Origin of the sequence: Xanthomonas hortorum, from assembly GCF_011305375.1 — a bacterium.
Taxonomy (GTDB): domain Bacteria; phylum Pseudomonadota; class Gammaproteobacteria; order Xanthomonadales; family Xanthomonadaceae; genus Xanthomonas; species Xanthomonas hortorum_E.
Genome location: NZ_VCME01000022.1, coordinates 1 through 57,671, shown reverse-complemented (window position 1 = coordinate 57,671; position 57,671 = coordinate 1). Strand labels below are relative to the sequence as shown.

Here is a 57,671-nt window from a genome sequence, read left to right as displayed (position 1 = left end):
ACGTGGATTGAAGCTGCCTTGGTGATGAAGTGTAGGCTGGCAATTGCTCAAGGTCATAACGAAGAATATGACGAGGCATTTCGAGCCGCCGTTGCCGCTCTTAAATCAGGCAGCGAGCTTCAAATGACGGTAAAGGCAAATGTTCACAAACGTTTCATGGATGGGCAGACGCTGGACATGGCGTTTGAAGATGAAGAGAACTTCGTGGATGAGTTCGAAATGCGACTTTCCTATATCACTGCACTTATGAAGATTGAATTTTTTGGGTGCAGCGAAACTTGGACTGGCTCCAGAATAGAAAGTGAGTTGCTGAGCAATATTGCTCGGATGAACGATATCATTGTGGCCAAGGGTATTTATAAGCTTGCACCTTACAAATAATTGGGCCGCTGGAAGTTTTAGCGGCTGAGGGTGCATGTTGATCGTAACGATACAGTCTTCTGGCAGTTGGTCATGCGCCGGTGCGCCGCCTTCGTGACCGGAACTTGCAACGTCAACTTGGCAGTTTACGAACGGAGCGCAGTGGTCCCTGCAGGAGACGAGGTGCATGGCACCAGTTGCGCCTGTTTCACTGTGGCCAGGTTTCTTCTATCGCGGCTAATCTCCAGGTGCTCCGGCGCCGAGAAGCGATAACCGTCCATCAGCGCGGCGTGCATGTTCCTAGAACCTGTGCATGCGCATGATTGGTGCATCGCTCGATGCCTTCTTCGCGGCATCCGTGCCACCCTGTGCCGGCACCAATCGTACAGAGATACGCGCACCATGCAGACCGAGAAACAAAAAATGCTCGCAGGCGAGCTGTACAACGCGGCTGATACCGAATTGCAGGCCGATCAGGCTGCCGCTGCCGAGTGGATGGTGCGGTACAACGCCACCGCCGCGAAGCCGTCTGCACAGCGGCGCGCGCTGCTGGTAGAGCGATTGGCCGACGTGGGCGAAGGCGCGGTGATTCGCCCGCCGTTTCATTGCGACTATGGCTACAACATCCGTCTGGGCGCGGGCGCGTTCCTCAACTTCAACTGCGTGATTCTGGATATCTGCGAGGTCAGCATCGGCGAGGGCACGCAAGTGGGTCCTGCGGTGCAGTTCTATGCTGCCGATCATCCGCGCGATGCGGCAGGACGCGCTAGCGGGCTGGAGTTCGGGCGGCCGATCCGCATCGGCCGCAACGTGTGGATCGGCGGCGGTGCGATCATCTTGCCTGGCGTGAGCATCGGCGACGATGCAGTGATCGGCGCCGGTGCGGTGGTCACCCGCGATGTCCCGGCAGGCGCGACTGCGCTGGGAAATCCTGCGCGCGTACGCGCGAGCCGCAACGATCCCGATGCAGCGCCAACCGATTGAGGTCGTGCAGCAATCCGCGTGTCGGCATTGATCTGTATCAAGGCAGGCGCCGGCGCATGATGTCAGGCTGATTCCGCCGGCAAAGGCTGGTTATTCAAGGAGATATCACCATGTATAAACGTATCCTGATCGCCATCGATGCATCCGAGCTGTCGCATCGTGGTTTGTTCCAGGGCCTTGAACTGGCCAAGGCGACTGGCGGCAAGGTCGATATCGTCACCGTGTCAGAGCCATGGGCGATGGGCATGTACGACGCGATGGGTTGGAGCGTGGGCTACGAGGCAAGCCCGGAATATCGCACCGAGCGCGAGGCCGCTGCCGAGAAGATTCTGCGCCCGGCACTGGAACTGGCGGCTGCGGCCAATATCAAGGCCACCTCGCATCACGTGCTGGATCGGTTCGCCGCCGAAGGCATCGTGCAGACCGCCAAGGACTGCAACAGCGATCTGATCATCATGACCTCGCACGGACGCCGCGGCGTGCGCCGCATGCTGCTCGGCAGCCAGACGGTGGAAGTGCTGACCAACAGTTCGATTCCGGTGTTGGTGATTCGCTGACGGGCGGAAGTTTTGCTGCGCAAGAACACGCTCAGCGCATCGCACATTCCACTGTAGGAGCGCGCCTGAGCGCGAGAGGCATTACCGGTAACGCCCCATCGCGCGCAAGCACGCTCCTACGCGGATTACGGATCAGTTTTCCATTGTTTCAGGCTGACCCGCAAAGCGGCTCGCCGGCTGTGCAAGACGCCGTAGCGCTTCGGTATGGATCAGCGAGGCGGGCTGCACCGGCAGCGTGCCAGGGCGCACCGGCGCGTGATCGCGTTGCGCATCCTGGCTCAGCTCGCGCATGAAGCGCCATAGCGGCATGTAGTGGCCGCGGCGCGGCGAATGCGTTGCCGGCGCAGCCCGACAGTGGCGGCGCCATTGCATCGGCTGCATGCCGAAACGCTGCTGAAAACAGCGTTGAAACTGCCGTTCCGAGGCAAAGCCCATTTCATACAGCAACCAGGTCAGGCTGCACTCCGGGTAGGCCTGCAAATAGCGGTGCGCGGTGCACAGGCGCTGCTCGCGGATGTAGCGGGCCACGCCGCCACGCGACTGGAACAGCCGGTACAACGAGGCGCGCGATAGCGCGAACGTCTGTTGCAAGGACTCGGTACCGAGCTCGGCCTCGCCGATATGCTGCTCGATGTAGGCCAGCAGATCGATCATCAGCGGCGCGTGCGCCACCACCGATGCCGATGCCTGCGGGACGATGGCGCCATAATAGCCGGTGTTGCTCATGCGGGTGCTGCCTGCGGCCCACTCCCCGGGGCCTGTTATCTGATCAACCGAGAAAAGCGGCGCCAACCCATCACGGTCTTTTATGAACTCCGTGCTGGGTCACGCATCGGTGCGATCGACGGCGATCCAGGCCAACCGGCTGGCCCCTTCCTCAATGCACCGCGACGCCGGGAAGCCGCATGGACCCTGCCTGCGCTTTGGGTAGCGGCCAATGCAAGGCCCATAGCAACGGCATCGCATCGAGATCAGGGAACAGTGCTGGCTAGCGCTGCGCTGCATGAAGTCGCGCCGATTCGCTGATTCGAAAAGACTGGGTTCTGCAGTGCGATGCCGGCCACCAAGTGAATACCGAGCTCAGCAAAACCGAAGGCGCGCAGAAAGGCGATGGCAGATCACATGATCAAAGCGGTGAGACGATTCGTCGGGTGATCGACGAAGGTGCTTCTAGGGTGGCGCAACGGAAGACGGAAGCGTCGCCACCACCACTCTCACGCACACGTGGAATCGTCCTGACAGCTGTCGGTATCCCGCGCTAGCGGGACAGTCAGATCGCTTGCTCTTGACGCCTTCGTACACACGTTTCAAGACAGCGTTCGCTCTCCAGGAGACCTCAATGTCGTTCAATATCATCAGCTGCGATGGCGGCGGAATTCGAGGACTGATCACCGCGATCCTCATCCAGGACCTGAATCAGCACAGCAACATCCTCAGCCATGCAAATTGCTTTGCCGGCACTTCCACCGGTGGCCTGCTTGCTCTGGCATTGGTGCAAAACGTCTCGATCAACACGATTATCGAGATGTACATGACCAAAGGCGCAAGCATTTTCGAACCCAACGGGTGGCTTCTCGATCAACAGGCCGAGTCGCAACAGCAAGGGGTGGACGCGACGCTGGGTAGCGGGCCGGGCTTCTTCAGCAGCCAGTACAAGAACGACGGATTGATCCAGATCGCAAGTGGATTGTTGGGTACAACGTCGCTTGCAGATGCGAAGCGGCTCGTCGTCGTCAACGCCGCGCGCCTGTGGGACGCGACCAGTGGGAACTGGATGCCTGCCACGTTCTCCAACGGCGTCAACAATGCGTACAGGCAGATCAGCATGGTCGATGCCGCGTTGGCCACGTCTGCCGCGCCAACCTACTTTCCGCCTTATCAGATTTCCGGAGCATACGGCGACTATGGGTTCTTCGCCGACGGCGGCGTGTTCGCCAACAATCCGGCCATGACCGCCGTGGCCGAGGCCATTGCAAGTGGCCTGGTGAACAGCGTCGGCGATATCCAGCTGCTCTCGCTTGGAACCGGCAGCAGCCCGCAAGGAATTCCATCCACCGCGATCGGCAACCCGCTCGACTGGGGCGCAAAATCCTGGCTGTATCCCTGGGCAAGCGGCTCGGTGCCGGCCATGCCGCTACTGAATCTGACCATGGATGCAACGGCCGAACTTGCAAGCATTCAGGCCGAGCAGGTGCTGGCCGGCAACTTCAAGCGCGCCAATGTCGAACTGAAACGTCCTTACGCACTGGATGACTGGAAGCATGTCGCTGATCTGGCCAGCGAAACCCAGGCTTACCTGCAGACAGATGCGTGGAAACAGACGCGTGACTGGGTCGCCAGCCGCTGGACATAGGGCAAATATCGGATTTTCGCGTAGGTGCAACGTGGAGCTGCCGGAGCGCAGCTGCGTGGACAGCCCGCACGCTAGGTTCCAATCGTTTCGTCCACATCCACCTCGCAGCTCGCTCTGCGTTGTTTGCCAGTCTGGCGTTGACCCGGAATCGGGACACGCCGGCAGCGACATCGTCATCACTTTCAGGTTGTAGCAGTGTTCCAGCCGGAACGCATTGTCTTGGTTTGCCATCAGGAGATAACGAATGAGCAACGCATCGCCACATCCGCATGATGAATCCGGTATCGAATGGACCGACGCCGTCAGCGACAAAGGAATTCCCTACCAAATCGGGTTTCGCGGCAGCAGTCAGGAGACGGAGCAAGCCGATGCTGCAGGCGAAGAAGCGAAGAGAGATTTCGGCATTGCTGTCGCTTGGCCGCTGACCGGAAACAATTGGACCGATACCACCGCAGAGGTCAAATCGATTGCTGCGATTTCTCGCTATAATCTCGGAGCCTACGGCGGGACCTGGGCATATATCCTGTATTTCAGCAACACCGAGCACTACGACTACTATTTTTACGACAAGACAGGCGACAGCTATCAGGTCAACACGTATCGCAATGGCGACCATTACGTGAGGTACAACTCGAGTGATCCGGCGATTGCCTTTATCAAAGGCAGCTGATTGCAGGATGTCAGGCAAAGACCGGCCGCAACGAATCGATTGCGGCCGGTTTTTCAACGCGTCTCGATCCCGACGGGGCCCCAAGACGTTGTGTCGGATAGTGCGTCTATCTAATTCTTGATCATGACTCGAGCTTGGAAGACGTTGGCAAGCGGCATGAGTCCAGACGCCGAATCAATTGGTGTGCATACTCTGGTGACACTCATGACCGAGACTTCCTGCGAATCAGCCAATCTTATTTGCCACTATAGGGAGCATTAAATCGCGACGGCGTGCTCCGGGCATCATGCCCGTGCTCTGTTACCAGCCATCGGCGCCATGGTAGAAATTTTATGCTGCTTTCCAAGCTTGCTTCACTCGGGCGCAAAAACCATCACTCCATCCCCAGCCATCACTCTCAGCGTCACCACACGACGATCGCTGCCTCGATCAAACTGAAACTGCAGTGTCCCTGCAGGAATCGCCGCATCGGCAACAAAGCGATGGCTGTTGAGCGGCTTCAGCGAGCGAGGCCTGCTTTTACCTTCCAGCACCAGTCCCTCGCTGTTTTGCGAAATCACGACCTCCTCGCCGAGAAAGCTCAGATCCAGCACGCCGGTGAGTAGCGGTTCCTGATTGGGCCGCCGCACATAGCGGCCGGTGTAGTCCTTCAGGAGGGCGGTGAGATCGACGGTGCTGACTTGCACCGACCAATCGCCTGGCCAATGCTGCGCATCGGAGACCGCGTTGCGAATCTCGTTATGGAGCAAGTCGCCGTTTTCACCGTTGGTGAGCACGATCAGGCCGTCGCCGCTCTCGAGATTTCCTTCTAGATAGGCCTTGTAGCTGTCGTTGGATCCGGCGTGATGAAAGATGCGCGATTGCCCTTGCCCGGCGAGGCGTGGCCCGAGTCCGTGGATGCCGGGGGCCACCTCGGTCATCATGTCGATAGCCAAAGCTTGCGGCAGAAATCCGCCACTGCTGCGGTAGGAGCTACCCAACGCGATGACCAAGCGGCTCAACTCCTTGGCCGAGGTCCAGAAGCCGGACGCCGCCAGTTCCGGGAAACTTTGCCATCCACGCTGAAGCGCGACAGGAGCGCCCGAGTCGTCGTGTGCGTGCGCCACATCGCGCGTGTCTGCGGCAAGGCCTGCATCGAACCTGCTCCTGCGCATGCCCAATGGGCCAAGAAGATGCTCGGTGGCAATCGCATTCAACGGGTTGCCCACAGCGTCTTCGATCACCGCCTGCGCGATCATGTAACCGCCACCGGAGTAACGCGCGCGGGTGCCGGCAATATCGATCCGCTGCAAAGGCTTGTTGACTGCGGGCGACGTGCCGGTGAGCGTCTGTACCAGCGTGGGCAATGCAGCGCCTGGGTCAAAGTCCTTAAAGCCGTGCACGTTGAAACCTGCGGTATGCGACAGCAACATGCGCAGGGAAATCTTGCTGGTATCGCTGTCCGGTCCCTGCGGTATATGCCAACGGCGTAGCCAGGTGCCGACGTCTTTATCCAGATCCACGATGCCAAGCGCGGCAAGCTTCACGCACAGCGCGGCCGTCACTACCTTGCTGACCGAGCCAACCGAGAACAAGGTGTCTTCGCCGATCGGTGAGCGACCTCCCGCCGTTGTCGATCCGAAGCCTTTGATGCTGTGGATCCGCCCCCCGCGCAGGATCGCAACTGCCACGCCTGGTACTCGGTGATGTTGCATACGCGCTTGCAAGGCCCACTGCTCCTGACCGGTGTGCACGGTTGGGCGCAGCAATGTTTCGAACGATGCAGGCGGGCTTGATGTTTTTGCGTGAGCAGCGATCGGCAGTGACCACAGTGGCAACGTCAGCCCGCCAATCAACAGCTCACGACGATGGATGACAGGCATGACGATCCTTGTACTTTAGGGCGAGGCAGTGGGAGAAGTGAGCCAGCGTTTGCAGGATGCCCAGCTAACGATTTGCTCTTGTGATGATGCAATGCAATTGAAATTTTTTTCTGGGCGATAGCAGTGGGCGAGGTTCGCTTGTTACTTCGCTCACCAAGCTATTCGACATCAGCACGGTAAGCGCAATCGGTGCAAGCCTGATATCAGGTCAAAAGTTTCCATGGATGCGGCCATGCGTGCTTGCTGGCAAGTGATCTAATCATCTCCCAAGACTGCATCGATACGATTTGACTCGCCTGATTCTAACGCTGCTGCGGCTGTGTCAGCGACGCTGCATCAGCGGAAGCACGTTCGCGCGTCAATTGCTCTTATCGAAGCTTGGGGAAATCCAATGAAATGCATCTCTGCAGTATGTTGTGTCGTTTTCGGCCTTGTCGTGCAGAGCACGCCTGCATTCGCCGCCGAACCGATCACCGGAAAATGGTTTACCGATAACCAGCAGGCACTGGTCGACATCCAGCCCTGCGGCACGTCGCTGTGCGGCACCATCGTCAAGGTGCTGCGGGCCAAGCCCGGTAGCCGGAAGACCGATGCGTTCAATCCGGACCCGGCCAAGCGCCACACCCCCATGGAAGGCACGGTGATCCTCAGCGAGCTGGTGGATGCAGGAGATCTGTGGAAAGGCAAGATCTATAACCCCGAATCCGGCAAGACCTACAACGCCAAGATCAAGCGTGGCGTCGATGGCTCCTTGAAGGTGGAGGGCTGCGTGGCCTTCATATGTCAGGGGCCGACCTGGCAGCCCGCACCTTGATGGCTGCCTGACCTGGCCGGCCCGAGGCGCGTTTGCCAGGCCCGGCGCAAGCGAGCTAAACCGTTTGGTTTTGAAATGCCTACCCGGCCGCCAATGCGGGATACTGCGCTCCCACGCAGGCGAGATGGGCCCGATGTCCGAGCTGCCGATCACCGAGTTGTTGCAGGCCTGGCAGCGGGAGGAGCCCGGCGCGGGCGATGCATTGGCGCGGCAGGTGTACATGGTGCTGCGCGAGACGGCGTTGCGGCTACTGCGGCGCAATGCGCGCGGCGGGCTGCAGGCCACCGAGCTGGTGCATGAGGCATGGATGCGGCTGGAGCAGGGGCAGCAGGGATTTCGCTCGCGTGCGCACTTCTATTCGGTTGCCGCACTGCAGATGCGCCATCTGTTGGTGGATCTGGCGCGGCAGCAGGCCAGCGCCAAGCGGGGTGGGCAGGCGGTGACGTTGACCATCAGTCTGTCCGATGGCGCGCCGCGACCGGAGGCCTTGCTGATGGTGGCCGATGCCTTCGACAAGCTGGCGCGCGTTGACGAGCGCAAGGCCAAGGCGTTCGCGCTGACCGAGCTGGTGGGTTTCAGTGTGGCCGAGGCGGCCGAGCAACTGGAGGTGTCGGTGCCCACGCTGGAGCGCGATCTGCGCTTTGCGCGGGTGTGGCTGGCGGCGCAGCTGTGAGTGTCGTGGCCACTTCCTGGCAACGCCTGGAGGCGCTATTTCATCAGTCCTGTCTACTGCCGGTGGAGGCGCGCGAGGCATTCGCGCGTGCGCAGGCCGGTGACGATGTGGTGCTGCGCGATGCGTTGCTGGCGATGCTGGCGGTGGAATCGCAGGCCACGCTGCGCGTGCGTGCGCCGTTGAAACAGGCGGTGGCCGCCTTGCGCGCGCCATTGCCGGAGCTGCCGGCCGGCACGCGCTTTGGTGCATGGGCGATCGACCGCCTGATCGGCGCCGGCGGCATGGGCCAGGTGTATCTGGGCCATCGCGCCGACGGCGCTTACGAGCGCGAGGTGGCGATCAAGCTGATGGCCGCCGATGCGCTGGATGTGCAGGGCCGCGCGTTGTTCGAGTTCGAATGCCGCTTGCTGGCGCAAATGGTGCACCCGGCGATCGCGCAGATTCACGATGTAGGCACCGATGCGCACGGCCGCCCGTATCTGGTGATGGAATACCTGCGCGGCGAGCCGATCACCTGGTGGTGCGATGCGCATCTGCTCTCGCTGCATGCGCGCGTGTTGTTGATGCTGCGGGTGAGCGAGGCGGTGCAGCACGCACACCAGAAAGGCGTGATCCATCGCGACCTCAAACCGAGCAATGTGCTGGTCAGCGACATCGATGGGCGGCCGATGCCGGGCGTGATCGACTTCGGCATCGCCATCGATGCGGCCAACCCCGGCATGACCTCCGCGCATGGCCGCGGCACGCCCGGCTACATGAGCCCGGAACAGGCGCGCGGTGTGCAGGACGTGGATGCGCGCAGCGACATCTATGCATTGGGCGCAATGTTCTATGAGTTGAGCTGCGGGCTGGCACCGGTGGCCGGGCGCGATGGGCTGCCGCAGCCCCCCTCGCAGCGCGTGGCAGCAGTGCCGGCCGATGCGCGTGCGCGGATCTGCGCCGCACGCGCGACCACCCACGCCCGACTGCAGCGGCAATTGCGCGATGGCCTGGATGCGATCGTGTTGCGCGCGTTGGCGCCCGAGCCCGTTGCACGCTATGCGTCGGTATCGGCCTTGCTGGACGAGCTGCATCGTTGGCTCGATGGTTACCCGCCGCGCGCGTTGCAGGCGGGCCGGTGGTTGCGGTTGCGCAAGTTCGCCCAACGCCATCGCAGTGGCGTGCTGGCCGCCGGGCTTGTGTCGATCGCGCTGATGGGTGGTCTGGGCGCCACGCTGTGGTCGCTGCAGCAAGCCGCGCGCGATGCACAACGCGCGCAGGTCACCGGCGATTTCATGAGCTCGGTGTTGTCCAGCGTGGACCCTGGCATCGCGCAGGATCTGGATAAGACGTTGATGCTGCGCGTGTTGCAGCAGGCCTCGCAGCGCGCCGCGCGCGAGCTGGCCGATCAACCGGATGCACGCACCGAGGTGGAACTGACGCTGGGTCGCACGCTGATCGCCTTGTCGGACTATCCGCAGGCGGTTGCGCATCTGCGCACCGCGCAGGCGCTGGCGCAGCAGAGCACGGGTGCCGGTAGTACGCCTGCGCTGGAAGCGGCCTCCATGCTGGGCCAGGCGCTCAGTGGTGCGGGTCAATCGCGCGAGGCCGAGCGCGTGCTGCGCGCCGGCATGGCGCAGGCCGCGCGCGGCAATGCGAAGCAGCAGAGCCTGGGTAACGACATGCGTGCACGGCTGGCATGGGCGCTGCGCGATCAAGGCCGCATGCTGGAGGCGCTGGCGGAAAGCCGGCATGCCTACGTCGCCGCACTGGCCAACGTGGCCACCACCGCAGAACGCCGCATCGATGCCGGCAACAGCTACGCCGGCATGCTGGCCGAGAATGGGCAGCTTGCACCGGCCATTGCCTTGCAGCGCAGCCTGCTGCGCGAGCGCATTGGCGTGCGTGGGCCAGAGCATCCGCTGGTGCTGTCGATGCGCAACAGCCTGGCGGTATTTTTGCTGATGCAGCGCGATTTTGCCGCTGCCGAAGCCGAACTCGTCCCGCTGCTGCGCATTACCCGCAAGCTGTACGGCGACAACGCCGCCGATACCTTGATGGTGGAAGGCAATCTCGCCGACACCTTGCGTCAGCAAGGCAAGCTGGCCGAAGCCGGCCCGCACTACCGCGCTGCGATGGAGCGCGCACGCGCCGCCTTCGGCGACGATGCGCGGGCCACGATCACCTACCGCAGCAACCATGCCTTCTGGTTGCTGGATGCCGGGCAGGTGCAGGCATCATTGGTCGAACAGCGCGCTTGCCTGGCCTCGTCCTTGCGCGTGTTGGGTCGTGCGCATCCACAGACCGCCGAGATCCTGCGCGGCATGTCCGAAGCCGAGCGCAGGCTTGGCCAGACCGCCGCTGCGCGCGACCACGCGCAGCAGGCGCTGCAGATGTTGACCGGCATCTACGGCGATGCCGAAGAACCGCTGCTTGCCGCACGCCAGACCCTGGCGCTGGCCGCAGCGGCCAAGGCAATGCCGGCCATCTCAAGCGCAGAGACCACCACCGCGGTTGCGCAACGCTGATACGAAGTTGGCTTCACCGGCACCAGCGGCCAAAGAGCCGCTGCGCTTACGCTCTACGAATCCCGAATCACCAGCTATACAACTTCCAATACACCTTGTTGACCTTGTCCTTCTCGGCATCGGTATGGCCGTCGTGATCGCGGTCGTACAGGAAGTAGGGCGCACCGCGCGCGGGCGTCACCCGCACCATTTCCAGCTGGCCGTTGACCCGGTACTCGTCGACCTTGTCGCCGTTGCCCATGGTCTTGCTGGTGACATCCGCACCGGCCGGCACGTTGCCGCTGGCGCCGCTGGTGGCACAGCCGCCGAGCAGCAGTAATGGCAGCAGCAAAAGACTTGCTCTCATCATCGTCGTCATCCGTTCTAGGTCGTTGCTCAGTATGCGCTGGGCGGCGTGGGGTGAGCGTGCAGCGGTAGAATTGGCCGATGAGCAAATTAGTCCTGATCGACGGGTCCAGTTACCTGTATCGCGCGTTCCACGCGCTTCCGCCGCTGACCAATGCCCAGGGCGAGCCCACCGGTGCCTTGTTCGGTGTGGTCAACATGCTGCGCGCCACCTTGAAGGAGCGCCCGGCCTATGTCGCGTTCGTGGTGGATGCGCCCGGCAAGACCTTCCGTGATGACTTGTATGCCGACTACAAGGCCAATCGCCCGTCGATGCCCGACGACCTGCGCGCGCAGGTGCAGCCGATGTGCGACATCGTGCATGCGCTGGGCATCGACATCCTGCGCATCGATGGGGTGGAAGCCGACGATGTGATCGGCACGCTGGCCCTGCAGGCCGCCGCCGATGGCTTGAGCGTGACCATCTCCACCGGCGATAAGGACTTCGCGCAGCTGGTGCGCCCGGGCATCGAACTGGTCAACACCATGAGCGGCAGCCGCATGGATTCGGACGAGGCGGTGGTCGCCAAGTTCGGCGTGCGCCCGAATCAGATCGTCGACCTGCTGGCGCTGATGGGCGACACCGTCGACAACGTGCCCGGCGTGGACAAGTGCGGCCCCAAGACCGCCGCCAAATGGCTGGCCGAATACGACTCGCTCGACGGCGTGATCGCCAACGCCGACAAGATCAAAGGCAAGATCGGCGAGAACCTGCGCGCCGCATTGCCGCGGCTGCCGCTCAACCGCGAACTGGTCACCATCAAGACCGACGTGACTCTGGCCAGCGGCCCGCGCGCGCTGGACCTGCGCGAGCCCAACGCCGAAACGCTGGCGGTGCTGTACGCACGTTACGGCTTCACCCAGGCGCTGCGCGAACTCGGCGGCGCCGCTGCCCAGGCCGGCCTGCTGACCGAGCCGATGCCGCTTGGCGCCGCCGCAGCCAGCGCCCGCACCGAACCCGGCCGCGCGCGCGGCACCGGCTTCGTGTCCGGCCCGGTCAGCGCCCCGGTGGAAGTGGACCCGGCGCTGTCGGCACCCGGCCAGTACGACACCATCCTGACCCACGAACAGCTCGACAGCTGGATCACCCGCCTGCGCGCGGCCAGCCAGTTCGCCTTCGATACCGAAACCGACAGCCTGGATCCGCTGCAGGCCGACCTGATCGGCCTAAGCGTGGCCGCCGAGCCCGGCCAGGCGGCGTATCTGCCGTTCGGCCACAACTTCCCCGGCGCCCCGGCCCAGCTCGACCGCAGCCAGGCGCTGGCGCAGCTGGCACCGCTGCTCACCGACCCCGCCGTGCGCAAGCTCGGCCAGCACGGCAAGTACGACCTGCACGTGATGCGCCGCCACGGCATCGCCCTGGCCGGCTACAGCGACGACACCTTGCTGGAGAGCTTCGTGCTCAATTCCGGCAGCGCCCGTCACGACATGGACAGCCTGGCTAAGCGCTACCTGGGCTACGACACGGTCAAGTACGAGGACGTCTGCGGCAAGGGTGCCAAGCAGATCCCATTCGCGCAGATCAGCTTGGACGACGCCACCCGCTACGCCGCCGAAGATGCCGACATCACCCTGCGCCTGCACCACGTGCTTGGCCCCAAGCTGGCCGCCGAGCCGGGCCTGGAGCGCGTCTACCGCGAGATCGAGATGCCGCTGGTGGAAGTGCTCGCCCGCATCGAAGCCAACGGCGTGTGCGTGGACGCGGCCGAACTGCGCCGCCAGAGCGCCGACCTGTCCAAGCGCATGCTCGCCGCCCAGCAAAAAGCCACCGAGCTGGCCGGGCGCACCTTCAACCTGGATTCGCCCAAGCAGCTGCAGGCGCTGCTGTTCGACGAACTCAAGCTGCCCGCGGTAGTCAAGACGCCCAAGGGCCAGCCATCCACCAACGAAGAGGCGCTGGAAGCCATCGCCGACCAGCACGAGCTGCCAAGGGTGATCCTGGAATACCGCGGCCTGACCAAGCTGCGCAGCACCTACACCGACAAACTGCCGGAGATGATCCACCCGCAGTCCGGGCGCGTGCACACCAGCTACCACCAGGCCGGCGCGGCCACCGGGCGGCTGTCTTCGTCCGATCCCAACCTGCAGAACATCCCGATCCGCACCGAAGACGGCCGCCGCATCCGCCGCGCCTTCGTCGCCCCGGCCGGGCGCAAGCTGATCGCCTGCGACTACTCGCAGATCGAGCTGCGCATCATGGCGCACCTGTCCGGCGACCCCGGCCTGGTGGGCGCGTTCGAGTCCGGCGCCGACGTCCACCGCGCCACCGCCGCCGAAGTGTTCGGCCGCACCATCGACACCGTCAGCAATGACGAGCGCCGCGCCGCCAAGGCGATCAACTTCGGCCTGATGTACGGCATGAGCGCGTTCGGCCTGGCCCGCCAGCTCGGCATCGGGCGTGGCGAGGCGCAGGACTACATCGCGCTGTACTTCAGCCGCTACCCGGGCGTGCGCGACTTCATGGAAACCACCCGCCAGCAGGCGCGCGACAAGGGCTACGTGGAAACCGTGTTCGGCCGCCGGCTGTATCTGGACTTCATCAACGCCGGCAGCCAGGGCCAGCGCGCCGGCGCCGAGCGCGCCGCGATCAACGCACCGATGCAGGGCACCGCGGCCGACATCATCAAGCGCGCCATGGTCAGCGTGGACGGCTGGATCGCCGACCACGCCGAGCGTGCGTTGATGATCCTGCAGGTGCACGATGAACTGGTGTTCGAAGCCGATGCCGACTTCGTCGACACGCTGCTGGGCGAGGTCACCGCGCGCATGTCTGCCGCTGCTGAATTGCGCGTGCCGCTCGTGGTCGACTCCGGTGTCGGCGATAATTGGGATGAGGCGCACTGACCCGGCAGATAACGCTGATATGCTGAATGCGCAGACCAGACATTATGCGGATTAGGCCTGCGTCGATGGAATGAATAACCGCTAAATTCTACATATTTTTAACAGTTATCTTCACGATCCATCAATGTAGAAAATGTTGTTATATCCCTCGACGGGCGCAACGCCTGTCGGCAGATCTCTCCCATCCCCTGGAGCAGATCTCGGAGCGGAAACTACTCCCCAAGTTTCCGTTCCCTGGCCCCGCCGACCTCCCCCTGGTCTGCGGGGCTTTTTATTTTCGGGCTTGAATTTTGCTCCGCAACATAACCGGCTCAATGCATGAGGCGAATGATTCGGTTGCGCCAGCAATCACAAATTTAAACAGGCTTAATTAAATCAATCAATCAACACAGCGTTTCATTCAACGCCGTGTTTAATCAGCCCGTTCAGCCTAGCCAATCGCGCGGCACCAGATAGTCCATCAGACGCGCCTCGGCGCTGCCCGGTTCCGGGGTGAATCCGTATTCCCAACGCACCCGCGGCGGCAAGCTCATCAGGATGCTCTCGGCGCGCCCGCCGCTCTGCAGGCCGAACAGGGTGCCGCGGTCGTAGACCAGGTTGAATTCCACATAGCGGCCGCGACGGTAGAGCTGGAACTCGCGCTCACGCTCGCCATACGGCGTGTCCTTGCGGCGCTCGACGATCGGCAGGTAGGCATCCAGAAAGCCGTCGCCAACCGCGCGCTGATAGGCGAAGTCACGTTCGAAGTCCTTGTCCAGGTCGTCGAAGAACAGCCCGCCCACGCCACGCGTCTCGTTGCGGTGGCGCAGGAAGAAGTATTGGTCGCACCAGCGCTTGTGCGCGGCATAGCGTTCTTCGCCAAATGGGGCGCACAGCGTCTGCGCGGTGCGGTGCCAGTGCAACACGTCTTCGTCGACGGGGTAGAACGGGGTGAGATCGAAGCCGCCGCCGAACCAGGCCGCCACCACGTCGCCATCGCGCTCGGCGCGGAAGTAGCGCACGTTGGCGTGGGTGGTGGGAATGTGCGGATTGTGCGGATGGAACACCAGCGAGACGCCGCAGGCGCGCCAGGTCGCCCCGGCCAGCTCGGGCCGATGCGCACTGGCCGAAGGCGGCAGGCGCGAGCCGGACACATCCGAAAAGCCGATGCCGGCCTGCTCGAACACTGCGCCATCGCGCAGGATGCGGGTGCGCCCACCACCGCCTTCTTCACGCTGCCAGAGGTCTTCGGCAAAACGCGCGCTGCCATCGATGGCTTCCACGGCAGCGCAGATACGGTCCTGCAAGCCGGTCAAATAATCGCGTACACGGTCGAATTCGTTCATGCCCCGATTCTAAGCGGTGCATCCTGGTTCGTGCATCGGGGCGAACGCGCCCGTTTGTCGCAGGGCGAGGCAATGCTTCGCTTGGGCAGCTAGCGGACGGGCACGGGTGCCCGACCAACTAGGCTGCTGACCTGTGCTCTTGCACTCCATCTCAACGTCGTTACGACCCGAAATCTCGGTTGTCCTGGAGTGGTTGAGCAGCGCGGATAGATCAGTTGTATAGATCAGTTGTAGAGCGGCTGATCTGCCGATTGCAGCAGGGCCCTTGCCCGCCCACCGTCGCGGGACACGCCGCAAGTACGTCCGTGTAGGCTCTTACGCGGCATCCATGGTCCCGCGACGGTGGGCGGGCAAGGACCAGTGGAGATGGTCGGTGTGCATGGTGCAAGCAGTGCATGACTTGCGTCGTTTGAGTAACGGCGCGCCCGATCAGCTTTGCAACGCAGCGCGATCAGTAGGCAGGCTTTCAACAGAGCAACCTACAAACTTTCTGGTGCGGTGCCCTTACCGCTTGCGGGACCGTGTGGCGGCATGGATGCCGCCACCGAGCCTACATGGACGTACTTGCGGCGTGTCTCGCGAGCGGTGAGGGCACCGCGCCCTCGACGCGACTGGCACGCCCTCGAAGCTGTCCACGCAGATCAAACGCAGCGAACGATCAACCCTCGCGCGACGCAGCAAATTCAGCGCGCACGGCCGGCGTACACAGCCGCCACGCCAGCACTGCGTGGATGCAGCCGAGTGCCAGGACGCCCGCGCCGGTCAGCAGCAAGGCGAGCTGGCGCGTCGCCTGCAGGCGCGCCTGCAACTGCGGCCACTCCGGGCTGTGCAGCACATCGGCGGGCAGCATGGCCTGCACACCCTCGAACAACGGCCCGATCAACGCCAAGCCGCCGAAATTGAGTAGCCCTGTCACCAGCAACACCGCCACAAATCCGACGCGCGCCCATTCGCGTCGCTGCAGCAACGCCCAGCTGAGCCACGCAAACGCGGCCGATAGCACTGCACCTGCAACCGACAACGACAGCGCATGATCGATCAGCCATTGCCACGACGCCGGCAGTGTCATGCCGTCGGGCAATCCCATCGACGTCGCGTCCGGCATGATCGCGATCATCATGATCTGCAGCAGATTGCCCATCGCGCTGACCAGCCCGAGCAGCAACGATACCCATGCCAGCGGCGTGACAAAGCCGCCATGCGACCGCGATGACGGTGGCAGCGGTGCGTTCATTGCAGCGAGGCGATATGTGCGGCCACCGCAGCCTGGCCATCAGGATCCAGCGACGGCTGCAGTTGCGCGTACCAACCCGGCAGCGCATCGGCCGGCAGGCACTCGCGCAACAACGGCGTGCTGCGCTCAAGGAATGCTTCGAAAAACGGTAGCCCGCGCACGTAAAGGAAATGGCTGTCGGTGATCGACATTCCTGCGTATGCCTCGCGCAACCATTCCAGATGCGGCAACGCGTGCGCACCGTGGCCGGCGCGGGTCAGCGCGGTGAGGAAACTGGTGCGTGCGGTGGCCGGCGAGGTGGAGCGCTCCTGCGCATTCAAATCGTCGAAGGTCAGCAGCCACTGCTCGCCACGATCGATCTCGTTGCACATCACCGAGGTGGTCGCCAACTGCAGCGCGTTGTGTGCGGTGGGCTCCAGCTCGTACAGCGCCAGCCAGTGCGGGTACGCCTCGCGGTAGCGGTCCAGCGCGCTCAATGCCAATGCACACAACCGCTGCGCATCGGCGCCCAGGTGCAGCTGTGCCTGCGCGGCGTTGTAGGCGCCCACCTGATCGCCGCGCTGGAACAGGGTCAGCGCTGGCAACAATGCGGGGTCGATCTCGGCTTCGGTTTCCGTGTCGTCGGCTGCGGTGGCCGGCGCCACTGTCGGTTCGGCTCGTGGCGTCTTTGCCGCCGGGGTCTTGCGTCCAAACAATCGGTCCCACAGGCCCATCGCGATTACCTTCTGCGCGCCGGTCGGTGAATGGAAAGCCGCTGCGGTGCCGGCGGCGCTCCGGTCGGGCGGCAGACCGATGCAGAGGGGAGCGCGATGCGCCAGCGATCTGCCGATCCTGCGTCAAGCTTAGAGCCAGTTGCGTACGTGGAGGTGAGTGCCAGGCACGTTGTTGCGGGGCGATGCGTACGCGACACCACGCGTGCAACGCGCGCTACCCGCTGCTTGCCGCAAGATCCGGATGCTGCCGCTGCATGACATGTCATCGGCCGGGCGACGCATCACGCATCGCCCGGCTGCAATCGCATGCCTTACGGCTTCACCTGCTCATTGAACAGTTTGAGGATGCGCTTGTATTCGTCCAGCCACGAATCGGCACGCGTAAAGCCGTGGCGTTCCAGCGGATACGGTGCCACCTGCCAGTTGTCCTTGTGCAGCTCAACCAGTTTCTGGGTCATGTCGACCGAGTCCTTGAAGAACACGTTGTCGTCGATCATGCCGTGGGCGATCAGTAGATGGTCCTGCAGCCCGTCTGCGTAGTTGATCGGCGAGGAGGTCTTGTAGGCCTGCGGATCGAGCTCGGGGGTGTTGAGGATGTTGGAGGTGTAGTCGTGGTTGTACTGCATCCAGTCGCCCACCGGCCGCAGCGCCGCGCCGGCCTTGAAGGTGCCGGGGCTACGGAACAGCGCCATGTAGGTCATGAAGCCGCCGTACGAGCCGCCGTAGATGCCGGCGCGTGCACGGTCGCCCTGTTTGGTGGCGACCAGCCAGTCCAGGCCGTCCAGATAATCCTCCAGCTCCGGATGCCCCATGTTGCGGTAGATCGCGGTGCGCCAGTCGCGGCCGTAGCCTTCCGATGCGCGGTAATCCAGGTCCAGCACGATGTAGCCCTGCTGCACCAGCAGGTTATGGAACATCTGCTCGCGGAAATACGGTGTGTAGCGCTGCGACACGTTTTGCAGATAGCCGGCGCCGTGCACGAACATCACGATCGGATACTGCTTGCCGGGCTCGGGATTTTGCGGGCCGTAGTATTTGCCCCAGACCGTACCGGCGCCGTGTTTGGACGGCACCTGCACATACTGCGGTGCGATCCACGGCTGCGCCTTGAAGGCCGGCGTGCGCGTATCGGTCAGCACCGTGGCCTGGCCACCGGTTGCCGGCACCACCGCCAGTTGCGGCGGCAGATAGGCGCCGGAGTAGCGCACCAGCACCTGCTGCCCATTCGGCGACAGGCTGAAGCCTTCCACACCGTTCAAGGCTGTCACTTCGGTGAGCTGGTCGGTGCGCAGATCCAGCTTGCACACCTCGTAATCGCCCGGCCATTTCTGGTTGCACAGGAAATACATGCCGCTGCCATCGGCGCTGGGCACCGGCATCGACACTTCCCACTTGCCACGGGTGCGCTGACGCGGCTTGCCGTTGCCTTCCACCGTGTACAGCTGCGAATAGCCGGATTCTTCCGAGAGCAGCCAAAGCGTGCGGTTGTCTGGCAGCCAGCCGAAATCGTTGAAGTCCCAGTTGATCCAGGCGCTATCGCTCAGCCGATGACGCGGCTGCAGTTTGGCCGCATCCAGATCCACGCTGGCGATCCAGCGGTCCTTGTTGTCCACCGCGCGGATTTCCACCGCCACGTTGCGGCCATCGTCACTCCAATGCACCGCCGGGCCGTTGCCGTCGCCATCGCTTTCCACGCGCACCGCGCGGTTGCCCTTGAGCGGGTCGCGCTTGGCGGCCTTGCGCAATGCGGCCAGCGGGTCGGTGGCGATGCCGGGCAGCGCGTCGAAAGACAGCTGGCGCGCGCTGCCTGCGATCACGTCGACCAGCCACAGCGTGTGTGCGGCTGGCATGTTGCGGCCGACGCGGGGGCGGGTTTCCTGGAATTCTTCGTAGCCGGATTCGGTCACGTACTTGGGCATCTTGCCGGCCTGGCCTTCGTCGGCATTCTTGGCCTGGGTCATCACCAGCAGGTGGCGGCCGTCCGGCGACAACGCGCTGTCGACGATCTCCACCTCATCGCCCAGATACACCGGTGCAGTGGCACGCGTGGTGTCGGCGCGACGCCAGGTGTCTTCCTGCGTGCGCAGCGCCTCGCGCTGCTCGCGGTCGCGGCGCAGCGTGGCCAGCGTGGCCAGTTGCTGCTCGCGCAACACATCGGCCTTGGGCGCGGCGTCGGGATCGCGTTCGGCCTTGACCACCGCCACCTGCGCGGTGCCGCCATCGGCGCGCCAGTGATACCAGTTGTTGCCCGCACGCCAGATCGCACCGCCATCGCTGGCGAATTGCGGACGCGATTCGACCTCGTTGCTGCGGGTCAGCTGGGTCAGCGCGCCCGAGCGCAGATCACGCAAAAAAATGTCGCCGTTGCGCGCGAACAGCATGCGCTGGCGCGTCGCGTCGTAGCTGGGGTTGGCCGCATCCAGGCCGGCGCGGGCGTTGTCCGCCACGCGTTCTGCCGCCGCGCCATCAATGCCCTGGCGATAGGTATCGCGCACCGGGCTGCCATCGCGCTTGAGCAGGTACTGCACCTGTTTGCCATCCCACTGCCACCAGGCCTGATCCACCGACGGCCCGATCCAGTCCGGATCGGCCATTACCTGTTCGATGGTGAGCGGTGCGGCGGACTGCGCGTGCGCAGTGACAGCCAGCAATAACAAGGACAGCGGCAACAATCTGGGCATCGGAAACGACTGGACGCAACGAAAGAGCGGCCAAGCCTAGCAGCTCGCTTCGACCGGGGGCTTGGGCCACAGGTCATGCGCGGGGTGGGTGGTGGAGTGTGTCGTCGAAGCGGCGGGGTCTGTGCCAGTGGCGAACTCGACCAGATGCGCCCTGACGGTAAATGCGCAGTCCACGCACGGCAGCGCGCGCGACATGGCCGATCTCACCGCATCACTTTCAATATCAGTTTCAATGCATTCCACGTCGCGATGCGCAGCTGCCACAACGCCAAGGATGCTTCACCACGCCAGCGGCGACGTTGCGAACATCCGGCACTGCGACGTAGCCACAAACCCTGCGACTTGCCAGCAGCCCAGGTGGCGGCCAAGCTAGCGCGCTTTTGCGACTGTCGGTTCACATGTCCAGCCTGCCTGCTTTTGTTGTCTCCCATCCGATGGCCGTTGGCGCGCCCGGCCGGCCGTTGGCCTGGCGGGCAGGGCAGTCGGTGGATCTGGCGACCTTCATCGCGCACGTGCACGGCCTGGCGCAGCAGCTGCCGGACGGCCGCCACGCGGTGAATCTGTGCGAAGACCGCTACCGTTTCATGGTCGCCTTCTACGCCTGCGCGCTGCGCGGCCAGGTGTCGCTGCTGCCGTCGTCGCGCGCACCGGCGGTGGTCGGTGAAGTGCAGGCGCGCCACGCCGATGCGTATTGTCTGGGCGATCTTGCCTTGGAGCTGGCACCGCCGCGCTACTGGCAATTGCCGGCCGAGCTGCCGCAGGCCGATGGCCCGATGCCGCAACTGGCAGACGATGCCCTGGTGGCGATTGGTTTTACCTCCGGCAGCACCGGCAGCCCGCAACCGAATCCCAAGACCTGGGGCAGTTTTTTGACCAGCACGCGCCAGGACCTGGTCGCGCTGGAGAGTTTGTGGGCGCACACCGACGCGGTGCCGCACGTGGTGGCCACGGTGCCGCCGCAGCATATGTATGGCATGGAATTGTCGGTGCTGCTGCCGATGGTGACCACGCTGGCCGTGCATGCCGGGCGGCCGTTCTTCCCCGACGACGTGGCGCATGCACTGGCGGAAATCCCGGAGCCGCGCCTGTTGGTGACCACACCGGTGCACCTGCGTGCGCTGGTCGAATCGGGCGTGCAGTTGCCACCGCTGGCCGGCATCGTCTCGGCCACCGCACCGTTGGCGCAGGACATCGCCGCAGCGGCCGAAGCACGCTTTGGCGGCGAAGTGCGCGAGATGTTCGGTTCCACCGAAACCTGCGTCTTCGCCGTGCGGCGCACCGCACTGGAAGCGGCGTGGACACCGCTGCCGGGCGTACGCCTGGAAACACAGGCCGCCGGCACGCTGGTGCACGCACCGCATCTGGCAACGCCGGTGCTGCTGGCCGACATGATGGACGTGGCCGCAGACGGCCGCTTCCAGGTACGCGGCCGTCAGGCCGATCTGCTGGAAATCGCCGGCAAACGCGCCTCCCTGGCCGACCTCACTCGCCGTCTGCTGGCCATTCCCGGCGTGATCGACGGCACCATCGTGCAGCTCACACCGGATCCCGGGCAGGCCGTCGGCCGCATCGCCGCATTGGTGGTCGCCCCAACACTGGACGAAGCGCAGATCCTCGCCGCCCTGCGCATCAGCGTCGACCCGGTGTTCCTCCCACGCCGCCTGCGCAAACTTCCCGCATTGCCACGCAACGAAACCGGCAAGCTGCCGCGCGATGTGGTTTTAGGCTTGCTCAACGGCTGATTGACGGCCGCACGCGCAGCGTTACTGGCGCATCCCTGCATCGGGCATCAGCACCGATGCCCGTAATGACTCACCCATGTACCCCATCGATCTCCACCGCCAGCTCGTCGCGGCAGATCACCGCATGCAGCAGCAGGCGCGGCACGGCGTCGCCGAAGCGGGCGTCAAGTGCCTGCGCAACCTTGGGCAGGTCGTCGTGCTCGCGCACGTAGACCTTCAAACGCGTGCCGGCGCCGAATTGCGCGGGTAGGGCGGGGGCGTGCTGGCGTGCGGCGCCGAGCAGGGCGTCGAAGTTGGCGAAGGTTTCTTCCAGCTGCGCGAGCAACTGGCCGGTGTGCATCGAGGCATGCCCGACCACCGCGGCGGTGCCTGACAGCAGCAGCGGCATGTCGCTGCCGGCCGGCGGCAGCATGGCGCGCGCGAAACTCGGCGGCTGCGGACCGTATTGGCGCGGGTAGTTGTAGGCGCTGACCTGGCGCGGATTTTCCAGCGGTGTGCCGGCATCGGCGGCGGCCAGCCAGTAGATCTGGATGATGCGCTCGGCATCGCAACGGCCCACCGCGGTAGCGGCAGGCAGCTGTGCGGTATCGAAGGCGCCCAGGCCGCGTGCGCGGCCGATGCAGAATTGCCGATAGCGTTCGCGGTCGCCGCTGCCCAGGGTGATCGCATCCAGATAATTCCAGATACGCAGCAGGCGTGGAGTCTGGCTGCCGGTGACGAAGGCGGTGATTTCCGCATACGCCTTGGCGGCGGCTTCTTCGATGTCCACATCCTGCTCGTCGATCTCGATCACGCCGAACTGCAGGCGCCCGTCGCTGGACCAGGCGATGTTGCCGTCGCGCCCACTGCGCACCGGCGAGTCGCTGCGCCACACTTCCAGCACGCTGGCCTGATACGGCTGCAGCGGCACGCGCAGGTAACGCGGGTCGTCCAGACGCGCCGCCGCAGTGCCGAAGCCGAACACGGCCAACACCTGCGGATCGGTGAGCAGGGCAGACGGGTCGGTCTGGTCGATATAGTCGACCTGCAGGCGGGGATGGCGCACGGCGTGCGTGGTCTGGGCCTGGGAAGCGGTCATTGCGTGTCTCGTTGTTGCGTATCGCGTTGCAAGGTGTCGCCGTCGAAGCCGAGCGTGGCCTGACGCCGGCGTTGCCGCCAGGAGTGCCAGGCGCGCGGCATCATCGACAAGGTGGTGATGGCGTAGATGGCGCGGAACGCACGCAGACGCAGGCGGACCTTTGGGCTCTCGAACACGTCGCCGGCCAGCATCGCCACCACGGCTTCTTCGATCTGCCAGGTGTTCTGCGGTTGCGCGAACAGGGTGCGCATGGTCGGCGAGGTGAAGCGGTAGATGAACCACTTGAACTCATCCACGCCGCGCTTGAGCTCGCGCTGCAAGGCCCGCTGCAGTTTCGCCTCGTGCTGCGGCGTGCGCAGGGCCTGGTTCACCATCGCCGCACCGCGCTCGGCGCTGTGCATGGCCAGAAACACGCCCGAGGAAAACATCGGGTCGACGAAGGTGTAGGCATCGCCGAGCATCAGCCAGCGCGGGCCGGCCATGCGCGTGCATTCGTAGGCGTAGTTGCCGGTGGCGTGCACCGGTGCCACGCGCTCGGCGCCGTGCATGCGCGCGGTGACTTCGGCATTGAGCGCCAGTGTGCGCATCAAAAAGCCTTCGCTGTCGCCCTTGCGGGTCTTCATGTATTCCGGGTAGCAGACCGCGCCCACGCTCATGATGTCGTCCGGCAGCGGGATCAGCCACATCCAGCCATGCGCATGCCGGTAGATGCTGATGTTGCCGGCATCCTCGCCCGGCCGGCGCGCCACGCCGCGGAAATGGCTGAACAGCGCGGCCGATTGATGCTTGGCATTGGCGCGTTTGAGCTTGAAGCGGTTGCCCAGAAAGGTGTCGCGGCCGCTGGCGTCGAGCAGATAGCGCGGGCGGAACTGCTGCTCGCCGTCCACGCCACGTGCCTGCAATACCGGCTGTTCGCCATCGAAGCTGACCTGTTCGACCTTGACCTGTTCGCGCGCATCCACGCCAACCGCACGCGCGCGCTCGAACAACACCTGGTCGAACTGCGCACGCGGTACCTGGAAGGCGAAATCGGCCTTGGCATCGAGAGCACGCGAGAAGCGAAAGGTGTTGTAGCCGCCGGCATCGTTGGGAAAGTCAGCGCCGCGCTTGAGCACGCCGATATCGCGGACTTGTTCGAGTACGCCCAGCCGTTCGAGGATCGGTACGTTCATCGGCAGCAGCGATTCGCCGATATGAAAGCGCGGGTGCTGCTCCTTCTCCAGCAGGGTGACCTGCCAGCCCTGCTGCGCGAGCACGATGGCGGCGGCGCAGCCCGCTGGCCCGCCGCCGATGATCAACACATCCGGGCACTCGGGTCCGGGGGCCGGCCCGGCTGCCGGCATGGCGGTCGGGGTGGGGCGAACAGCGGTGGAAGTCATCCTGGAACGAACCTGCAGCGGGCGAGCGTCATGCAGTCATGATAGCCTGACCGGCGGCCCGGACAGGTGCACCCGGATTGCCTCACCGCTCTCACCCGATCACCAGCAGACCGACGGCGCGGCCGCTCAACGGACGTGGCCGGTAGCCGGAAGTGGCAGCGGCGACAACGTACACTGCGGTTCCAAAGCATCGCCCGCCTCGACCTGCCAGTTGTTTGCGACGCGTTGCTGGTTGTTCGAATTGATTGCCTTGAATTGATTGTTCCGAATTTGTTGCCCGACCCTCACCTGTGGAAGCTTCTGGATGTCCCTGCAAACCGCTGCCGAACGTGAACTGGCCGAACTCCTGGTCGAAAGCCTGAACCTGGAAGACGTCCAACCCGCCGACATCGATCCGGAGGCGCCGTTGTTCAATACCGGCCTGGGACTGGACTCGATCGACGCGCTGGAACTGGCGCTGGCGATCAGCAAGCGCTATGGCTTCCAGCTGCGCTCTGACAACGACGAGAACCGTCGCATCTTTGCGTCGCTGCGCGCATTGTCGGCGCATGTCGAAACCAACAAGACCGTCTGATCCGTCCACTGTAGCGTCTGCCGATGCACCCCCTTGGGTGCTGGGGCTGGGCGTGCTGCTGGCGGTGGCGTATTCGCCGTTGGCGCACTGGGCCAACGCCAGTCATCGCCCGGACCTGGCGGTCATCGCCGGGGCCTTGCTGGTGCTGATGGTGTTGATCGAACCGATGGTCGCGCGCCGGGCCTGGGCCTGGGCGCTGGCGTTGCTGACGTTGGCCGGCCTGAGCGCGTTGTGGCACTCGCCGTACGCGATGCTGCTGCTGGCCGCGCCGCCGGTGGTGTTCACCGGCTGGATCGCCTGGTTCTTCGGCCGCAGCCTGCGCCGCGGGCGCACGCCGTTGATCAGCCGCATTGTCGAAGGGCTGTATCGCCAGGCTGGCATGCCGATCACGCCCGAGCAGTACCGCTATACGCGTCGTCTCACGCTTGCCTGGGCGCTGCTGCTGTGCGCGCTGACGCTGGTGAATCTGGTGCTGGGCCTGTGCGCCGAGCCCAGTGGGGTGCTGGCGCAACTGGGCTACGCCTCGCCGCTGCCGATCAGTGATGCGCGTGCCTCGTTGTTTGCCAATCTGCTGGCGTACGGGGTGGTTGGCGGGTTCTTCGTGGGCGAATATCTATTGCGCGGCCGCTGGTTTCCACAGCGTCCCTATCGTAATCTGCCAGACTTCTTGCGCCAGATGGCGCGGCTCGGGCCGGAGTTCTGGCGCGATCTGCTGCGCTGAGTGCGTGGCCAGGGGCAGCGACGTACGTGCACATTTTCAGGGACAAGACAAAAATGCCGTTGGCAAGGATGCCGTCGCGCCTGGCGTGGGCCTTATTCAACCTGTTGCAGCTGGCGTTTACGCTGATCTTCACCGCCGGCGGGATCGTGTATTGCCTGGTGTTGCTGGCGATCACCCGCGACCCCGATCGGTTGCTGCGCATGGGCGGCTGGATGTGGTCGCCGGTGCTGTTTCGCGGCGCCGGTGCCCAGGTGATCGTGGAAGGCCGCGAGCGCGTGGACTGGTCCAAGAATTACCTGTTCGTCAGCAACCACCAGTCGGTCATCGACATCTGCGCGTTGTTCTATGCATTGCCGGTGCCGCTGCGGTTTCTGCTCAAGGACGAAATGCTCAAGGTGCCGTTCGTGAACTGGTTCGCGCGTGGTACCGGCATGCTGTTCCTGGACCGCGACAGCCGGCGTGCCGGGGCGATGGTGCGGCGTCAGGCGGCCGCGCTGCTGCGCGAGGGCAAACAGTTGTGTCTGTTTCCCGAAGGCACCCGCAGCCGTAGCGGCGCACTGCTGCCATTCAAGGCCGGGCTACTGCAGGCCGCTATCGATGCAGGTGTGCCGGTGGTGCCGGTGGCGCTGGATGGCTGCGGCAAGGTGCTGCCGGTGGAGGGTATGTTCAGGGTGCGCCCCGGCATCATCCGCGTGCGTATCGGCGACCCGATCCCGGTGATCGGGCCGGATGCGCCGGACCGCCAACAATTGACCGAGCAGGCACACGCCGCCGTGGCGGCCATGCTTCAACCCAGGATCTGAGTTACCCGCTTATGGATTTCGTCGTGCCACATGATCATCCCTGCCTGCCTGGGCACTTCCCGGGTCGCCCCGTGGTGCCCGGCGTGGTCGTCCTCGATCACGTGCTGCAGGCGGTGGAAGCCGCGCATGGCCCACGCGCCGCAATGCGCTTGCCGCAGGTGAAGTTCGTGCAGCCGTTGCTGCCCGGCCAGACCGCGTCGGTGACACTGGACGGCGCTGGCCCTCGTTGGCGCTTTCGCGTGCAGCGCGCCGACGACTTGCTGGTCAGCGGCGAGCTGGTCGCGGAGGCGGCGCCATGAACAGCCAGTGGAAACAACGCCCGGAAGGCGGCGGACGTTTTGCGTTGTGGCTGATCCGCGGCATCGCCCGGTACGCCGGGCGCTCGGTGGCACGCGCGCTGCTGTACCCGATCACGCTGTACTTCCTGCTGGTGCGTGCGCCCGAGCGCAGTGCCTCGCGTGCCTATCTGACGCGCGTGCTCGATCGCCCGGCCACGCTGCGCGATGTGGCGCGGCATATCCATACCTTCGCCTCGACGATCCTGGACCGCGTGTACATGCTGTGCGGGCAGATGCAGCGCTTCCAGGTGGATATCACCGGGCTGGATCAGCTGCACACGCAGATGGATCGCGGTCGCGGCGTGCTGATCTTCGGCTCGCACCTGGGCAGCTTCGATGCGCTGCGCGTGCTGGCCACCGAACGCCCCGACGTGCAGGTCAAGGTGGTGCTGGACAAGGCGCATAACCGCGCCATGACCGACCTGCTGGGCGCGCTGAATCCGCAGCTGGCCGCCAACATCATCGACGCCGGCATGGATGCGACCTCGATCGTCATGGCGATCAAGGACGCCACCGACGCCGGCGCGCTGGTGGCGTTGCTGATCGATCGCCCGCGCGAGGGCGACCCGGCATTGCCGGCGATGTTCCTCGGCCGCAACGCGATGTTCCCGACCTCGCCGTGGCTGATCGCCGCGGCGCTCAAGGTGCCGGTGGTGCTGGCGTTTGGCCTGTATCGCGGCGGCAATCATTACGAGCTGGCGTTCGAGACCTTCAGCGAAGGCCTGGACGTGCCGCGTCGCCAACGTGCGCCGGTACTGGCGGTACTCATGCGCGATTACGCGGCCAGGCTGGAACATTACACACGCTACGCGCCGTACAACTGGTTCAACTTCTACGATTTCTGGAACACCCACCATGCCGATGTGCCGCACCCTGCCGTGGATGCTGATACTGCTGTTCAGCGCCGCACCGCTATGCGCCGCACCGCCTGAGACGCTGGACGTCGGCCAGGTGCTGCAGCGCCTGGCACGCCCCGCACCGGTCAGTACCGAGTTCGTCGAATTGCGTGGCTCGGCCCTGCTGAAGACACCGTTGCGCGTGCAGGGCCATTACCGTCGCCCGGATGCGCAGACGTTGGTGCGCGAGGTCAGCGCACCGTATCGCGAAACCACTACGCTGAAAGGCGAGGAAGGCGTGCTGGAACGCGAAGGCAAAGCGCCGCGGCGTTTTTCGCTGAGCCGTGTGCCCGAACTGGCCGGTTTGAAGTCCGGCTTCGGCGCGTTGCTGACCGGCGACCGCGCGCTGCTGGAGCAGCAGTACCGCGTCAGCGGGCAGGGCCAGCCGCAGGCCTGGCAACTGACGCTGCAGCCCAAGGATGCGGCCGTGGCCAAGCAGGTGCGCGAGTTGCGTCTGTACGGGCGCAATGATGAGTTGCGCTGCATCGAAAGCTTGCCGGCCAAGGGCGATGTGCAGCGCACGCTGCTGGCCGGTGCGGCGCGTGATGCTGCAAGCGTGACCGATGCGGCGGCGCTGACCACGCTGTGCCATGGGTCGGGCGCGTGATCCATCGCGTGTGGGTGTTGCGTGCGCAGTCGGGACACGCGCTTAGCAAGGAAAAAGCGACAGCCTTCGGCAAATTAGAGGCGCCGGTGCTGCACGCCTTCAACAGAACGAACGCGTCACTGCAGCCCGCCCTCAGCAGAAAGAAAGCGTCACTGAAGCTGGATGCCGCGCGCGCGGCCGGTGGACGTTCCGCTGGCGCAGTGAGGCTTTCGCATGGCGCTTAAATTGAATGCAAACCGCCGCATCGGCCTTGCGCTGCTGTGGCTGGCCTTGCTGGCAGTCGCCGGCTTCTGGTTGAGCGAGACGCTGAAAGTCACCGGTGACTTGCGGAAATTCATGCCCGCCCCGCGCACGCCCGCGCAGAAACTGCTGATCGAAGAACTGGGCGAAGGCCCCGGCTCGCGCCTGTTGCTGATGGCGCTGTCCAACAGCGATACGGCCACGCTGGCCGCGCAGTCGCAGGCACTGCAGCAGGCCTTGGCCGCACAGCCAGAGCTGTTCGAACTGGTCGGCAATGGCGGCAATGCGGGGTTGGATGCGATCCCCGAGCGCTTGCTGCCGTACCGCTATCTGCTCAGCGACAGCTTCGATAAAACCCCGCTGGATGGGCAGACCTTGCAAGCTGCATTGCAGGCGCGCGTGCAGGATCTGGGTTCGCCTGCGGCCGCGATGGTGGAGCCGTTGCTGCCGCGCGATCCCACGCTGGAAATCCTGCATCTTGCAGAAACCCTGCAACCTGCCGCCGCGCCGCAGACGCGTAACGAGGTGTGGTTCGACCGCGCCGGCACCTCGGCCTTGCTGATCGTGCAGACGCGCGCAGCCGGGTTCGATCCCACCGGCCAGCAACTGGCGTACGACGCGGTGCAGGCGGCGTTTGCCAAGGTCAGCAAGGGCACCTCAACAACACTCGTTTTGACCGGCCCCGGCGCGTTTGCGGTGGAAATCACCGCGCGCACGCAGGGCGAGGCGCAATGGATCGGCACGCTGGATACGGTGGGGCTGGTGCTGTTGCTGCTGGTCGCCTATCGCAGCTGGAAGATTCCGGTGCTCGGCGTGCTGCCATTGGCGAGCGCGGGTCTGGCCGGCTTGGGCGCGGTGGCGTTGCTGTTCGACGGTGTGCACGGGATCACCGTGGCGTTCGGGTTCACCCTGATCGGCGTGGTGCAGGACTATCCGATCCACCTGTTCAGTCATCAACGCCCGGGCTTGGATCCACGCGACAACGCGCGCCATCTGTGGCCGACGCTGGCCACCGGCGTGGTCTCCACCTGCATTGCCTACGTGACCTTCCTGTTCTCCGGGGTGGATGGTTTGCGCCAGTTGGCGGTGTTCACCATCGCCGGGCTGGCCACCGCCGCGATCACCACACGTTGGCTGCTGCCGTCGTTGATCGACCCGGCGCCGCGCGACTATGCCGACTCGCGTGCCCTGGCTGCGCTATGGCGTGGCATCGCGCGCCTGCCGCGACCGCGCATCAGTCTTGCGGTGATTGCCGTGATCGGCATCGCGGTGATCGTGTTTGCGCCGGGGCAGTTCTGGCAGAACGATCTGTCGAAATTGACCCCGGTGCCGCCCAAGGCGCTGGCGCAGGACACGCAGTTGCGACAGGAACTGGGCGCCCCCGATGTGCGTTACGTGCTCGCGTTGCCGGCAGCGAACGATGAGGCGGCGCTGCAGGCCAGCGAGCAATTGCGTCCGCGCCTGGACGCCCTGGTGCGCGCCGGTGCATTGACCGGCTACGACATGGCCGCGCGCTATCTGCCCAGCGCCAAGACCCAGCGCGCCCGTCAGGCCGCGTTGCCGGATGCCGCGCAAGCCCGCGCGCTGACCGACAGCGCAGTGGCCGCCACGCCGTTCCGCAGCGATGCGTTCGCACCGTTCCTGCAGGATCTGGAGGCTGCCAAGCAGGCCGCCCCGCTGTTGCCTAAGGACCTGGCCGGCTCGCCGCTGGCAACCTCGGTCGGTGGGCTGCTGTTGGGGCGTGGCGATCGCAGCACCGCCCTGGTGTCGTTGACCGGCTTGCGCGATCCGGCGGTGTTGGCCGCAGCCGTACAAGGCAGCGGCGCGCAGTTGCTGGATCTGAAAGATGCTTCCGAATCCCTGGTCGCCGCGTATCGCGGTCGTGTGCTCGGTGCATTAGTGCTGGCTGCAGTGTTGTTGGCAGCGACCGTGGCCATCGCGCTGCGCAGCCCGCGCCGCATCGTGCGGGTGTTGTTGCCGATGGCGCTGACCACGGTACTGATCCTGGCGATCCTGCGCGGCATCGGTGTAGAGCTCAATCTGTTCCATCTGATCGCGCTGATTCTGGCGGCCGGTTTGGGCCTGGATTACGCGTTGTTCTTCGACCACGCCGGCGACGATCACGCCGATCAGCTGCGCACGCTGCATGCGCTGATCGTGTGCAGCCTGATGACCTTGCTGGTATTCGCGCTATTGGCCGCGTCCAGCATTCCGGTATTGCGTGCGATCGGCAGCACGGTGGCGCTGGGCGTGTTGTTCAATTTCATCCTGGCCTTGCTGGTGTCGCGCGAGCCGGCGCTGGAACGCACAAAGAACGGAGAACCGCATGCAGGGACGTGACGCGATTGCCGCGCTGATTCCGCATCAGGGCAGCATGTGCCTCTGGGAAGAAGTGGTGGAGTGGGACGCGCAGCGCATCGTGTTGCGCAGCTTTGCCCATCGTGGTGACACGCATCCGCTGCGTTCTAACGGCCGCCTGCGCGCGCTGCATCTATGCGAATACGGCGCGCAAGCCATGGCCGTGCATGGCGGCTTGCTCGGTCGCGCATCGGGCAAACCGGTACGTCCGGGCATGTTGGTGGCGCTGCGTGCGGTGGAATTGCGCGTGGCCTATCTGGACGCGCTGCCGGATGCGATCGTTTGCGAGGCGCAGGTGCTGATGCAGGGAGAGGATAGCCAGCAATACAGCTTCCGCTTGATGCATCAGGACCAGTTGCTCGCCGAAGGGCGTGCCACGGTGATGCTGGGTGCGGCGCAGGCCCCGTAGGAGCGCGCTTGCGCGCGATAAAGCGTTACCGCTGACGCCGCATCGCGCGCAAGCGCGCTCCTACAGGAGGTGGGCGATCAACGCTGGCGATCTATTCCTGCGCTTGCTGCGAGTCGTTAGGATGACGCTCTTTCCGCCGTCGTTTCTGCGGCTTTCATCGAGGCTTCCATGAGTACATCCGTTCCTCAGCGCCGCGCGCTGGTTACCGGCGGCAGCGGCGATCTTGGCGGTGCGATCTGCCGTCAGCTGGCTGCACAAGGTCGGCACGTGATCGTGCACGCCAATCGCAATATCGTCCGCGCCGGTGAAGTGGTTGCAGCGATCGTGGCCGACGGCGGCAGTGCCCAGGCGGTGGCATTCGATGTAGCCGATGCGCAGGCAAGCGCCGCAGCGCTGGCAAGCTTGCTGGAGGTCGGCCCGATCCAGATCGTGGTCAATAACGCCGGCATCCATGACGATGCACCGATGGCGGGCATGAGCGCCGAGCAATGGCATCGGGTCATCGATGTCTCGTTGCACGGGTTCTTCAACGTCACCCAGCCCTTGCTGCTGCCGATGGCGCGTACGCGTTGGGGCCGTATCGTCAGTGTGTCGTCGGTGGCGGCGGTGCTGGGCAATCGAGGGCAGACCAACTACGCCGCTGCCAAGGCCGCGCTGCACGGCGCCAGCAAATCGCTGTCGCGCGAGATGGCCAGCCGCGGCATTGCAGTCAACGTGGTGGCGCCGGGCGTAATCGAAAGCGAGATGGTCGGCGAAAGCTTCGCGCCGGAGGTGATCAAGCAGCTGGTGCCGGCAGGGCGCGTCGGCAAGCCCGACGAAGTCGCCGCACTGGTCGCATTCCTGTGTTCGGAAGCGGCCGGTTACATCAACGGCCAGGTCATCGGCATCAATGGCGGGATGGGCTGAGAGCGGCTGCAAAACGACTGCGCTCGCCGCCCGGCGGGCGCGGCCTGCCTTGTAGTTCCCGTCAGCACTCGACCAAGTTGGCAGGTGCGATGCCCTTACCGCCTGCGGGACCGTGTGGCGGCATGGATGCCGCCACCGAGCCTCCAGGGATGGATTCACGGCGTGTCGCGCAGGCGGTGAGGGCATCGCGCCCTCGACTCACTAGGCTTGGAACATCCAGACTGCGCTGAAGTTCAACATCTCGTTCGCCTTGAGAGGTAATTGAACGGTGCGGATACGTCAGGTGTAAAGCGGCTGATCTGCGGCCTGGTTGCAAGGGCCCGTCGAGAGTGTCGGTGTGCTTGGTTGTGAGCTGCGAATGCCGGTTTGGTTGCCGGTCTGTTCGATCTTCATGACCAGCTTGCGCTTGCGTGCAGCACGCGCGGATCAAGAAAGCTTGGATCAAGCAAAACGCGCCGTTGTCGGCGCGTTCGAGCAAGCTCACGCCGCGTCGGCGTACCAGGCGGCGGTGAGGATCGGCTCGCCGATGGCATTGGTGGTCAATGCGTCCAGGCCGTGATCCGGCAGTGCGGGATGGCGTTGACGCGCCTGCAGCAGAATCTCGCGCGCCAGTACCGCCATGCGCGCGATGTTGCTGTGGATGCGTGCGGCGAAGGCGTCGTCGTCCAGCGTGTCGTGCAAGGCGCCATTGAGTTCGTTGAACCAACCGATCAGATACTGATCCAGCAGTCGTCCATCGCCGGTGGCCACACCTTGTTCGCTGTTGTGCTGGCCCCAGTCGTGCAGCACGCGTTGCATCGCCAGATTGATGTCGCGCGCGTACAGGAAATCGGTCTTCATGCGTGCGAGCAAGCTCAGATGCGCGATGCGTCCGCTGCAGAACAACGGCGCCAGCAGCGACCAGTAATAGGTGTAATCCCAGATCACCTTGACCGGCATCACCTGCGCATCGCCGAACAACGCGTACTGATCCTGATACAGGGTCAAGGTGTTTTCGTAGAACGAGAAATACAGTTGCTGATACAGCTCCGCGTACGGGCTGAGCGCCTTGCCGGCGCGATCGCGGCCGATCAGTTCGCAGATGTAGGTATTGGAGATCGCAATGAAGTCGCTACCGGGCGAATAGAACGGGTCCAGGAACAAGCCTGCTTCGCCGGTCAGTGCCCAGCGCTGCGGCGAGAACACCTGCTTGCAGCCATACGAGAAGTTGCGCAGGAACAGGAAGTCCTGCAGCCGGTAGTCGGCCTTGTCGAGCGTGGCGGCGACCTGCGGCTGATGCGTGCGCAGCCAGGTCATCGCCTTCTCGTGGGTGTTCATGGTCTCCAGCGGGTGCATGGCCGCATCACAGACGATGCCCAGCGAATGCGCACCGGAGGAGAGCGGAATCAGCCAGAACCAGTAGCCCGGCCCGCACATGTGGTTGGTCGAACGCCAGCGATCCGGCGGCGTGCAGCGCTGCAGCCAGCTGCTGTCCTGCGACCAGCCATTGGGGTCGATCAGGCCTTCCACGCGCCACCACACCGCATTGGCGTCGTGCGCGTTGTCCTGCGCCAGGCCGAGTTTGCGCTTGAGCAGGCCGGCGCGGCCGCTGGCATCCACCACCCAGCGTGCGCTCAGCGTGCCGGGCTCGCCGGCGCGCTCGTAGCGCACGGCGTGGTCGCTGTCGTCATCGGCCAGATCCACGCCTTTGACGCTGCAACTGTCGACAAAGGTGATGCCCTGCACGCGTGCGCGCTCGCCGAGGAAATTTTCGAAGCGGCCGCGATCGATCTGCCACGACGGCGTCGGCAGGATCTGGCTGACGCCCAGCTCGGTGCAACGGTCGATGTCTTCGCGCTTATCGGAAAAGAAAAAGCGGAAGCCGAACTTGCGGATCTGCTCGGTCTCCAGATGCTCGCGCAGGCCCAGCACGTCGGCGAAATAATGCGCGCCGATTTCCACCGTGGATTCGCCGACCTTGAACGCGGCTTCGCGCACGGGGTGGGCGCGCCGTTCCAGCACGGTGATCGCCAGCGCGGGATCGCGTTGGCGCAACTGCAGCGCCAGACTCAGGCCGGCCAGGCCACCACCGGTGATCACGACATCTGCGCGCTGTGCATTCATGGGGAGTGCTTGCTCTTGGTGACCGATGGAACAGTAGCAAACTCGCCGTCAGCGTCGTCGATCAGCACCGGGTTGGCGCGCACGCGGCGGTATTCGCGCCAGATATGCCCGTAGTTCCAAGCTTGGGCGACCACATGCGAGGTGATTTCCCACAGATCGCGCACCAGGCGGAAATGGCTCTTGCGAAACGTGCCTGGCGAAGTGCCGGCGTAACGGGTTTCGATCGGCACTGCGACCACGCGCGCACCGGCCTGGCGTGCGGCGGAAATCAGCAATTGCGCTTCGAATACGAAGCCTTCGCCGGGCACGTTGGGCAGGGTGAACACCGAGGCCGGATACAGCCGTTGCCCGCTCTGGCTGTCGACCAGCTGGAAGCCGCAGGCCCAGGCGATGCCCCAGTCGCCGAAGTCGTTGCCGATGCGGCGGATGGTGGGCTGGGTGGCGCGTTTGCGCATGCGTGCGCCGACGATCACGCAACCGGGATGGCGGTTGGCCGCGGCCAACAGGCGTGGGAAATCTGCCGCCTTGTGCTGCCCATCGCCGTCCATGGTCATCACCGCGCGCATGCCCATCCGCTGCGCTTGCGCAAAACCGCTACGCAACGCGGCGCCCTTGCCCATGCGCTGCGGATGCCGGATCAAGGTGATCGGAAGATCGGCGATGCAATCGGCGGTGCCATCGTCGGAGCCGTCATCGATCACGATCACGTTTGAGCAATAGGTGAGCGCATCGTTGACCACTTCGCGGATGCGCAGCGATTCGTTCAGGGCCGGCACCAGGATCGCGGTGTCTTCGCGGCTCAATGGCTGCCGGCTCATCGCTGGATCTCCACGCGCAGCACCCGGCCCGGTCCGGCGTACAGCGCCACGCTGTCGCCGTCGGCGGCGATCAGGTCGAACAGCGGCAGCATCGGCGCCATCGCGTTGTTGGCGACCTGCCGCGCCAGCGCTCCAGTGCCCGGCGTTGGCGTGCCGTCGTCCAGCCGCGCCCGCAGCTGCAGCTTGCCGGCCTGGCCGGGCGCGCCCAGCACCAATGCACCACCGAGCAGACCCTGGCTGGGTGCGACCCGGCCCAGCGGCCCGACCGAGCGGGCGTCGTAGCCGGCCAGCAGCACCGCGTCCATGCCGGCGGCGCGCTGTACCAGCGCTTCCAGCAGGCCCTGGGCGAAGCTGGCCCGGCTGGCGCTGATCGCCGTGGTCGGGGTCATCGCCCCGGCGCCGATGGTCCAGTAGCCGGCCGCGGCGTTGTGCACCGAGTTGTGGAACTTGGTCGGCGAGATCGCCGATGGGTCGCTGGCCAGGGTGGTGCACATGTAATCGGAGATGGCCAGATCGCCGTACGTGGAGGTAAAGATCGACGGAAGGCTGGCCGGATCGCGGCCAGCGGCGGTGCAGGCGGCCAGTGCGGCTTCCAGCGACACCGCCACCGTGTCCGGTGCGCGGCGGCGCTCGTTGGCGGCCAGCAACTGCGGCGCCGGGCGTGCGGTGGTCTCCTGCAGCGCGCCGCCGTGCACGAGGGCAACGGCGGCCTCCCAGGTGGGCAGCCCCTGGGTCCAGAAGCCGATGCCTTCGATGGTGGCAGCCAGCATCAGCGGGCCCGCCCGAACAGCAGCGAGCAGTTGTTGCCGCCAAAACCGAAGGAGTTGTTCATTGCGTAATCGATCTTGGAATGGGCGTTGTCGAAACGGATCTGCGGGCCGCAGGCGGGGTCGGGCACGGCGCTGTTGAGCGTGCCCGGCAGCACGCCATCGCGCAGTGCCAGCAACGCGATCACCGATTCCACGATGCCGGCCGCGCCCAGGGTGTGGCCGGTCCAGGCCTTGGTCGAACTGGCGTGCAAGGTGGCGGGGAAGATCGCTGCCACGGCGGCCGCTTCCACGCTGTCATTGGCCGGCGTGGCAGTGCCATGCAGATTCAGATAGCCCACCGCTGCCGGCTCCAGGCCGGCGCGTTCGAGCGCGCCGCGCATCGCCAGCTGCGCGCCCAGGCCCTGCGGATGCGGGGCGGACATATGGTGCGCATCGCTGGATTCGCCATAGCCGTACAGCCATAGCGCCGCGTCCGGTACGGCGGCGGGGCGTTCGAGCATGGCAAAGCCGCCGGCCTCGCCCAGGCTCAGTCCCACTCGGCGCGCATCGAACGGCTGGCACAGCTCCGGCGCAACCACCTGCAGCGAGTTGAAGCCGAACAGCACGCTGCCGCACAAGGTGTCCACACCGCCGACCAAGGCTGCGTCGACCACTCCGGCGTCGATCAGGCGCGCGGCCTGGGCGAACACCTTGGCGCTGGACGAACAGGCGGTGGCCACGGTCATACAGGGGCCGCGCAGGCCGGTGGCGTGCTGCACGAAGTCGCCCAGCGAATGCGGGGTGTGCACGATCGGGCGATTCAAGTCATCCGGAAAACGCGCGCCCTCGGCATCTTCGACCAGACGCGTATAGGCCTCTTCGCTGGCACCGATGCTGGAGGTGGAGGTGCCGATGATCACCGCCACGCGCTCGGCGCCGTAGCGCTGCGCGGCCGCCTGCACGGCAGCGGCCATGCCGTCCTGCTGCAGGGCCAGCCAGGCCAGGCGATTGTTGCGGCAGTCCCAGCCTTGCAGGGATTCGGGCAGTACCACGGCTTCCACGCCGTCGACGCGGCCGATCCAGCACGGCAGCGGTTGCGGGCCGAAATCGTTGCGGCGCATACCGCTGCGGCGGGCGGTCAGGGCGGCGGCCTGGGCGTGGAGCCCGGCGCCGAGCGCGGTGGTGGAGGTGAAAGCGGTGACGGCGACCGGGGCCATCTGGGACGAATGCTGCGCGTGGCTCACGGTGGTCTGGCTGGCAAAAAGTGTGCTCAGTATATCGATGGTGTGTCCGCGGCCCGTCGATGGCGCAACTGAACGTGCCGGTCATGTCGCTGACGCTGCTGGGATTTTTCGCAACGGCCGCGCTTTCGCCATGGGCGCAATTGGGACACAATCCTGCGACACACTTCTAAAACGAGCGCGACCACGCGCGCATGCACGCCTACGTCTATAAAAGCCAACGCAAGCAGGACACCTTCGTCTATCTCGCCATGCGTGACGACTTCTCCGGTCTTCCTGCCGCCGTGCACGCGCAACTGGCGCCGTTCGCGTTCGTGCTGGAGGTGGCGTTGACGCCGCAGCGCCGCCTGGCGCAAGCCGACGTGATCACGGTGCGCGAAGCGCTCAGCAAGCACGGCTTCTACCTGCAACTGCCCAAGACGGTGGTGCTGGCGGGCGAGTGCGACTATGACTGAGGCCACGCGTGCCGCGCGGTGGCGCGCCGCAGCGCTGGCCGGCGCTGCCGGGGTGTTGTTGTCGTTGCTGGGCGGCGTTGGCGGCAGCGTTGCGGCGGTGACGCTGTGGCTGGCGCAGCCGGCGTTCGCGCTGGCGGTGTCGTGGGCACGTGGCACGCGCGCATTGCCGAGCCAGCCGCGTGCGATCGCGCAGGCGTTGCCGCCGTTGCTGGCGATCTGGGGCGTCGGTCTGTTGGCCCTTGCCGCCTTGATCACCTGGCCGCTGACTGCCTTGCGCGACAGCGGCAGCCTGGCCGCCGCGTTGGCGCTGAGCGTTGCGGTCAGCGCCGCGCTGCTCGGGCTATGGCGGACTTGGCCGCTGTGGGGCGAGGTCGAGCGCGATGGCGGCGCCCTGGCGCCGCGGTGGCACGCGCTGGCCACGCAGGAATTGCATGCCTGGCGCGGCCTGCTGGCCGCTGCACTGGTGCTGGCGATGTGCACGCTGGCCGTGGCACTGGCCTGGCCGGGCTGGTTGTCGAGCAGCCTGCGCTGGAGTCTGGCGATCGCCGCCAGCGTGCTGTTGCCGGCGGCCCATCTGCTGTTGCAACGCACCGCCGCACCGGCACGCAGCGACACCCCGGTGGCCCGGCAGGCCGCCGATTTCTTCTCCGAAGCCGCCGCCGAACCGCGCCCGTTGGAGCCGGTGGCCCAGCATCAGCTGGTGCCGGAATTGTTCGAAGCCGCGCGTAGCGGCCGGGTGGATCGCGCGCTGCAATTGCTGGAGGCAGGCGCCGACCCGCAGGCGATGCCGCTGCCGGAATGGCGCGATCAACGCAGCCTGCCCGCGCTGGCTGCGGTATTGCCGGATCTACGCCTGCTGCGCGAGCTGATCGTGCGCCGCGTCGATGTCAACCAACCGCATCGCGGCATGACCCCGCTGCTGGCCGCCACGCGCGATAGCTGGCATGGCCGCCCCGACGCGGTGATGACGCTGCTGGCCAACGGCGCCGACCCGCGCGCCACCGACAACGACGGCAACACGCCGCTGCATCACGCCGTGCGCAGTTCCGACCCGGGCGTGGCCGCGCTGCTGCGCGATGCCGCCGCCGAGCTCGACGCGCTCAACAACGAAGGTCATTCGCCGCTGGCGATGGCCTGCCAGGTCGGCAACTGGCGGCTGGCCAAGTTTCTGCTGGAACGCGGCGCGCATTCCGAACCGGAAGGCGGCGCGCCGGTGCTGCTGGCCGCCGCAGGCACCGAGGAAGACGACCCGGCCGGCGTGCAGTTGCTGCTCAAGCACAAGGCGCGCGTGGATGCGCGCGACCGCCAGCGCCGCAGCGCCTTGCACGAAGCCGCGTTGGCCGGCCACGGCGACATCGTCGAGGCGCTGTTGTCGGCCGGTGCCAATCTGGAAGCGCGCGACTTGCTCGGCCGCACGCCATGGCTGGACGCGGCGCGGCAGGCACGCAGCGGCGTGCTGGAACGGCTGGTCGCACGCAAGGCCGATGTGCTGGCCATCGATGGCGACGGCCGCAATGCGGTGATGCTGGCCTGCGCCGCCGACCGCGTGTCGCCGGCCTTGATCCGGCGCCTGCTCGATCTGCAGGTGCCGGCCGACAGCACCGATGCGCACGGCCGTCGCGCAGTGGATGTCGCCGCCGAAGCCGGGCGCTGGGCGATCGTGCAATTGCTTGATCCTGCGTATCCGCTGCCGGCCGCCGTCAGCGATGGACACGGCGATACCCCCGGCGTTGCGGTGCTGCCCGATCGCCCGCCCTTGGTGCTGTTGCGCGAAGGCCTGCAGTTCGGTCAACGCGATGGCCTGGACGCATTGGCCAGGCTGTGCGGCCCGGAAGAACTCGGCGGCTTGCTGCACGATGCGCATCTGGCCTTGAACGCCGAGGCCGTGGACTGGCTGCTCCGCCACGGCGCCGACGCCGACGTGCGCGATGCCTGCGGCGATGTGCCGATGTTTGCACTGCTCTCGCGTGGTGTGGAGGCAGTGCCGGCATTGCAGGCGCTGCTGCGCCATGGCGTCTCGCCGGCCGGCGCCGGCGGCCTGACCCGCCTGCTCAGCGCCTGCGTGCAGCACGATGCGGCATCGCGCGGGCTGGAACAGTTCGCGCTGGAATTGCTCGAACGCGGCGCCGACCCGTTTGCCGCGTCGGCGGCCGGCGACCCGCCGTTGTCGCTTGCGGTGCGGCTGGGCTGGCTGCGCCTGCAGCAGTGGTTGCTGGAACACGGCGTGGACCGCGAGGCACGCGACAGCCACGGCATGACTGCGCTGCATCTGGCCACCGCGCTGGGCCGGGAAGCCTCGCTGAAATTGCTGGTCAAACAAGGCGCCTCGCCGGAAGCGCGCGCGGCCGACGGGCAGACCCCGCTGGGCGTGGCGCTGTCGATCGGTCGCCGCGATCTGGCCGATTGGCTCGACTGGCGCATCTGGTCGCTGCCGCACCGCACGCTGCGCGAAGCCGACGTGCCGGCTGCGGCCATGACCGGCGACACCGATGCGGTGCGGCGGCTGATCGATCTCGGCCTGCCGGTCGATGCGATCGACGCGCAAGGCTGCACTGCGCTGTTGCGCGCCGCCGGTGGTGGCCATCTCGGCGTGGTGGCGCATCTGCTCGGGCGCGGCGCCGACCCGCAACGCGCGGCCAATAGCGGCGCCACGCCGTTGTCGGCGGCCGTGAGCATGCGTCAGACCGAGATCGTGGCCGCGTTGCTGCAGGCCGGCGCGCAGATCGAACATCGCCTGCCCGGCGGCGTCACCGTGTTGATGCTGGCCTGCGCGCTGGGCCTGCCGGATATCGTGGCGCGCCTGCTCACTGCGGCGGCCGATGTGCACGCCAACGACGATCAAGGCCTGGCGCCGCTGCATTGCGCCGCGCTGTATGGCTTCACTGCGCGCGACAAAAGCCGCCTGCTGGCCTTGCTGGATACCCTGCTGCTGGCCGGCGCCGACCCCGAGTATCTGGCCGGTGGCCGGGTCAGCCCGTTGCTGCTGTTGCTGGGCGCGCGCGCCGAACCGGGTACCGCCTGCGACGAACAGGTGGTACTGGCCGGCGTCGAACGCCTGCTCGACGAAGACGTCTCGCTGGATGTGGCCGATCAACGCGGCTTCGGCCCGCTGCATCTGGCTGCGTTGCACGGTTTGCCATTGCTGGTGCAGCGCCTGTTGCGTGCCGGCGCCGATGGCGACCGCCGCGACGCGCTCAACCGCACCCCGCGCGAGATCGCGATCATGCGTGGCTTCATCGATGTGGCCGGCCAGTTCGAGCCCGCCTTGCCGGGTGTGTCCTCGATGGCGCGCTTCCTGCGCGAAGGCCGCTGAGCCAGCGCGGCGGCGCACCGTTGCAGGTGCTGTTCGTGTGCAGCCGCAACCGCCTGCGCAGCCCCATCGCCGAACGCGTGTTCGCCGACTGGCCGGGTGTGCAGACGCAATCGGCCGGGCTGGCCGCAGATGCGGACGTGCAGGTCACACCGGAGCTGTTGCATGAAGCGCAGCTGGTGCTGGTGATGGAGCGCCGGCACCTGCAGCTGTTGCGCAAACGTTTCGCCGCGCAGTTGCGCCATTGCCGGGTGATCTGCCTGCACATTCCCGACGACTACGCCTATATGGATCCGGCACTGATCCGTCGCCTGGAACACACGGTGCCACCGTTGCTGCGTCTGCCGGCACAGTCGTAACCCGATCCCGACACTGCGCGTGCAAGACTGGGCGTTCCCTCGCACGAAGGAAGCGCCTCTACGATGAGCGTGCGTATCGAAGACCACGCCATGCTGGGCAATTGCCACAGCGCGGCCCTGGTCGACCACTGCGGCACCATCGACTGGCTGTGTCTGCCACGTTTCGATTCCGATGCGTTTTTCGCATCCCTGCTGGGCGATGAGCAACACGGGCAATGGGCGTTGTCGCCGGTCGCCGCATTCCGCAGCGAACGCGCTTACGAAGACGACAGTCTGGTGCTGTGCACGCGTATGCGTACCGACACCGGCACGGTGGAACTGGTCGACTTCATGGTCGCCAGCGATGAGAGCGACAGCCACCAGCATCTGGTGCGGATCGTGCGTTGCGTGCAGGGCGAAGTGCCGATGCACATGCGGCTGACGTTTCGCTTCAACTATGGCCGTACGGTGCCGTGGGTCACCGGCATCGAGGGTGGCATTCGCGCCATCGCCGGTCCCGACCAACTCGCGTTGCGCTCGCCGCAGCAACTGCACGGCGAGGACCTGGGCACCGAGGCAGACTTCACGCTGCGTCAGGGCGAAAGCACCTGGTTTCTGCTCAGTCATGGGTTATCGCATCAGCCCACGCCGGCGGCGATCGATCCGGAACAGGCGCTGCAACGGACCACCGCGTTTTGGCATGGCTGGGCACGTCGCTGTACCGATGTCGGCCCATGGACCGAGCAGGTGCGGCGTTCGCTGGTGGTATTGAAGGGGCTGAGTTACCTGCCCACCGGCGGCATTGTCGCCGCGCCCACCGCCTCGCTGCCCGAGCATCTGGGCGGCACCCGCAACTGGGATTATCGCTACTGCTGGCTGCGCGATTCGGTGTTCACGCTGATCGCGTTGCTGCAGGCCGGGTATCGCGATGAAGCCTCAGCGTTTCGCGATTGGGTGCAACGCACCATCGCCGGTTCGCCGGATCAACTGCAGGCGTTGTACGGCATCGCCGGCGAACGCCGGCTGCAGGAATGGGAAGCGGATTGGTTGCCCGGCTACGAAAACTCCGGCCCGGTACGCATCGGCAATGGCGCGGTGGATCAGTTTCAGCTCGACGTCTACGGCGAGTTGATCGGCGCCTTCCATTACGCGCGCGAAAAGGGCGTGGCGCCGCCGTCCGATGACGATGGCTCGTCGGCATCTCTGCTGGAAAAGATCCTGGATACGCTCGAAGACCTGTGGCGCCTGCCCGATGAAGGCATCTGGGAGATTCGCGACGAGCGCCGTCATTTCGTGCATTCCAAGGTGATGGCATGGCTGGCGTTCGATTGCGGTGCGCGCGATGGCATCACCAATGCCGACGCAGAAAAACGCGCACATTGGGGCCGGCTTGCCGAGGAAATCCGCGCCGAAGTGCTGGAAAACGGTGTGCATCCGGATGGTCACTTCGTGCAGAGCTATGGCTCCGACCGCCTGGACGCCTCGCTGCTGCTGATTCCGATCGTGGGATTTTTGCCGCCGGAGGATCCGCGCATCGCCGCTACCGCCGATGCCATCGCACGCGATCTGACCATCGATGGATTGGTCGAGCGCTATCGCGCCGACGACAGCGCCGATGGCCTGCCGGCCGGCGAGGGCACCTTTCTTGCCTGCAGCTTCTGGCTGGTGGAAAACTATGCATTGCTCGGGCGCACCGAGCAGGCGCGCGTACTGCTCGAGCGCCTGCTCGGATTGTGCAACGACGTGGGCCTGCTCGCCGAAGAGTACGACCCGCGCAGCAAGCGCATGCTTGGCAACTTCCCGCAAGGGTATTCCCACGTGGCCCTGGTCAATGCGGCATTGCGCCTGCACGGACGCATGGGCGAAAAGGAAACACGTCCATGAATGAGCAAGAGACCACCCCGCCGTGCATCATCGTGGTGCTGGGCGCACGCGGCGATCTAACCAAGCGCTTGGTGATGCCGGCGCTGTACAACCTGCGCCGGGCCGGCGCGTTGGGCGAGCAGTTCGCCATCGTCGGCATGGACCACGGCGATATCAGCGAGCGTTCGTGGCGCACGATGATGGGTCAGTCGATGACCGAACTGCTCAGCAGCCGCGATGCCGAATTCCAGACCGACGAGTTCGACACCGACACCTGGGAGTGGCTGCGCGAGCGCATGCATTATCTGCGCGGCGATTTTACTGATTTAGGTGCCTATCAAGCGCTGGATGGCGTACTGGAGAAACTGCACAAGCGCTACGGCACCCAGGGCAATGTGCTGTTCTATCTGGCCACCGCCGCACGTTTCTTCGAACCGGTGCTGCTCAACCTGGGCGAAGCCGGGCTGGTCAAACAGCGCGAGGGCCAGGGCTGGCGGCGGGTGATCGTGGAAAAACCGTTCGGCCACGATCTGCCCAGCGCCGTCGCGCTCAACGCCACCGTCGCCCGCGTGTTGCATGAGGATCAGGTATTCCGCATCGACCATTTCCTCGGCAAGGAAACCGTGCAGAACATTCTGGCGTTCCGTTTTGCCAATGGCTTGTTCGAGCCGGTGTGGAATCGCGACCGCATCGATCATGTGCAGATCACCGCCGCCGAAACCATCGGCGTGGAAGGCCGTGGACGTTTCTACGATCCCACCGGCTGTTTGCGCGACATGGTGCCGAACCACCTGTTCCAGTTGCTGGCGATGATTGCGATGGAACCGCCGGCTGCCTTCACCACCGAAGCCATGCACCGCCGCCGCGCCGAAGTGATCGAAGCGGTGCGCCCGATCAAGCCCGAAGACGTGGTACGCGGCCAATATGCGTCCGGCGCGGTGAGCCGCAGCGCGGTACCGGGGTATCGCGAAGAAGACACCGTGCCGGAGGATTCGGAAACCGAAACCTATGTGGCGATGAAGCTGCAGGTCGACACCTGGCGCTGGGCCGGCGTGCCGTTCTACCTGCGCACCGGCAAGCGGCTGCGCGAGCGCACCACCGAGATCGCGATCCGCTTCAAGCCTGCGCCGCTGGCACCGTTCCGCAGTACCGAAGTGGGCGGTTATGGACCCGACTGGCTGGTGCTGCACATCCAGCCCGACGAGGGCATCTCGCTGCAGTTCGACGTCAAGCGCCCGGGCGCGCAGGTCGCGCTGGCACCGGTGCGCATGGACTTCCGCTACCGCGACTGGTTTCCCAAGGAATACACGGTGGGCTACGAGCGCCTGCTGCAGGACTGCATGAAAGGCGAGGCCGGCCTGTTCCAGGATGCGGCCATGGTGGAAGCCGCCTGGCGCATCGTGCAGCCGATCCTGGATGCCTGGAAACAACCGCCGAGCGATTTCCCCAATTACGCAGCAGGCAGTGCCGGCCCCTCGGCCGCCGATGCCTTGCTGGCGATGAATGGCGGGCACGCCTGGCGCGCGCTCACTCCGGGGCGCAAGCCACCGCCGCGCCGCGCACCGGAAGCACGCAGCAGCGCTGCAACGCCGGTCAAGAAAGCAACCAAGAAGACCGTGAAGAAAGCGGGCAAGGCGACACCCAAACGTGCCGCCGCACCTGCTGCAAAATCCGCTCAAGGCGCAGCCGGTTCGCCCGGCAAGGTGGCAAAGACATCCGTCACCAAGCGCGCGACGAAGAAGGTCGCAAAAGCCGCAGCGAAGACCGTGAGCAAAGCTGCGGCTGGCAAGAGCGCAGCGAAGAAGTCGGCCGGCAAGACCGCAGCGCGCACACCGCGCAGCTGAGTGATGCGATCAACATGCAGCCGCTGCGATCATGCGGCGGCTGTGTGTGCAGAAAATCCTGTAGGAGCGCGCTTGCGCGCGACCAGGCGTTAGCGCGCTCCTACGCAGAGCTCAGCGATCGCGCGTTACCGGCGCGGGTTCGGCATCCACATCCGCCTTGACGTCGGCTTCGAACAGATTCATCAGATCCGCGCGTGCATCGCGCGAGGTCTGGATCACCTTGGCTTCGTCGTCATAGACCAGGTGCTGGCGATGCAGCAACTCTTCGTCGTGCTGGCGGAACCGTTTGACGTGATCCTTGGCAACCGCTTCGCCAAGGCCGAGCGAGGTGAGCACGCGTTCGCTCAGCTCCAGGCTGGAGGCGAATACCTCGCGGAACGGCTCTGCGCCCAGATCCATCAGTTTCCAGGCGTGCTGGCGATTGCGTGCACGTGCCAGCACCGTGGCCTGCGGGTACAGGCGGCGGATCAGCCGCACCGCCTTGATGTTGGTTTCGGGATCGTCCACCGCGATCACGAACACCTTGATGCGGTCGGCGCCGGCGGCGCGCAGCAGTTCCGGGCGGGTGGGGTCGCCGTAGTACAACTGGCTGCCGAAGCGGCGCAAATCTTCCACGGTGTCCGGATTGTGTTCCAGCGCCACGAACGGCACATGCCGCGCGGTGAGCAGGCGCGCGACGACCTGACCGAAGCGGCCCATGCCGGCGACCAGCACCTTGGGCGTTTGCGCATCGATGGTGTCGAACGGGCGGTCGGACTTGGGCGCATGCAGCCGCAGCGGCCCGTTGAGGATGCGCTGCATGCCCAGCAGCAACACCGGCGTCAGCGCCATCGACACGCCGACAATGGCCACCAGCCGGTCGTGGTTGGCGCGCTCCAGCAAGCCGACGCGATCGGCCTCGTTGAACACCACAAAGGCGAATTCGCCGCCCAGCCACAATACGCTGCCCAGCATCAGGCTACTGCGCAGCGGCAGCTTGGCCACCGTGCCGATACCGACCAGCAGCGAGAACTTCACCACCAGCAGGATCGCCACGCCGCTGGCGATCAGCCATGGCTCGGCGACCACCCGGTTCAGATCGATGCCCATGCCGACCGAGATGAAGAACAGCCCCAGCAGCAGGCCTTCGAATGGCTCGATCTGCGATTCGAGCTCGTGGCGGAATTCCGAATCGGCTAGCAGCACGCCGGCCAAAAACGCGCCCAGGCTGGCGCTCAATCCGGCTTCCTGCATGATCCAGGCGGTGCCCAGCACCACCAGCAAGGCGCTGGCGGTGAACACTTCCGGCATGCGCGTGCGCGCCACCATGTTGAACAGATAGCGCAGCACGAAGCGCCCGCACAGGATCACCAGCGCCAATGCCGCGACCGCCTTGGCCACGTCCGGCCATGCCAGCGTGGCGTTCTTGCTGCCACCGAGCAGCGGAATCGCTGCCAGCAATGGAATGGCGATCAGATCCTGAAACAGCAAAATGGCGAACGCCAGGCGCCCGTAGTCGCTGCCCAGCGCCTTGCGTTCGGCCAGCAGCTGCAGGCCCACCGCAGTGGACGACAACGCCAGCGCCACGCCGACGATCAACGCGCTCTTCCAGCCCAGGTTGCCGAGCATCAGCAAGCCGCCCAGGATCAGCGTGGTCACCACCACCTGGGTGGCGCCGGCGCCGAACACCGAATGGCGCATCACCTTCAAACGCGACGGCGACAGTTCCAGGCCGATCACGAACAGCAGCATCACCACACCGATTTCGGCTGCGCCGCTGATGCGTTCGGCATCCTGCACCACGCCCACGCCGTCGGGCCCGAGCACCACGCCGGCGACCAGATAGGCCAACACCGCACCCAGCCCGAAGCGCTTGAACACCGGCACCGCCACGATGGCGGCCAGCATCAGCACCAGAGCCAGTTCCAGACCGCCGCTATGCATGCGCACTCTCCGTTGAGGTGCGCATTATGCCGCGCACTGCCGCTGACCAGCTGGCACCGACGTGCCGGAGTCGCCGGCAATGCGCAGCGGCCACGGGTTTGCGATAGCCGGTTTGCTGCTTCTGATCAGCGCGTCGGTAGCAGCGTGTCTGGAGCCAAGCGTGGCCGTTAGCAGCGCTGGCCGGCAAGCGTGTTCAAGGCCGCGACCAGCGCACCGTTGTCGCAACCACCGCACGAATGTGCGCCGTCGGCCCACGCTCGCCGCCATCTCGATGAGACGCACCTCCTGCGCATGCTGCGCATCGGCAAGATCGGCGGACTGCACGCTCGCTTAAACGTGCTTTGTGCGAGCCATTGACCAAGCCGGCTCAGGCGCGCAGACTGCGCCCCGCCGCCGCCCGGATCACCGGTTCGGTAGGCACTTCTCGGAGCCTTTCTCATGTCCAGCGACAGTCACCCTAGACCCGGGTCGATGACCCAGCTGGCGCGCGCCTGAGGCTTTGGGTTCGCCGGCTGTCATCGACGACGGTCGTCACCAGGCGAACCCCATGTACAACGAAACCCTGCGCCTTGCCCAAGGCGTCAATGCCTTGATCGCACCCCTGGCCGAGCGCAACACGGCCGATGCGGTGGAATATCTCAACACCCTCGACCGCGACGATGCGGCCCAGGTGCTGGCCGCGCTGCCGCAACCGCGTGCGGTGAAACTGCTCGAACAACCCGAGCTGCACGATGCCAGTGCATTAGTGGCGCAACTGCCGGCCGAACAGGCTGCCTCCTTGCTCGGGCAAATGGCCGACGACCGCGCCACCGACATCTTCCACGGCCTGGACGCCGACCAGCGCGCGCCGCTGCTATGGCTGCTCAGTGCCGAGGCGCGGCTGTCGATCCAGGCCTTGATGCGCTACCCGCCCAACACCGCCGGTGCGCTGATGACCACCGAGTTCGTGGCGGTGCCGGCCGACTGGACGGTAGGCCGCACCCTGCAGCACATCCGCGAGGTGGAGCGCAGCCGCGAGACGGTGTATGCGATCTATCTGCTGGACCCGCACAGCCGCGTGCTGACCCAGGTGGTCACCATGCGCCGGCTGATCACCGGCGCAGACGACGCACCGATCCTGGAGGTGGCGCAGGTCAACCCGCCGGTCACGGTGGACCCGGCGCTGGACCAGGAAGAAGTCGCCCGCCTGATCCGTCGCCATGACCTGTTGGCGATCCCGGTGGTGGATGCGCACGGCCACATGCTCGGCATCGTCACCGTGGACGATGTGCTGGATGCATTGATCGCCGAATCCACCGAAGACGTGCACAAGTTCGGCGGCATGGAGGCGCTGGACAAGCCCTACATGCAGATTGGCTTTGGCCAGATGATCAAGAAGCGCGCCGGTTGGCTGAGCGTGCTGTTTCTGGGCGAAATGCTCACCGCCAGCGCCATGCAGCACTTCGAGGACGAGCTTTCCAAGGCGGTGGTGCTGACCCTGTTCATTCCGTTGATCATGAGCTCGGGCGGCAACTCCGGTTCGCAGGCCACCTCGCTGCTGATCCGCTCGCTGGCCTTGCGCGAAATCCGCCTGGGCGACTGGTGGAAAGTGGCGCTGCGCGAGCTGCCCACCGGGCTGACCCTGGGCACGATCCTGGGCCTGCTGGCGATCGTGCGCATCACCATCTGGCAGACCGCCGGCCTGTACGACTATGGCCCGCACTGGCAGATGGTGGCGCTGACCATCGGCGCAGCCCTGATCGGCATCGTCACCTTCGGTTCGCTGTCCGGCTCGATGCTGCCATTCGTGCTGCAACGGCTCGGCTTCGACCCGGCTAGCGCCTCGGCACCGTTCGTGGCCACGCTGGTGGATGTCACCGGCTTGGTGATCTATTTCAGCATCGCTGCCGCGATTCTCAGCGGCACGTTGTTGTAGCGCGGAGAGGTGATGGCCAGGCCGTATTGCCTGGTCCACTCCGCATCGCTGCACGGTAGGCCGTGCAGCGATGCGGGGCGGCGAGCGCCGGTCAGAAGTTCACGTACAACGTCGCGCGCACATTGCGGCCAGGTTCGCTGTAGCGGCCGATGCCGTCGTCGGTGGCATAGCCGTACAGATAGAAATCGCCACGGGTGACATTGCGGATGCGCGCCCATTGCGAATAGCGCTCGTCGAACAGGTTGTACACGCCCAGATTGACCCGCACATGCGCGTTGAAGCGATAGCTGCCGAATAGATCGACCACGCTGTAGGCGTCGCTGAGGAACGGCTCGGCCGGGACACCGAAGATATCGTTCTCCACATTGACGTCCTTGGCCTTCTTGGCCAGCGCATGGGTGATGTTGGCAGTGAGGCGCAGGCGCTCGTCCAACCCCTGCCAGCTGAGGCCGAGCACGCCGCGATCGGGGTTGATGCTGTCCAGCGGGCGGCCGTCTTCCAGTTCGCCCTGGTTGTGGGTCCATGCCGCCCGCAGCAGCCAGGCATCGCCAAGCTTGAACTGCGCATCCAGTTCGACTCCCTTGACCTCGACCTGGCCGACATTGAGCAGCGTGGTGTAGGCGTAGCCGTTGCGCGTGGTGCACACGCCGCGGGTACAGGTCTGGTAGAGCGTGCCGGCGTTGGCGGTGACGGTCTCGCTCTGGATGAAATCGTCGTAGCGGTCGCGGAACACCGACAGGCCCACGCGCGCCCACTCGCTCTCCCAGCGCCAGCCCAGTTCCAGATTGAGGCTGCGCTCGGCGTCGAGCCCGGGATTGGCGGCCACGGTCGGTACGTTGACGGTGTTGCCGGTGGCGACCTCGGTCAGCGCGGTGATGCTGGTCGGGGCGTACATCTCGGCGGTGGTCGGTGCACGGAAGCCGCGCCCGGCCTGGAACCACAGCGTCTGCTGCGGGGTGACGGCGTAGCTGATGCCGGCCTGCCAGGTCGGTGCGGCGAAGGTCACCGCGCGCACCGTGCCGGTGGTATCGATGAAGGTGGGCGACAGCGTCGGTGCGTAGCGGTAATGGTCGTAGCGCGCACCCAGGGTGAGCTGCAGGCGGTCGTCGAGCAGGCCGATACGGTCGCGCAGGTACACGCTCCAGGTGTCGGCATCGGTCTGCGGCACTTGCGCCGGGTCGACGGTGGCGGTGTCCAGCGTGCCGGCGTTGTTCCAGCGGTAGTCGATCGCGCTGAAATCGATGCTGCGGCGTTGCCAGGCGGCGCCATACAGCAGTGATTGCGACCAGCCGTTGCCATGCACCAGCTTGTCGAAGTCGACCGCGAGGCGGTCCAGGGTCTGCTCGGTGTCGCGGTCCTCGGCACGCCGGCAGGGCAACGCCACAGTGCAGCGGGTGGTGGCGGCGGTGGCAGGGGTGCTCGATGTGCCGCTCTGGGTGAGGATGCGAGTGGTGCCGCGGCTCTCGGTCTGCTGGCGGTCCAGCTGCGCCTCGAGGGTGTCGAACAGCGCGTTGTTCGCGTTCCAGATGTAGCGCAGGCCGTAGCGGTCACGGTCGTTGCTGTCGTCGCCGATGCGTTCGGCGTAGCTGGGCGCGCTGACGCGGCTCAGGTTGTCGACCCGGTTCTGCGAGCGGTTGCGTTCGTAGACCACGCCAAAGCGGTACTGCGCGTTCGGCACCACGTCGAGCTTGGCCAGCACGTTGTCGCTTTGGCTGTCGATCGGGTCGGGCGTGCGCCGCGCGCTGCCGGTGTCGATCTCGGTGCTGGAATACCAGCCCTCCGATTCGTGGCCCTCGCGGCGGGTGTAGGTCAGCATCGATTCGACGATGCCGGTGCGGTTGGCCACGGTGATATTGCCGAGCAGTTGGTCGTTGTGGCCGGTGTAGCCGGTCTTCAGGCCGACATAGCTGTCGTTACCCTGCGCCTTGAGGTAGTCGTACGGGTCCTTGGTGGTGAACACCACCGCGCCGCCAAGCGCACCGCTGCCGGCACTGATGGAATCGGCGCCCTTGACGATATCCACGCTCTTGAGCGAATCCACGTCCACGCCGCCGCGCCCGGCGCGGAAGAACTCGTAGTCGCGCGCGGTCTCCACACCCTCGGCCATCGACAGGCCATCGATGGTCATCGCCACGCGGTCGCCTTCCAGGCCGCGGATGTTGAAGCCGTTTTCGCCGAAGCGGCCCATGTCGGCGATGCTCACGCCGGGGATGTAGCGCACCAGGTCTTCCATGCTCTCGGCCTGTTCCTGCTGCAACTGCGCGGTGTCGAGGGTGGTGACGTTCTGGTTGGTGGAGGCGCGCTTGTCGCGTGCGGCCTTCACTTCCACCGGGTCGAAGGTGGTGGCGTCGGCGGGTGCCTGTTCGGCATGCAGCGGGAAGGCCAGGCCGGCGGCGATCGCCAGGGCCAGCAGGGTCGGTGTCGAGGTCATCGTGGAGTCCACAGTCAGGAAAGAGGAATGGGCGCGGTAAGGCGCGGACCTGGCTGTGGGCGGCAGGGGATAGCCGCGTGGCTGGGTGGGGCCCGCCAGTGGCGGGCCGGGCGGCGCGGGCATCGAGGCCCGCGCAGAGGTCAGTCGGCGCGAGCCGGGGTGGCGGCCGGCGCTGGCGCAGTTGCAGGTGCCGGCGGCGGCAACGCGGCATCGCTGGCATCGACCACGCCGTCGTGATTGCGGTCGACGCGGGCGAAGGTGCGCAGGCCCGAGGCCTGGTATTCGGCGAAGCTCATGCGCTGGTTCTTGTCGGTGTCGAGCACCTTGAAGCGCACATGCACCTGGCGGTCGTCGGCCAGTTCGAGCGCGGTGAGGCGGCGGTTGAGGCGGTCCTCGAATTCGACCCGATATTCGTCCAACGACAGCGTGCCGTTGCGGTCGCTATCGGCACCGGCGAACTGCGCCTTGCGCAGGTTTGCGTATTCCGCCTCGCCCACCTTGCCGTCGCCGTTCTCGTCGTACAGCGCGAGGAAGCCCTCGGCCGAGCCGCTGTCGGGCATGCCCGGGCGGCCGCCATCGCGGTCGAAGGCGGCCGTTGTGTCGCCCGACGCAGCCTTGGCAGCGGCCGACACGGCCGCCTGTCCGCGCGCCCAGTCCTGCGCACCGGCCGCATCGAATTCGGCACGCGAGACCCGCCCGTTGCCATCGGCATCCAGTGCCGCAAAGCGGATCTTGCCCTGTGCGGCCTGTGCGCTGCGTTCCTGCTCCAGCGCACGCTGGCGGCGCTCGCGGAACTCGCCCACGTATTCGTCCTCGTCGACCGTGCCGTCGTGGTTGCGGTCGGTGGCATCGAAGCGGCTGCGCCGGAAGCTCGCAAAATCGGCGGCGGTGATGCGGCCATCGCGAGCGTCGTCATGCTGGGTGATGAAGGCCTGCACGTTGTTGCCGTGGCCGCCGAGCAGCGGGCGCGGCGCGGACTGGGCGAGAGCGGTAGCAGGAAGCAGCAGCGCGCACAGGCACGCGCCGGCCAGGGAGCCAGTGTTCATGGATTGCCTCTTGATGGGGAAAACGGTGCCGGGCCGTAGCGTTGGCTGGGCCTGCAGGTGGATCGCGATGCCGGGCGGAGGGACCGCGCCGGTGGAGTCATGCCGCCAGGGCGAGGCAACCGCCGCAGCGGTTGCGCGGCGCTATTGTTCGAGCACCCGAAACGTCAGTGTGGTGCTGTTGCTGTACTCGCGCACCGGGGCGTCGGCCGGCGCCGGGGTGCGGTGGCGGGTCAGCGCCAACCAGGTGCCGGCGCGGTCCAGCTTCAAGGTTGCGCGGCCCGCCGCGTCGGTGGTCACGCTGATCAACGTCGGCTTGCGATCGGAGGTCCACACCGCCTCGCTGATGTCCACGCTCTGCTTGGCCAGCGGCACGCCGCCGTACTGCACCGTGAAGGTGAAGCTCTCGCCGACATACAGGTCGTTGGGATGCGTCACCGGCACCAGTTCCAGACCCTGATTGCGCGGCGCCAGCGCGCTGCGATCGGGTTTGCCGACGCTCAGATAGGTCTGGGCCAGGGTGCGCGACTGGAAGCTGGCAATCAGCGTGGCGCCTTTGGGCATGGGCACTTTCGGGTCGCGCACGGTCTCGCGCTTGCCGTCCAGTTCCCAGGTGCGGAACTGCGCGCCCACGCGCAGGCCGGTGCTGACCCGGTAGGTGCCGGGCTGCTTGCCCAGGGTGTGTTCGACGACGGTGCGGGTGTCGAGCGCCTGCACACGCGCCGGTTCGACATCGCGGCCATCGGGTCCGGTAATGCTGAAGTGGCTCTGGTCGAAGGCCGCTTCCGGGACGAAGAAGGTCTCGGCGAAGGCCGCGTCCAGGGTCACTGTCTGACCGGGCTGGGGGGCGAAAGTGTTGGGTGCCAGATAAGGCGTGTGCGCGGAGGCGGAGGCGGCAAGCAGCAGCGCCGACAGTGTCAGCAGTTTCATGGGGGGCCCTGTTCCGAATGAGTCGCTGGCGGCATGGGCGCGGGGCGGCGCTGGAAGCTGGCTGACCACGCAATATTAACGAAAATGCGAATCGTTAACAACAAGTGTGTGGACGCCGTCGCTGTCTTGCAGCTCTCGGGTCGATGACGTCGGCTTGGGCCGACGTGTACCGTGTCCGCTTCCCCCGTCGTCGTCGTTGCCATGAGCACCTATCACCTGCAGCAGGTCTTTCGTCCCACCACTGTGGCGGTGGTGGGCGGCAGTCCGCGCGATCGCTCGGCCGGACGCGCGGTAGTGCGCAACCTGCGTGCGGCCGGGTTTCCCGGGCAGATCGGTTGGGTAAGCCCGCGTTACAGCGAGATCGATGGCGTACGCACCGTGGCGCGGCTGACCGATCTGGCCTGGGTGCCGGACCTGGTGGTGATCACCGCGCCGGCGCGCATCGTGCCGCGCATCGTCTCGATTGCCGCACGGCGCGGCGTGGCCGCAGCGATCATCCTCACCGCAGGCCTCGGCAGCGGCCCCGGCTCGCCGGCCGCGCGCATGGAAGCCTCGGCGCGTGCCAAGGGCATGCGTATTCTCGGCCCGCATTGCCTGGGTGTGATCGCCCCGCATGCGCGGCTCAATGCCAGCATCGCCGCGCATTGCCCGCAGGCGGGCGATCTGGCGCTGATTTCCGAATCCAGCGCGATTGCCGCCGCCTTGGTGGAATGGGGCGTGGCGCGTTCGGTGGGGTTCTCGGCGGTGGTGTCGCTGGGCGATACGCTGGATGTGGACTTCGGCGATCTGCTCGACTACTTCGCCACCGACTACCGCACCCGCGCGATCCTGCTGTACGTCGAACGCATCGGCGATGCGCGCAAGTTCATGTCGGCCGCACGCGCTGCCGCGCGCGCCAAACCGGTGGTGGTGGTCAAATCCGGCCGCCAGTTCCGCATCAACCCCAATGCCGATACGCACGCGCAGGCGCTGGCCGGCTCGGATGCGGTGTATGGCGCCGCGTTCGCGCGTGCCGGCCTGTTGCGCGTGGGCGCACTGGACGAGCTGTTCGCCGCCGCCGAAACGCTGGGCCGGCTCGGCAGTTTTCCCGGCCGGCGCCTGGCTATCTTGAGCAATGGCGGCGGGGTGGGGCAGCTGGCGGTGGACCAGCTGGTGCTGCGCGGCGGCACCTTGGCGGAGTTGTCGGCCAAGACGCTGGAGCGGCTGGATCAATCGCTGCCCGAAGGCTGGTCGCGCAGCAATCCGGTGGACATCATCGTCGACGCCGATGGGCCGCGGTATGCCGCGGCGATCGAAGCCTTGCTGGACGATCCGGAGAACGACGCGCTGCTGGTGGTCAACGTGCCGACCGCGTTCACCTCCTCGGCCGACGCGGCCAAGGCGTTGACCCGCGCGCTGGACCAACGCGACCGCTATCAGCGCGAAAAGCCGGTATTCGCGGTATGGCTGGGCCAGGACGATGCGGCGATCGCCGCGCTCAATGCTGCGCGCGTGCCCACCTATGCGACCGAATCGGATGCGGTGCGCGGCTTCACCCACCTGGTGCGCTACCGCGAGGCGCAGGCGGCGTTGATGGAAACCCCACCCAGCCTGCCGGAAGACTTCGTGGTGGATGCCGGCATCGCCCGCGCGGTGGTCGATGAGGCCTTGGCCGCCGGCCGCCGTTGGCTGGATCCGGTCGCCACCAACCGCTTGCTGGCCGCCTACGGCATCCCGATCGTGCCGCTGCAGGTGGCTGCCACCGCCAACGAAGCCGCATTGCTGGCCGACCCGCTGCTGGCTGTCGGCCGCACGGTGACCTTGAAGGTGTTGTCCAACGACATCGCGCACAAGTCCGATGTCGACGGCGTGCGCCTGAATCTGTCCAGCGTGGCGGCGGTACGCGAAGCGGCAGCCGGTATCCTGGCGCGCGCGCACGCCGCGCAGCCCGACGCGGTCATCGAAGGGGTGATCGTGCAGCCCACGGTGCTGCGGCCCAAGGCGCGCGAACTGATCGCCGGTATTGCCGATGACCCGGTGTTCGGCCCGGCGATCGTGTTCGGGCGCGGCGGCACTGCGGTGGAGGTCATCAACGACCGCGAGCTGGCCTTGCCGCCGCTGGATCTGCGCCTGGCGCACGAACTGATCGGCCGCACCCGCGTCTCGCGCATCCTCAAGGCCTACCGCGACGTGCCGGCGGCCGACGAGCGCGCGGTGGCGCTGGTGCTGGTCAAGCTGGCGCAGCTGGCGGCCGACATCCCCGAAATCACCGAGCTGGATATCAACCCGCTGCTGGCCGACCGCGATGGGGTGATCGCGCTGGACGCGCGCGTGGCGGTGGCACCGGCGCGCAAGCTGCACAAGGGCCGCGGCCATCCGCGCTTTGCGATTTTTCCGTATCCGAAGGAATGGGAGCGCCAGATCGCACTCGGCGATGGCACCCACGCGCTGGTGCGCCCGGTCCGCCCGGAAGACGACGCGCTGTTCCGCGCGTTCTTCGCGCGGGTCACCGACGAAGACCTGCGGCTGCGGTTCTTCCAGTCGGTCAAGCATTTCAGCCACGAATTCATCGCGCGGCTGACCCAGCTCGATTACGCGCGCTCGATCGCGCTGGTGGCCATCGACCCCAAGAGTGGCGACATGCTCGGCGCGGTGCGCCTGCATGCCGACGCCGATTACGAGGGCGGCGAGTACGGCATCCTGATCCGCTCCGACCTCAAGGGCCACGGCATCGGCTGGCAGCTGATGCGCATCATGATCGAGTACGCGCGCTGGCTGGGCCTCAAACAGATCGAAGGCCAGGTGCTGCGCGAGAACCGCACCATGCTGGCGATGTGCCAGAGCCTGGGCTTCGGGGTCCGCCCGGATCCGGACGATGCGACCCTGATGGCGGTGACACTCCCTATAATGGGCGAGCCGCGCCCGGCCTGACCTTAGCGTCACGCCGCGGTCCCCCATCCTCACCGCATGCCGGATCTGCCGGGCCTTGCCCTGGCCCGTTGCTCCGGCTGTCGTCTCGGCCCGCCTGGGAGTGTCAATGTTTCGCGATTTCAGAATGTCGTTCTTGGTTACAGCCGTCTGCCTGGGCGTTGCCGCCTGGTGGGGCCACACCACCTCGATGGGCCTGTGGCAGGCGCTGTGGCTATGCCTGGTGCTGAGCGTGCTGGAGGTGTCGTTGTCGTTCGACAACGCGGTGGTCAACGCCGGTGTGCTCAAGCACATGAACGCGTTCTGGCAAAAATTGTTCCTGACCGTGGGCATCCTGATCGCGGTGTTCGGCATGCGCCTGGTGTTCCCGATCGTGATCGTGTCGGTGGCCACCGGCATGGGCCTGGTGCCGGTGATGCAGATGGCGCTGAAAGAGCCGGACCGCTACAGCCAGGTGCTGACCGACAACTACCCGTCGATCGCCGCCTTCGGTGGCATGTTCCTGTTGCTGGTGTTCCTCAACTTCCTGTTCGACCAGGAGCGCAAGCTGCACTGGCTCGGGCCGGTGGAGCGGTTGGTCGGCAAGCTGGGCAAGGCCGATGCGATGTCGGTGATCGTGGCGGTGACGGTCCTGCTGTGCACCAAGCTGTTCCTGCCCGAGGTGATCTTCCAGAGCGTGCTGTTCGCCGGCCTGGGCGGCATCCTGCTGTATCTGCTGGTGGGCAGCGTGGATGCCTTGTTCGAGTCCGAAGAGAGCGAAGACGGCATGGGCCCGGCCAAGCGCTCGGGTATTGCCGCGTTTTTGTACCTGGAAGTGCTGGACGCTTCGTTCTCGTTCGATGGGGTGATCGGTGCGTTCGCGATCACTCGCGATGTGGTCATCATCATGCTGGGCCTGGCGATCGGCGCGATGTTCGTGCGTTCGATGACGGTCTACCTGGTGCACAAGGGCACGTTGGACGAATTCGTGTTCCTGGAGCACGGCGCGCATTACGCCATCGGCGTGCTGGCGATCATCATGCTGGTGGGCACCGTGTACCACGTGCCGGAAGTGCTGACCGGCCTGATCGGGGTGGCATTCATTGCCGCCTCGGTGTGGTCGTCGATCCGCTACCGCAAGCGCCACCACGTCGGCCCGACCGAGATCTGATGCCGCTCACGGGTTGCGCTCAGGGCGTAATGCTGTCACTTGAGAGCGGCCTGACAGCGCCTTCGCGGCTATCGGACGGGTGCTGCTGACAGACCCGGCGTTGCTAGATTTGTGGTTTGGCTGCAGGGTCCTTGCCCGCCCACCCTCGCGGGACACGCCGCAAGTACGTCCATGTAGGCTCTTACGCGGCATCCATGCCGCGTAAGGTCCCGCGAGGGTGGGCGGACAAGGACCAATCGAGATGCTCGGTGCGCATGGTTTTTAACAAAGCAGCCAGCAACCTGTCTGGTGCGGTGTCCTCGCTGCGCTCTTGATGCTGTGAGTTTGCTGCAGGGTCCTTGCTCGCCCACCATCGCGGGACACGCCGCAAGTACGTCCGTGTAGCAACTGTGTTGATCAGGACCTCAACCCGCGACCTTTGAGCGGTTTCCTTCAGGCGCGTTCATCGGTAGGTGCCGGCCGCTGGCCGGCACGCTTTTTTGCGTTTGCGCATGGCCGTCAAATGCGCTCAGGCGGGCTGCATGGCGGCTCTTTCATCGCGCACGCGCGCATTGAGGATGACCAGCATCTTGCGCATCACCGCCACAAGGGCGACCTTGCCCTCCTTGCCGCGTGCCCGCAGCGCTCTGTAAAAATCGC

The 57,671-nt window shown here is 65.6% G+C and carries 44 protein-coding genes and 1 pseudogene (1 of these 45 running past the window's edge); 27 read left to right on the top strand and 18 right to left on the bottom strand.

All coding sequences use genetic code 11. The annotated features are described in order from the left end of the window. From FFY45_RS18310 to FFY45_RS18300, 3 genes are all read left to right on the top strand, one after another. Window positions 1-381: the 3' portion of a DUF6707 family protein gene (locus FFY45_RS18310; RefSeq protein ID WP_176341515.1), read on the top strand. The gene continues 222 nt to the left of window position 1, outside the view; 381 of the gene's 603 nt are visible here — the last part of the coding sequence; its start codon lies beyond the left edge, outside the window; the stop codon is at window positions 379-381. A 381-nt stretch (window positions 382-762) separates the two neighbouring features. After that, window positions 763-1,344, top strand: coding sequence for a sugar O-acetyltransferase (locus FFY45_RS18305; RefSeq protein ID WP_176341514.1), 582 nt, complete (start codon window positions 763-765; stop codon window positions 1,342-1,344). Window positions 1,345-1,454: 110 nt separating this feature from the next. After that, a complete protein-coding gene (locus FFY45_RS18300) occupies window positions 1,455-1,901 on the top strand; it encodes a universal stress protein (RefSeq protein WP_006452697.1) in 447 nt (148 codons plus the stop codon). A gap of 132 nt (window positions 1,902-2,033) precedes the next feature. Here FFY45_RS18300 and tagK read toward each other — a convergent pair whose 3' ends face one another. Further along, window positions 2,034-2,693, bottom strand: a complete 660-nt coding sequence (gene tagK / locus FFY45_RS18295) for a transcriptional regulator TagK (protein ID WP_176341513.1) — start codon at window positions 2,691-2,693, stop codon at window positions 2,034-2,036. A 547-nt stretch (window positions 2,694-3,240) separates the two neighbouring features. On the opposite strand from tagK, the gene FFY45_RS18290 reads away from it, so the two are divergent. Continuing rightward, the gene (locus tag FFY45_RS18290; RefSeq protein ID WP_176341512.1) at window positions 3,241-4,254 is read left to right on the top strand and encodes a patatin-like phospholipase family protein; all 1,014 of its coding nucleotides are present in this window, start codon (window positions 3,241-3,243) and stop codon (window positions 4,252-4,254) included. Between the two features lie 244 nt (window positions 4,255-4,498). Further along, complete coding sequence (locus FFY45_RS18285) at window positions 4,499-4,924, top strand: hypothetical protein (protein ID WP_168957489.1); 426 nt, start codon at window positions 4,499-4,501, stop codon at window positions 4,922-4,924. Between the two features lie 353 nt (window positions 4,925-5,277). Here FFY45_RS18285 and FFY45_RS18280 read toward each other — a convergent pair whose 3' ends face one another. After that, window positions 5,278-6,786 carry a serine hydrolase domain-containing protein gene (locus FFY45_RS18280; protein WP_176341511.1) on the bottom strand — a complete coding sequence of 503 codons (1,509 nt, stop codon included), beginning with the start codon at window positions 6,784-6,786 and terminating at the stop codon, window positions 5,278-5,280. A gap of 436 nt (window positions 6,787-7,222) precedes the next feature. Between FFY45_RS18280 and FFY45_RS18275 the strand changes: the two genes are divergently transcribed. The 3 genes from FFY45_RS18275 to FFY45_RS18265 all read left to right on the top strand — a co-directional run bounded on the left by FFY45_RS18275 (window position 7,223) and on the right by FFY45_RS18265 (window position 10,780). Continuing rightward, window positions 7,223-7,600, top strand: coding sequence for a DUF2147 domain-containing protein (locus FFY45_RS18275; RefSeq protein WP_343204115.1), 378 nt, complete (start codon window positions 7,223-7,225; stop codon window positions 7,598-7,600). A 133-nt stretch (window positions 7,601-7,733) separates the two neighbouring features. After that, window positions 7,734-8,273: an ECF-type sigma factor EcfK gene (ecfK, locus tag FFY45_RS18270; protein ID WP_104552342.1), complete on the top strand. Its 540-nt coding sequence runs from the start codon at window positions 7,734-7,736 to the stop codon at window positions 8,271-8,273. Beyond that, entirely contained in the window at window positions 8,252-10,780 is a 2,529-nt protein-coding gene (locus tag FFY45_RS18265; RefSeq protein ID WP_176341510.1) for a protein kinase domain-containing protein, read from the top strand. Before ecfK ends, FFY45_RS18265 begins: the two co-directional genes overlap by 22 nt. Before the next feature lie 67 nt (window positions 10,781-10,847). On the opposite strand, the gene FFY45_RS18260 is transcribed toward FFY45_RS18265, so the two are convergent. Beyond that, window positions 10,848-11,129, bottom strand: coding sequence for a DUF2782 domain-containing protein (locus tag FFY45_RS18260; RefSeq protein WP_095575361.1), 282 nt, complete (start codon window positions 11,127-11,129; stop codon window positions 10,848-10,850). 77 nt (window positions 11,130-11,206) lie between these two features. On the opposite strand from FFY45_RS18260, the gene polA reads away from it, so the two are divergent. Next, window positions 11,207-14,008, top strand: a complete 2,802-nt coding sequence (gene polA / locus FFY45_RS18255; protein WP_176341509.1) for a DNA polymerase I — start codon at window positions 11,207-11,209, stop codon at window positions 14,006-14,008. Window positions 14,009-14,433: 425 nt separating this feature from the next. On the opposite strand, the gene hemF is transcribed toward polA, so the two are convergent. The 4 genes from hemF to FFY45_RS18235 form a co-directional block, all read right to left on the bottom strand. Further along, entirely contained in the window at window positions 14,434-15,333 is a 900-nt protein-coding gene (gene hemF, locus FFY45_RS18250; RefSeq protein ID WP_176341508.1) for an oxygen-dependent coproporphyrinogen oxidase, read from the bottom strand. A 658-nt stretch (window positions 15,334-15,991) separates the two neighbouring features. After that, window positions 15,992-16,567, bottom strand: a complete 576-nt coding sequence (locus FFY45_RS18245; RefSeq protein ID WP_176341507.1) for a hypothetical protein — start codon at window positions 16,565-16,567, stop codon at window positions 15,992-15,994. Next, the gene (locus tag FFY45_RS18240) at window positions 16,564-17,280 is read right to left on the bottom strand and encodes a hypothetical protein (protein ID WP_115039250.1); all 717 of its coding nucleotides are present in this window, start codon (window positions 17,278-17,280) and stop codon (window positions 16,564-16,566) included. Before FFY45_RS18240 ends, FFY45_RS18245 begins: the two co-directional genes overlap by 4 nt. Window positions 17,281-17,591: 311 nt before the next feature. Beyond that, window positions 17,592-19,952 carry a S9 family peptidase gene (locus FFY45_RS18235; protein WP_176341552.1) on the bottom strand — a complete coding sequence of 787 codons (2,361 nt, stop codon included), beginning with the start codon at window positions 19,950-19,952 and terminating at the stop codon, window positions 17,592-17,594. Window positions 19,953-20,359: 407 nt separating this feature from the next. Here FFY45_RS18235 and FFY45_RS18230 point away from each other — a divergent pair, with 407 nt between their 5' ends. Then, entirely contained in the window at window positions 20,360-21,703 is a 1,344-nt protein-coding gene (locus FFY45_RS18230) for an AMP-binding protein (RefSeq protein WP_176341506.1), read from the top strand. A gap of 70 nt (window positions 21,704-21,773) precedes the next feature. Here the strand turns inward: FFY45_RS18230 and FFY45_RS18225 are convergent, their stop codons facing one another. Continuing rightward, entirely contained in the window at window positions 21,774-22,781 is a 1,008-nt protein-coding gene (locus FFY45_RS18225; protein WP_176341505.1) for a chorismate transformation FkbO/Hyg5 family protein, read from the bottom strand. After that, window positions 22,778-24,124 (bottom strand): NAD(P)/FAD-dependent oxidoreductase, encoded by a 1,347-nt coding sequence (locus FFY45_RS18220; RefSeq protein WP_176341551.1) that lies wholly within the window; start codon window positions 24,122-24,124, stop codon window positions 22,778-22,780. Before FFY45_RS18220 ends, FFY45_RS18225 begins: the two co-directional genes overlap by 4 nt. A 340-nt stretch (window positions 24,125-24,464) precedes the next feature. On the opposite strand from FFY45_RS18220, the gene xanC reads away from it, so the two are divergent. The 9 genes from xanC to fabG all read left to right on the top strand — a co-directional run bounded on the left by xanC (window position 24,465) and on the right by fabG (window position 32,012). Beyond that, entirely contained in the window at window positions 24,465-24,734 is a 270-nt protein-coding gene (gene xanC, locus FFY45_RS18215) for a xanthomonadin biosynthesis acyl carrier protein XanC (protein WP_006451937.1), read from the top strand. 37 nt (window positions 24,735-24,771) lie between these two features. Beyond that, complete coding sequence (locus FFY45_RS18210; RefSeq protein WP_176341550.1) at window positions 24,772-25,455, top strand: COG4648 family protein; 684 nt, start codon at window positions 24,772-24,774, stop codon at window positions 25,453-25,455. Window positions 25,456-25,508: 53 nt separating this feature from the next. Then, window positions 25,509-26,258 (top strand): lysophospholipid acyltransferase family protein, encoded by a 750-nt coding sequence (locus FFY45_RS18205; RefSeq protein ID WP_176341504.1) that lies wholly within the window; start codon window positions 25,509-25,511, stop codon window positions 26,256-26,258. 71 nt (window positions 26,259-26,329) lie between these two features. Continuing rightward, window positions 26,330-26,557, top strand: a complete 228-nt coding sequence (locus FFY45_RS18200; protein WP_225306916.1) for an ApeI family dehydratase — start codon at window positions 26,330-26,332, stop codon at window positions 26,555-26,557. Beyond that, a complete protein-coding gene (locus FFY45_RS18195; protein WP_176341503.1) occupies window positions 26,554-27,528 on the top strand; it encodes a lysophospholipid acyltransferase family protein in 975 nt (324 codons plus the stop codon). The genes FFY45_RS18200 and FFY45_RS18195 overlap by 4 nt, the downstream gene beginning before the upstream one ends. Further along, window positions 27,452-28,099 (top strand): LolA-related protein, encoded by a 648-nt coding sequence (locus FFY45_RS18190; RefSeq protein WP_303396516.1) that lies wholly within the window; start codon window positions 27,452-27,454, stop codon window positions 28,097-28,099. Before FFY45_RS18195 ends, FFY45_RS18190 begins: the two co-directional genes overlap by 77 nt. Before the next feature lie 213 nt (window positions 28,100-28,312). Further along, on the top strand, window positions 28,313-30,679 hold the full coding sequence (locus tag FFY45_RS18185; RefSeq protein WP_176341502.1) for an MMPL family transporter: 2,367 nt from the start codon (window positions 28,313-28,315) through the stop codon (window positions 30,677-30,679). Then, on the top strand, window positions 30,666-31,106 hold the full coding sequence (locus FFY45_RS18180; protein WP_176341501.1) for a hotdog family protein: 441 nt from the start codon (window positions 30,666-30,668) through the stop codon (window positions 31,104-31,106). The genes FFY45_RS18185 and FFY45_RS18180 overlap by 14 nt, the downstream gene beginning before the upstream one ends. A 168-nt stretch (window positions 31,107-31,274) precedes the next feature. Continuing rightward, window positions 31,275-32,012, top strand: a complete 738-nt coding sequence (gene fabG / locus FFY45_RS18175) for a 3-oxoacyl-ACP reductase FabG (protein WP_176341500.1) — start codon at window positions 31,275-31,277, stop codon at window positions 32,010-32,012. A 480-nt stretch (window positions 32,013-32,492) separates the two neighbouring features. Here fabG and FFY45_RS18170 read toward each other — a convergent pair whose 3' ends face one another. Genes FFY45_RS18170 through FFY45_RS18155 form a run of 4 tightly spaced genes read right to left on the bottom strand, consistent with a single transcriptional unit; the run spans window position 32,493 to window position 36,899 of the window. Then, window positions 32,493-34,115 (bottom strand): NAD(P)/FAD-dependent oxidoreductase, encoded by a 1,623-nt coding sequence (locus tag FFY45_RS18170; RefSeq protein WP_176341499.1) that lies wholly within the window; start codon window positions 34,113-34,115, stop codon window positions 32,493-32,495. After that, window positions 34,112-34,933, bottom strand: a complete 822-nt coding sequence (locus FFY45_RS18165; protein ID WP_176341498.1) for a glycosyltransferase family 2 protein — start codon at window positions 34,931-34,933, stop codon at window positions 34,112-34,114. Before FFY45_RS18165 ends, FFY45_RS18170 begins: the two co-directional genes overlap by 4 nt. Further along, the gene (locus FFY45_RS18160; RefSeq protein WP_176341497.1) at window positions 34,930-35,703 is read right to left on the bottom strand and encodes a beta-ketoacyl synthase chain length factor; all 774 of its coding nucleotides are present in this window, start codon (window positions 35,701-35,703) and stop codon (window positions 34,930-34,932) included. The genes FFY45_RS18165 and FFY45_RS18160 overlap by 4 nt, the downstream gene beginning before the upstream one ends. After that, window positions 35,703-36,899 carry a beta-ketoacyl-[acyl-carrier-protein] synthase family protein gene (locus FFY45_RS18155; RefSeq protein ID WP_176341496.1) on the bottom strand — a complete coding sequence of 399 codons (1,197 nt, stop codon included), beginning with the start codon at window positions 36,897-36,899 and terminating at the stop codon, window positions 35,703-35,705. Before FFY45_RS18155 ends, FFY45_RS18160 begins: the two co-directional genes overlap by 1 nt. Before the next feature lie 218 nt (window positions 36,900-37,117). Here FFY45_RS18155 and FFY45_RS18150 point away from each other — a divergent pair, with 218 nt between their 5' ends. From FFY45_RS18150 to zwf, 5 genes are all read left to right on the top strand, one after another. Then, on the top strand, window positions 37,118-37,378 hold the full coding sequence (locus FFY45_RS18150) for a YcgL domain-containing protein (RefSeq protein ID WP_023904717.1): 261 nt from the start codon (window positions 37,118-37,120) through the stop codon (window positions 37,376-37,378). After that, a complete protein-coding gene (locus FFY45_RS18145; protein WP_176341495.1) occupies window positions 37,371-40,691 on the top strand; it encodes an ankyrin repeat domain-containing protein in 3,321 nt (1,106 codons plus the stop codon). Before FFY45_RS18150 ends, FFY45_RS18145 begins: the two co-directional genes overlap by 8 nt. 26 nt (window positions 40,692-40,717) lie before the next feature. Further along, entirely contained in the window at window positions 40,718-41,047 is a 330-nt protein-coding gene (locus tag FFY45_RS18140) for a phosphotyrosine protein phosphatase (RefSeq protein ID WP_176341548.1), read from the top strand. Window positions 41,048-41,110: 63 nt separating this feature from the next. Then, window positions 41,111-42,910, top strand: coding sequence for a glycoside hydrolase family 15 protein (locus FFY45_RS18135; RefSeq protein ID WP_176341494.1), 1,800 nt, complete (start codon window positions 41,111-41,113; stop codon window positions 42,908-42,910). Next, window positions 42,907-44,733: a glucose-6-phosphate dehydrogenase gene (gene zwf, locus FFY45_RS18130; RefSeq protein WP_176341493.1), complete on the top strand. Its 1,827-nt coding sequence runs from the start codon at window positions 42,907-42,909 to the stop codon at window positions 44,731-44,733. Before FFY45_RS18135 ends, zwf begins: the two co-directional genes overlap by 4 nt. 111 nt (window positions 44,734-44,844) lie before the next feature. Here zwf and FFY45_RS18125 read toward each other — a convergent pair whose 3' ends face one another. Next, window positions 44,845-46,656, bottom strand: a complete 1,812-nt coding sequence (locus tag FFY45_RS18125; RefSeq protein WP_176341492.1) for a monovalent cation:proton antiporter-2 (CPA2) family protein — start codon at window positions 46,654-46,656, stop codon at window positions 44,845-44,847. Between the two features lie 547 nt (window positions 46,657-47,203). Between FFY45_RS18125 and mgtE the strand changes: the two genes are divergently transcribed. After that, window positions 47,204-48,571, top strand: coding sequence for a magnesium transporter (mgtE, locus tag FFY45_RS18120; protein WP_176341491.1), 1,368 nt, complete (start codon window positions 47,204-47,206; stop codon window positions 48,569-48,571). Between the two features lie 91 nt (window positions 48,572-48,662). Here the strand turns inward: mgtE and FFY45_RS18115 are convergent, their stop codons facing one another. From FFY45_RS18115 to FFY45_RS18105, 3 genes are all read right to left on the bottom strand, one after another. Then, entirely contained in the window at window positions 48,663-51,002 is a 2,340-nt protein-coding gene (locus FFY45_RS18115) for a TonB-dependent hemoglobin/transferrin/lactoferrin family receptor (RefSeq protein WP_176341490.1), read from the bottom strand. A gap of 140 nt (window positions 51,003-51,142) precedes the next feature. Then, on the bottom strand, window positions 51,143-52,048 hold the full coding sequence (locus tag FFY45_RS18110) for an EF-hand domain-containing protein (RefSeq protein WP_176341489.1): 906 nt from the start codon (window positions 52,046-52,048) through the stop codon (window positions 51,143-51,145). Between the two features lie 141 nt (window positions 52,049-52,189). Beyond that, window positions 52,190-52,975 carry a DUF4198 domain-containing protein gene (locus tag FFY45_RS18105; protein ID WP_176341488.1) on the bottom strand — a complete coding sequence of 262 codons (786 nt, stop codon included), beginning with the start codon at window positions 52,973-52,975 and terminating at the stop codon, window positions 52,190-52,192. Window positions 52,976-53,176: 201 nt separating this feature from the next. Here FFY45_RS18105 and FFY45_RS18100 point away from each other — a divergent pair, with 201 nt between their 5' ends. Next, window positions 53,177-55,885 carry a bifunctional acetate--CoA ligase family protein/GNAT family N-acetyltransferase gene (locus FFY45_RS18100; RefSeq protein WP_176341547.1) on the top strand — a complete coding sequence of 903 codons (2,709 nt, stop codon included), beginning with the start codon at window positions 53,177-53,179 and terminating at the stop codon, window positions 55,883-55,885. A gap of 106 nt (window positions 55,886-55,991) precedes the next feature. Then, window positions 55,992-57,032 (top strand): DUF475 domain-containing protein, encoded by a 1,041-nt coding sequence (locus FFY45_RS18095; RefSeq protein WP_176341487.1) that lies wholly within the window; start codon window positions 55,992-55,994, stop codon window positions 57,030-57,032. A 508-nt stretch (window positions 57,033-57,540) separates the two neighbouring features. On the opposite strand, the pseudogene FFY45_RS18090 reads toward FFY45_RS18095, so the two are convergent. Continuing rightward, window positions 57,541-57,671 (bottom strand): annotated as a pseudogene (locus tag FFY45_RS18090) (IS110 family transposase); the annotation flags it as partial.

What these genes read in the sequence shown, in the direction of transcription:
- FFY45_RS18305 (WP_176341514.1), top strand. Translation starts at nt 763, where the DNA reads ATGCAGACCGAGAAACAAAAAATGCTCGCAGGCGAGCTGTACAACGCG.
- FFY45_RS18300 (WP_006452697.1), top strand. Translation starts at nt 1,455, where the DNA reads ATGTATAAACGTATCCTGATCGCCATCGATGCATCCGAGCTGTCGCAT.
- FFY45_RS18290 (WP_176341512.1), top strand. Translation starts at nt 3,241, where the DNA reads ATGTCGTTCAATATCATCAGCTGCGATGGCGGCGGAATTCGAGGACTG.
- FFY45_RS18285 (WP_168957489.1), top strand. Translation starts at nt 4,499, where the DNA reads ATGAGCAACGCATCGCCACATCCGCATGATGAATCCGGTATCGAATGG.
- FFY45_RS18280 (WP_176341511.1), bottom strand. Translation starts at nt 6,786, where the DNA reads ATGCCTGTCATCCATCGTCGTGAGCTGTTGATTGGCGGGCTGACGTTG.
- ecfK (WP_104552342.1), top strand. Translation starts at nt 7,734, where the DNA reads ATGTCCGAGCTGCCGATCACCGAGTTGTTGCAGGCCTGGCAGCGGGAG.
- FFY45_RS18260 (WP_095575361.1), bottom strand. Translation starts at nt 11,129, where the DNA reads ATGATGAGAGCAAGTCTTTTGCTGCTGCCATTACTGCTGCTCGGCGGC.
- polA (WP_176341509.1), top strand. Translation starts at nt 11,207, where the DNA reads ATGAGCAAATTAGTCCTGATCGACGGGTCCAGTTACCTGTATCGCGCG.
- hemF (WP_176341508.1), bottom strand. Translation starts at nt 15,333, where the DNA reads ATGAACGAATTCGACCGTGTACGCGATTATTTGACCGGCTTGCAGGAC.
- FFY45_RS18245 (WP_176341507.1), bottom strand. Translation starts at nt 16,567, where the DNA reads ATGAACGCACCGCTGCCACCGTCATCGCGGTCGCATGGCGGCTTTGTC.
- FFY45_RS18240 (WP_115039250.1), bottom strand. Translation starts at nt 17,280, where the DNA reads ATGGGCCTGTGGGACCGATTGTTTGGACGCAAGACCCCGGCGGCAAAG.
- FFY45_RS18230 (WP_176341506.1), top strand. Translation starts at nt 20,360, where the DNA reads ATGTCCAGCCTGCCTGCTTTTGTTGTCTCCCATCCGATGGCCGTTGGC.
- FFY45_RS18225 (WP_176341505.1), bottom strand. Translation starts at nt 22,781, where the DNA reads ATGACCGCTTCCCAGGCCCAGACCACGCACGCCGTGCGCCATCCCCGC.
- FFY45_RS18220 (WP_176341551.1), bottom strand. Translation starts at nt 24,124, where the DNA reads ATGCCGGCAGCCGGGCCGGCCCCCGGACCCGAGTGCCCGGATGTGTTG.
- xanC (WP_006451937.1), top strand. Translation starts at nt 24,465, where the DNA reads ATGTCCCTGCAAACCGCTGCCGAACGTGAACTGGCCGAACTCCTGGTC.
- FFY45_RS18205 (WP_176341504.1), top strand. Translation starts at nt 25,509, where the DNA reads ATGCCGTTGGCAAGGATGCCGTCGCGCCTGGCGTGGGCCTTATTCAAC.
- FFY45_RS18195 (WP_176341503.1), top strand. Translation starts at nt 26,554, where the DNA reads ATGAACAGCCAGTGGAAACAACGCCCGGAAGGCGGCGGACGTTTTGCG.
- FFY45_RS18190 (WP_303396516.1), top strand. Translation starts at nt 27,452, where the DNA reads ATGCCGATGTGCCGCACCCTGCCGTGGATGCTGATACTGCTGTTCAGC.
- FFY45_RS18185 (WP_176341502.1), top strand. Translation starts at nt 28,313, where the DNA reads ATGGCGCTTAAATTGAATGCAAACCGCCGCATCGGCCTTGCGCTGCTG.
- FFY45_RS18180 (WP_176341501.1), top strand. Translation starts at nt 30,666, where the DNA reads ATGCAGGGACGTGACGCGATTGCCGCGCTGATTCCGCATCAGGGCAGC.
- fabG (WP_176341500.1), top strand. Translation starts at nt 31,275, where the DNA reads ATGAGTACATCCGTTCCTCAGCGCCGCGCGCTGGTTACCGGCGGCAGC.
- FFY45_RS18170 (WP_176341499.1), bottom strand. Translation starts at nt 34,115, where the DNA reads ATGAATGCACAGCGCGCAGATGTCGTGATCACCGGTGGTGGCCTGGCC.
- FFY45_RS18165 (WP_176341498.1), bottom strand. Translation starts at nt 34,933, where the DNA reads ATGAGCCGGCAGCCATTGAGCCGCGAAGACACCGCGATCCTGGTGCCG.
- FFY45_RS18160 (WP_176341497.1), bottom strand. Translation starts at nt 35,703, where the DNA reads ATGCTGGCTGCCACCATCGAAGGCATCGGCTTCTGGACCCAGGGGCTG.
- FFY45_RS18155 (WP_176341496.1), bottom strand. Translation starts at nt 36,899, where the DNA reads ATGGCCCCGGTCGCCGTCACCGCTTTCACCTCCACCACCGCGCTCGGC.
- FFY45_RS18150 (WP_023904717.1), top strand. Translation starts at nt 37,118, where the DNA reads ATGCACGCCTACGTCTATAAAAGCCAACGCAAGCAGGACACCTTCGTC.
- FFY45_RS18145 (WP_176341495.1), top strand. Translation starts at nt 37,371, where the DNA reads ATGACTGAGGCCACGCGTGCCGCGCGGTGGCGCGCCGCAGCGCTGGCC.
- FFY45_RS18135 (WP_176341494.1), top strand. Translation starts at nt 41,111, where the DNA reads ATGAGCGTGCGTATCGAAGACCACGCCATGCTGGGCAATTGCCACAGC.
- zwf (WP_176341493.1), top strand. Translation starts at nt 42,907, where the DNA reads ATGAATGAGCAAGAGACCACCCCGCCGTGCATCATCGTGGTGCTGGGC.
- FFY45_RS18125 (WP_176341492.1), bottom strand. Translation starts at nt 46,656, where the DNA reads ATGCATAGCGGCGGTCTGGAACTGGCTCTGGTGCTGATGCTGGCCGCC.
- mgtE (WP_176341491.1), top strand. Translation starts at nt 47,204, where the DNA reads ATGTACAACGAAACCCTGCGCCTTGCCCAAGGCGTCAATGCCTTGATC.
- FFY45_RS18115 (WP_176341490.1), bottom strand. Translation starts at nt 51,002, where the DNA reads ATGACCTCGACACCGACCCTGCTGGCCCTGGCGATCGCCGCCGGCCTG.
- FFY45_RS18110 (WP_176341489.1), bottom strand. Translation starts at nt 52,048, where the DNA reads ATGAACACTGGCTCCCTGGCCGGCGCGTGCCTGTGCGCGCTGCTGCTT.
- FFY45_RS18105 (WP_176341488.1), bottom strand. Translation starts at nt 52,975, where the DNA reads ATGAAACTGCTGACACTGTCGGCGCTGCTGCTTGCCGCCTCCGCCTCC.
- FFY45_RS18100 (WP_176341547.1), top strand. Translation starts at nt 53,177, where the DNA reads ATGAGCACCTATCACCTGCAGCAGGTCTTTCGTCCCACCACTGTGGCG.
- FFY45_RS18095 (WP_176341487.1), top strand. Translation starts at nt 55,992, where the DNA reads ATGTTTCGCGATTTCAGAATGTCGTTCTTGGTTACAGCCGTCTGCCTG.